This window comes from Burkholderia sp. NFPP32, assembly GCF_900119325.1.
GTDB classification, from domain to species: Bacteria; Pseudomonadota; Gammaproteobacteria; order Burkholderiales; family Burkholderiaceae; genus Burkholderia; species Burkholderia pyrrocinia_C.
The window spans coordinates 115344-173014 of sequence record NZ_FPJP01000007.1 but is presented as its reverse complement, the minus strand read 5'-3'; the positions used below and the strand labels follow the sequence as shown (position 1 = coordinate 173014).

Annotated in this window: 49 protein-coding genes (2 of these 49 cut by a window edge); 26 read left to right on the top strand and 23 right to left on the bottom strand. The window is 67.8% G+C overall.

Annotated elements, in window-relative coordinates:
* Positions 1–4136 carry the 5' portion of an alpha-2-macroglobulin family protein gene (locus tag BT264_RS16395; RefSeq protein ID WP_072438786.1) on the bottom strand. It extends 1897 nt beyond the left edge of the window, so the window shows 4136 of its 6033 coding nt (coding positions 1–4136); its start codon is at positions 4134–4136; its stop codon lies beyond the left edge, outside the window.
* 310 nt (positions 4137–4446) lie between these two features.
* Between BT264_RS16395 and BT264_RS16390 the strand changes: the two genes are divergently transcribed.
* The 5 genes from BT264_RS16390 (at position 4447) to BT264_RS16370 (ending at position 9640) form a co-directional block, all read left to right on the top strand.
* Positions 4447–4953: a sugar dehydrogenase complex small subunit gene (locus BT264_RS16390; RefSeq protein WP_072438784.1), complete on the top strand. Its 507-nt coding sequence runs from the start codon at positions 4447–4449 to the stop codon at positions 4951–4953.
* Positions 4953–6572, top strand: coding sequence for a GMC family oxidoreductase (locus BT264_RS16385; RefSeq protein WP_072438782.1), 1620 nt, complete (start codon positions 4953–4955; stop codon positions 6570–6572). The genes BT264_RS16390 and BT264_RS16385 overlap by 1 nt, the downstream gene beginning before the upstream one ends.
* 2 nt (positions 6573–6574) lie before the next feature.
* Positions 6575–7852 (top strand): cytochrome c, encoded by a 1278-nt coding sequence (locus BT264_RS16380; protein WP_072438780.1) that lies wholly within the window; start codon positions 6575–6577, stop codon positions 7850–7852.
* A 208-nt stretch (positions 7853–8060) separates the two neighbouring features.
* On the top strand, positions 8061–8480 hold the full coding sequence (locus BT264_RS16375) for a DoxX family protein (protein WP_072438778.1): 420 nt from the start codon (positions 8061–8063) through the stop codon (positions 8478–8480).
* Positions 8481–8536: 56 nt separating this feature from the next.
* Entirely contained in the window at positions 8537–9640 is a 1104-nt protein-coding gene (locus tag BT264_RS16370; RefSeq protein ID WP_072438776.1) for a porin, read from the top strand.
* Positions 9641–9721: 81 nt separating this feature from the next.
* Here the strand turns inward: BT264_RS16370 and BT264_RS16365 are convergent, their stop codons facing one another.
* From BT264_RS16365 to BT264_RS16355, 3 genes are all read right to left on the bottom strand, one after another.
* Positions 9722–10264, bottom strand: coding sequence for a cysteine hydrolase family protein (locus BT264_RS16365; RefSeq protein WP_072438774.1), 543 nt, complete (start codon positions 10262–10264; stop codon positions 9722–9724).
* Between the two features lie 232 nt (positions 10265–10496).
* Complete coding sequence (locus BT264_RS16360) at positions 10497–11816, bottom strand: MFS transporter (RefSeq protein WP_072438773.1); 1320 nt, start codon at positions 11814–11816, stop codon at positions 10497–10499.
* A 42-nt stretch (positions 11817–11858) separates the two neighbouring features.
* Complete coding sequence (locus BT264_RS16355) at positions 11859–13043, bottom strand: M20 aminoacylase family protein (RefSeq protein WP_072438771.1); 1185 nt, start codon at positions 13041–13043, stop codon at positions 11859–11861.
* 182 nt (positions 13044–13225) lie between these two features.
* Between BT264_RS16355 and BT264_RS16350 the strand changes: the two genes are divergently transcribed.
* Together BT264_RS16350 and BT264_RS16345 are read left to right on the top strand one after the other, a co-directional pair.
* Positions 13226–14128 (top strand): LysR substrate-binding domain-containing protein, encoded by a 903-nt coding sequence (locus BT264_RS16350; RefSeq protein ID WP_072438769.1) that lies wholly within the window; start codon positions 13226–13228, stop codon positions 14126–14128.
* A 208-nt stretch (positions 14129–14336) separates the two neighbouring features.
* Positions 14337–14657, top strand: coding sequence for a pyrimidine/purine nucleoside phosphorylase (locus BT264_RS16345; protein WP_006478890.1), 321 nt, complete (start codon positions 14337–14339; stop codon positions 14655–14657).
* A gap of 92 nt (positions 14658–14749) precedes the next feature.
* Here BT264_RS16345 and BT264_RS16340 read toward each other — a convergent pair whose 3' ends face one another.
* The 4 genes from BT264_RS16340 to BT264_RS16325 all read right to left on the bottom strand — a co-directional run bounded on the left by BT264_RS16340 (position 14750) and on the right by BT264_RS16325 (position 19070).
* Positions 14750–15085 (bottom strand): hypothetical protein, encoded by a 336-nt coding sequence (locus BT264_RS16340; RefSeq protein WP_177318374.1) that lies wholly within the window; start codon positions 15083–15085, stop codon positions 14750–14752.
* A gap of 475 nt (positions 15086–15560) precedes the next feature.
* Entirely contained in the window at positions 15561–17348 is a 1788-nt protein-coding gene (locus tag BT264_RS16335) for a chloride channel protein (protein WP_072438767.1), read from the bottom strand.
* Between the two features lie 20 nt (positions 17349–17368).
* Entirely contained in the window at positions 17369–17782 is a 414-nt protein-coding gene (locus BT264_RS16330; RefSeq protein WP_072438765.1) for a MarR family winged helix-turn-helix transcriptional regulator, read from the bottom strand.
* 112 nt (positions 17783–17894) lie between these two features.
* A complete protein-coding gene (locus tag BT264_RS16325; RefSeq protein WP_072438763.1) occupies positions 17895–19070 on the bottom strand; it encodes an HPP family protein in 1176 nt (391 codons plus the stop codon).
* A 366-nt stretch (positions 19071–19436) separates the two neighbouring features.
* Between BT264_RS16325 and BT264_RS16320 the strand changes: the two genes are divergently transcribed.
* The 4 genes from BT264_RS16320 (at position 19437) to BT264_RS16305 (ending at position 24175) form a co-directional block, all read left to right on the top strand.
* The gene (locus BT264_RS16320) at positions 19437–20405 is read left to right on the top strand and encodes a LysR family transcriptional regulator (RefSeq protein WP_072438761.1); all 969 of its coding nucleotides are present in this window, start codon (positions 19437–19439) and stop codon (positions 20403–20405) included.
* A 280-nt stretch (positions 20406–20685) separates the two neighbouring features.
* Positions 20686–21594 carry a LysR family transcriptional regulator gene (locus BT264_RS16315; protein ID WP_072438759.1) on the top strand — a complete coding sequence of 303 codons (909 nt, stop codon included), beginning with the start codon at positions 20686–20688 and terminating at the stop codon, positions 21592–21594.
* Between the two features lie 653 nt (positions 21595–22247).
* Entirely contained in the window at positions 22248–23021 is a 774-nt protein-coding gene (locus tag BT264_RS16310) for a hypothetical protein (protein WP_072438757.1), read from the top strand.
* A gap of 20 nt (positions 23022–23041) precedes the next feature.
* Positions 23042–24175: a transporter substrate-binding and LysM peptidoglycan-binding domain-containing protein gene (locus BT264_RS16305; RefSeq protein ID WP_072438755.1), complete on the top strand. Its 1134-nt coding sequence runs from the start codon at positions 23042–23044 to the stop codon at positions 24173–24175.
* Positions 24176–24267: 92 nt separating this feature from the next.
* Here BT264_RS16305 and BT264_RS16300 read toward each other — a convergent pair whose 3' ends face one another.
* Positions 24268–25356: a calcium:cation antiporter gene (locus BT264_RS16300; RefSeq protein ID WP_072438753.1), complete on the bottom strand. Its 1089-nt coding sequence runs from the start codon at positions 25354–25356 to the stop codon at positions 24268–24270.
* Positions 25357–25906: 550 nt separating this feature from the next.
* Here BT264_RS16300 and BT264_RS16290 point away from each other — a divergent pair.
* The 5 genes from BT264_RS16290 to BT264_RS16270 all read left to right on the top strand — a co-directional run bounded on the left by BT264_RS16290 (position 25907) and on the right by BT264_RS16270 (position 31681).
* Positions 25907–27478, top strand: coding sequence for a 3-hydroxyacyl-CoA dehydrogenase (locus BT264_RS16290; protein ID WP_072438751.1), 1572 nt, complete (start codon positions 25907–25909; stop codon positions 27476–27478).
* Between the two features lie 69 nt (positions 27479–27547).
* A complete protein-coding gene (gene paaK, locus BT264_RS16285) occupies positions 27548–28870 on the top strand; it encodes a phenylacetate--CoA ligase PaaK (RefSeq protein WP_072438749.1) in 1323 nt (440 codons plus the stop codon).
* 38 nt (positions 28871–28908) lie between these two features.
* Complete coding sequence (locus tag BT264_RS16280; protein WP_072438747.1) at positions 28909–29709, top strand: enoyl-CoA hydratase-related protein; 801 nt, start codon at positions 28909–28911, stop codon at positions 29707–29709.
* Positions 29710–29836: 127 nt separating this feature from the next.
* A complete protein-coding gene (locus tag BT264_RS16275) occupies positions 29837–30508 on the top strand; it encodes a MarC family protein (RefSeq protein WP_072438745.1) in 672 nt (223 codons plus the stop codon).
* Between the two features lie 192 nt (positions 30509–30700).
* Positions 30701–31681: an aldo/keto reductase gene (locus BT264_RS16270; RefSeq protein ID WP_072438743.1), complete on the top strand. Its 981-nt coding sequence runs from the start codon at positions 30701–30703 to the stop codon at positions 31679–31681.
* 42 nt (positions 31682–31723) lie between these two features.
* On the opposite strand, the gene BT264_RS16265 is transcribed toward BT264_RS16270, so the two are convergent.
* The 4 genes from BT264_RS16265 to BT264_RS16245 all read right to left on the bottom strand — a co-directional run bounded on the left by BT264_RS16265 (position 31724) and on the right by BT264_RS16245 (position 35940).
* Positions 31724–32590 carry a CPBP family intramembrane glutamic endopeptidase gene (locus BT264_RS16265; protein WP_072438741.1) on the bottom strand — a complete coding sequence of 289 codons (867 nt, stop codon included), beginning with the start codon at positions 32588–32590 and terminating at the stop codon, positions 31724–31726.
* An 89-nt stretch (positions 32591–32679) separates the two neighbouring features.
* On the bottom strand, positions 32680–33336 hold the full coding sequence (locus BT264_RS16260) for a VC0807 family protein (protein WP_072439081.1): 657 nt from the start codon (positions 33334–33336) through the stop codon (positions 32680–32682).
* Between the two features lie 450 nt (positions 33337–33786).
* On the bottom strand, positions 33787–34851 hold the full coding sequence (locus BT264_RS16255; RefSeq protein ID WP_072438739.1) for a 2,3-butanediol dehydrogenase: 1065 nt from the start codon (positions 34849–34851) through the stop codon (positions 33787–33789).
* A 348-nt stretch (positions 34852–35199) separates the two neighbouring features.
* Entirely contained in the window at positions 35200–35940 is a 741-nt protein-coding gene (locus tag BT264_RS16245) for a GNAT family N-acetyltransferase (RefSeq protein WP_072438735.1), read from the bottom strand.
* 210 nt (positions 35941–36150) lie between these two features.
* Between BT264_RS16245 and BT264_RS16240 the strand changes: the two genes are divergently transcribed.
* Positions 36151–37362, top strand: a complete 1212-nt coding sequence (locus BT264_RS16240; RefSeq protein ID WP_072438733.1) for an MFS transporter — start codon at positions 36151–36153, stop codon at positions 37360–37362.
* 44 nt (positions 37363–37406) lie between these two features.
* Positions 37407–37892 carry a DUF3331 domain-containing protein gene (locus BT264_RS16235; protein WP_072438731.1) on the top strand — a complete coding sequence of 162 codons (486 nt, stop codon included), beginning with the start codon at positions 37407–37409 and terminating at the stop codon, positions 37890–37892.
* Between the two features lie 24 nt (positions 37893–37916).
* Here BT264_RS16235 and BT264_RS16230 read toward each other — a convergent pair whose 3' ends face one another.
* Complete coding sequence (locus BT264_RS16230) at positions 37917–39119, bottom strand: GNAT family N-acetyltransferase (protein ID WP_072438730.1); 1203 nt, start codon at positions 39117–39119, stop codon at positions 37917–37919.
* Between the two features lie 153 nt (positions 39120–39272).
* On the opposite strand from BT264_RS16230, the gene BT264_RS16225 reads away from it, so the two are divergent.
* A complete protein-coding gene (locus tag BT264_RS16225; protein WP_072438728.1) occupies positions 39273–40745 on the top strand; it encodes a MocR-like pyridoxine biosynthesis transcription factor PdxR in 1473 nt (490 codons plus the stop codon).
* A gap of 215 nt (positions 40746–40960) precedes the next feature.
* Positions 40961–42526 (top strand): trypsin-like peptidase domain-containing protein, encoded by a 1566-nt coding sequence (locus BT264_RS16220; protein ID WP_072438726.1) that lies wholly within the window; start codon positions 40961–40963, stop codon positions 42524–42526.
* A gap of 342 nt (positions 42527–42868) precedes the next feature.
* On the opposite strand, the gene BT264_RS38245 is transcribed toward BT264_RS16220, so the two are convergent.
* From BT264_RS38245 to BT264_RS16205, 3 genes are all read right to left on the bottom strand, one after another.
* Positions 42869–43279 (bottom strand): hypothetical protein, encoded by a 411-nt coding sequence (locus BT264_RS38245; protein WP_072438724.1) that lies wholly within the window; start codon positions 43277–43279, stop codon positions 42869–42871.
* A gap of 150 nt (positions 43280–43429) precedes the next feature.
* Positions 43430–43999: a GNAT family N-acetyltransferase gene (locus BT264_RS16210; protein WP_072438722.1), complete on the bottom strand. Its 570-nt coding sequence runs from the start codon at positions 43997–43999 to the stop codon at positions 43430–43432.
* 248 nt (positions 44000–44247) lie between these two features.
* A complete protein-coding gene (locus BT264_RS16205) occupies positions 44248–44802 on the bottom strand; it encodes an ATP phosphoribosyltransferase regulatory subunit (protein ID WP_256260649.1) in 555 nt (184 codons plus the stop codon).
* A 499-nt stretch (positions 44803–45301) separates the two neighbouring features.
* On the opposite strand from BT264_RS16205, the gene BT264_RS16200 reads away from it, so the two are divergent.
* Both BT264_RS16200 and BT264_RS16195 read left to right on the top strand, forming a co-directional pair.
* Complete coding sequence (locus BT264_RS16200) at positions 45302–46513, top strand: MFS transporter (protein ID WP_072438718.1); 1212 nt, start codon at positions 45302–45304, stop codon at positions 46511–46513.
* A gap of 126 nt (positions 46514–46639) precedes the next feature.
* Positions 46640–47179 carry a DUF4303 domain-containing protein gene (locus BT264_RS16195; protein WP_072439079.1) on the top strand — a complete coding sequence of 180 codons (540 nt, stop codon included), beginning with the start codon at positions 46640–46642 and terminating at the stop codon, positions 47177–47179.
* 98 nt (positions 47180–47277) lie between these two features.
* Here BT264_RS16195 and BT264_RS16190 read toward each other — a convergent pair whose 3' ends face one another.
* The 6 genes from BT264_RS16190 to cobA all read right to left on the bottom strand — a co-directional run bounded on the left by BT264_RS16190 (position 47278) and on the right by cobA (position 52458).
* Positions 47278–47976, bottom strand: a complete 699-nt coding sequence (locus tag BT264_RS16190; RefSeq protein WP_072438717.1) for a fumarylacetoacetate hydrolase family protein — start codon at positions 47974–47976, stop codon at positions 47278–47280.
* Positions 47977–48102: 126 nt separating this feature from the next.
* Positions 48103–49044 carry a helix-turn-helix transcriptional regulator gene (locus BT264_RS16185; protein WP_072438715.1) on the bottom strand — a complete coding sequence of 314 codons (942 nt, stop codon included), beginning with the start codon at positions 49042–49044 and terminating at the stop codon, positions 48103–48105.
* Between the two features lie 92 nt (positions 49045–49136).
* Positions 49137–49736 (bottom strand): uracil-DNA glycosylase family protein, encoded by a 600-nt coding sequence (locus BT264_RS16180; protein ID WP_072438713.1) that lies wholly within the window; start codon positions 49734–49736, stop codon positions 49137–49139.
* Between the two features lie 128 nt (positions 49737–49864).
* On the bottom strand, positions 49865–50917 hold the full coding sequence (locus tag BT264_RS16175; protein ID WP_072439077.1) for a CmpA/NrtA family ABC transporter substrate-binding protein: 1053 nt from the start codon (positions 50915–50917) through the stop codon (positions 49865–49867).
* A 5-nt stretch (positions 50918–50922) separates the two neighbouring features.
* Positions 50923–51519: an ANTAR domain-containing response regulator gene (locus BT264_RS16170; protein WP_034180215.1), complete on the bottom strand. Its 597-nt coding sequence runs from the start codon at positions 51517–51519 to the stop codon at positions 50923–50925.
* A gap of 165 nt (positions 51520–51684) precedes the next feature.
* Positions 51685–52458 carry a uroporphyrinogen-III C-methyltransferase gene (cobA, locus tag BT264_RS16165; protein WP_072438711.1) on the bottom strand — a complete coding sequence of 258 codons (774 nt, stop codon included), beginning with the start codon at positions 52456–52458 and terminating at the stop codon, positions 51685–51687.
* A 643-nt stretch (positions 52459–53101) separates the two neighbouring features.
* On the opposite strand from cobA, the gene BT264_RS16155 reads away from it, so the two are divergent.
* The 4 genes in view from BT264_RS16155 to BT264_RS16140 are tightly spaced (at most 38 nt apart) and all read left to right on the top strand, a layout consistent with a single transcriptional unit that may run on beyond the window.
* Positions 53102–54427, top strand: coding sequence for an MFS transporter (locus BT264_RS16155; protein WP_072438709.1), 1326 nt, complete (start codon positions 53102–53104; stop codon positions 54425–54427).
* 21 nt (positions 54428–54448) lie between these two features.
* Entirely contained in the window at positions 54449–57046 is a 2598-nt protein-coding gene (nirB, locus tag BT264_RS16150) for a nitrite reductase large subunit NirB (RefSeq protein ID WP_072438707.1), read from the top strand.
* A 38-nt stretch (positions 57047–57084) separates the two neighbouring features.
* Positions 57085–57429, top strand: a complete 345-nt coding sequence (gene nirD, locus BT264_RS16145; protein WP_065501817.1) for a nitrite reductase small subunit NirD — start codon at positions 57085–57087, stop codon at positions 57427–57429.
* Between the two features lie 16 nt (positions 57430–57445).
* A protein-coding gene (locus BT264_RS16140) for a bifunctional nitrate reductase/sulfite reductase flavoprotein subunit alpha (RefSeq protein ID WP_072438705.1) crosses the window boundary here: on the top strand, positions 57446–57671 show its start. It continues 3962 nt past the right edge of the window; the window shows 226 of its 4188 coding nt (coding positions 1–226); its start codon is at positions 57446–57448; its stop codon lies off the right edge, out of view.

The following is a 57671-nucleotide window of genomic DNA, read 5'->3' as shown; positions in this document are numbered from 1 at the left end:
AGCGTGACCTGTGCGCGGAACGCGTCGCCTTCGCGCACGAGCGGCGGCAGGCCGGAGATCAGTTGCAGATCCTGCGTGCTGCGGATCGACGTGCTGCCCGTGCCGAAACGGTCGGGGCCGACCGCCGCGATCGCGACGATCCTGAAGCGCGTGAGCGCGTCGTTCAGCGGCACCTCGACGGTCGCGCTGCCGTTCGCGTCGAGCGTCACGCGCGGATTCCACAGCAGCAGCGTGTCGAACAGCTCGCGCGTCGGCGCGCTGCCGCCGCCGCCGCCGGCCGGCACGGCCTTGCGGCCGAAGTGGCGGCGGCCGACAATCTCCATCTGCGCGGTGGCCGTCTCGACGCCGTACGCGCGCCGTCGCAGCATCGCGTCGAGCAGGTCCCAGCTGTTGTTCGGCATCAGTTCGAGCAGCGCCTCGTCGACGGCCGCGACCGCGATCTGCGTGCCGGCCGGCGCGGGCTGGCCGTTCGGCAGCGTGACCTTCACGTGCGCCTGCGCCTTGCCGCGCACCGTGTAGCGCGTCGCGTCGGTCGTCACGGTCACGCCGAGACGGTGGACGCCCGTGCCGACCTTGATCTCGCCGAGGCCGTAGCGGAACGCGGGCTTCGACAGGTCGACGAACGCGGTCGGCGCTTCATAGTGGCGGCCTTCGCGCCAGAACGCGCGCGCCCATTCGACCGGTGCTTTCCAGCCCCACGTGAAGAACGAGTACCACGGCACTTCGCGAATCCGGCCGCGCAGCGCGAGCACGGACACGTAGACGTTCGGCCCCCACGATTCGCCGACCTTCAGGTCGACGGTCGGGTTCTTGCCGTTCAGCTCGACGATGTGCGTTTCCATCACGCCGCCGCGTTCGACCGCGACGAGCGCGGTCGCGTAGCGGAACGGCATGCGCACCTGGAAGCGGGCCGTTTCGCCCGGTTCGTACGAGGTCTTCTCCGGAATCACGTCGATCCGGTCGGTGTTGTCGCCGCCGAACCAGAGTTCGTCCTCGCGCGTGACCCAGACCGACGTCGATGCGTTCGACGTGCGGCCGTCGCCGTCCTTCGCGACCGCGATCAGCTGCACGTTGCCGGCCTGTTCGAGCGTCGCGTCGCAGGCCATGCGGCCCTTGTCGTCGGTCTTGCCCGAGCACAGCACGCCGAGGTCGCGCGTGTCGCTCTTGTTGTCGTACGCATAGAAGCCGCCGACCATCCGCTTGCGCGACGACGTCGTGATGTGCGCGACACCCTTGATCTCGATCGGCACCGATGCGCGCGGCTTGCCCTGCAGGTCGACCGCGAGCGCCTGCACGGGCACGCGCTGGCCGACCGACACCCAGCGGCCGGCCTTGATGCCGGCCACCACCGCGGCCGGCCACAGGATCGTGTCGCCGCGGATCGTCTGCACTTCGCCGTTCGGGTCGGAGAACGTCGCTTCGAGCGCGATGCGCTTCGGCGCGTCGACGTCGGGCAGGCCCTTGAGCGTGACCGAGCCCGCGCCGTTGCGGTCGAGCGTCAGCGGCAGCTTGTCGGCGATCAGCTTCGTCGCGTCGGGATCGTGGTTCGACGACGCGTTGTCGCCGTCCTGCGAATCGTCGTCGGCGTTGCCGTCGCTCGTGTCGGGGCGATACGGCGTGAAGCTGAAGTCCTCGAAGCGATCCGCGAATGGAGGCGACGCCCACTTCATCAGCGCCGACACCTGCACCGGCAGGTTCGATGCGCCGCCGCCCGACACGTAGTCGATCTGCACCGCGAGAGGCGCTTCCTTCACCGCGACGAGCGGGCTCTTCTGCGCATCGCGCGCGCCGATCGATCCCTTCAGCACCGGCAGGCGGAACGCCTCGACGCGGAAGCTGCCGCTGTAGTAAGTGGCGGTCGGCGCGTCTTCCGGGCCGGCTGCAAGTTCGACGCTGTATTCGCCGAGCTTCGCGGCCGGCGGCAGCGTGAACTGCGTGTCCGCGCTGTGATCGGCGGCCCACGTGAGCGGCAGCTTGTACGTCTGGCCCGTGCCGAGATGGCGGATCGTCACGCGCGTCGGGTATTGCGACGGGAACGCGAGGCTCTGCAGCGTCTCGGTACGGATGAAATGCTTCATCGACACGGTTTCGCCTGCGCGCAGCAGCGTGCGGTCGAACACCGTGTGCGCGCGCATGGTCGGTGCGCTGTCGGTGTCGGTCGGCACGTTGAAGCGCCAGGATTCGATCCCGCGGTTCCAGCCCGAGCTGACGAACGCCATGTCGGGGCCCGTCTTCGGATCGTCGACGCGCGCCGACACGAAGTAGTCGTCGAAACGCTCGGACGAGCGGCATTCGTGCTTCGGTTCGAACGGCCCGTCGATCTTCAGCAGGCCCTGCGCATCGGTCTTGCCCGCGGCGATTTCATCGCCGTTGCAGTCCGACACGCGAATCTGCGCGTTCGGCACGGGCTTGCCCTTGTCGAGCGTCGTGACCCACACGAGGTTGTTCTCGCGGCCCTGTTTCAGGTGCACGCCGAGGTTCGTGACGAGCACGGTGGTGCGCACATACATGCTCGACGGCTTCGCGAGCAGCGAGCGGCCGAGCGCGGGCGACGCGAGTTCGAGCACGTAGAAGCCGGGCTTGTCGATCGGCACGCCGACGATCTCGAACGGGCGCAGCGTCTTCGGGTCGGCCTGCGGCAGTGTCAGCGCCTGCGCGCCGGGCTCGCCCTTGAGCAGCGACAGCGAGCGTACGTCGATGCGGCGGTCCTTCGGCGCGGGCTGCTTTTCGCCGGCCTGGAGCGGCACGAAGACGGGGTGCTGGCCCTTGCGTTGGAGCAGGCCGGGAATCTGGCTGTCGATCGAGCCGGCCGTCATCGACCAGTTGTCGAAGCGCTCGACGGTGCGCATCCACTGACGGATCGCGGTGTCGTTCTCGACCTTCAGGTTCGCGAACTGCGCGCCGCCCGCGTTGAGGCCGGCGATATGCAGGTCGGCCTCGACGTTGCGCAGCGTGACGGGCACGAGCGCGGGCGTATCGGGTTCGGCGAAGCGCTCGACGATCCCGAAGGTGCCCGACGAGAATTTCGCGAGCGGCGGCATCGGCGCGGTGCGCGTTGCCAGCGGGAACAGGTCGGCGTTGGACAGCGAGCGGTCGGTCACGTCGCGCAGGCCCGACGGCAGTTCGATCGTCAGCGCGGCCTGCGCGGGCAAAGGCGGGTTGAACGTGACGGTCGTCACTTCCTCGCTGTGGTCGTCGGCCGCGAAGGTCGGCGACAGCGAACCGTCGGAGCCGCGCAGCTTGATCGCCTCGGCGTTCTTGCGCGAGATCGGCGCGTTGAACGACAGCGTGAGCGGGCGCAGCGGCGTGCAGGGCGCCTTCGCGTTCTCGCGTTCGCACGAGAAGCTCGCGGCGAACGGCGCGCGCACGGTGAAATCGAAGCGCCGTTCGGTTTCGTTCGCGATGCCGCTCGGGCTCGCGACGCCCTTGCCGTACACGAGCTGCATCTTTGCGCTCGCCGGCAGCGCCTGCGAGCACGACAGCGTCAATACGCGCGCGGCGTCCTTCTTCAGCCCGAAATGGTCGAGCAGTGCGTTGCGCGTATCGTCGTCGGCGGCCGTGACGGGAATGCGGTTGCCGATGCCGGCCGCTTCGCACCAGATGTTCGCGAGCGCCGAGCGCGGTTCGGCCGGGCCGTTCAGCTTCATCACGAAGACCTGCCGTTCCTCGATCTCCCGCGAGCCGGGGCGCACGTTCACCGGGAACGGGCCGCCCGTCTGGAACGTGAAGCGGCGCGGGCCGCTGGCCGCATTGCCGGCGACCGAGCGCAGCGTGTCGTTGAGCGCGACCGAGCAGCGCACCCCGGGCGGCAGGTCGTTTTCGAAATCGTAAACCCAGGTCTTGTCGTCGAGCCAGTGACCCTGGCCGCGCGCGGCGGTCGAGTCGTTGCAGGTCACGCGCGCGGGATTCGGCGCGGACGCCGAGCCGAACGCGACCATCGGTTCGTCGAACTTGACGACGGTCTGCCGGACTTCGGTGACGGTGCCTTGCGGCGACACGCTCACCGTGCGCGCCGCGAGCGCATGCAGCGACAGGGCCGCGGCGCCGCCGAGCGCCGCGACGGCGCCGATGCGCCAGAGCAGCCGTGTGGTGTGGTTGGTTCGAATCGTGTTGTTCTGTTTGTCGTGCTGCTTCATCGCTCGATTGCCCTCGGAGGGAAGCTTTCTGTTTGATTGCACGGGATTCTAACCGACCGTCGTGCGCACGCATCGTCGCGCGCTGCCGCAGTGTGTCGCCGGCATGCGACACCGGTGCGTCCGTCGCAGATTTGTCGCGTCGACGACACAAAAATGCAGCGAAATGTCGATTGTCTCGGATTGCGGAACATTTAATGGACTATAAAAAGATTGTTCGATCCGATTTGTGCGCGTACATTTCAGGTCCGCGCCGAAGTTTGAGAAATATCAAGCGTGGTTTTCCCGAATCCGGCGTTCGAGAGAAGGAAACATGCACAACGACAACACTCCCCATTCGCGTCGCGATGGCGACGCAGCTGCAACCGGCATCACGCGGCGTCAATGGCTGCAGGGCGCACTGGCGCTGACGGCGGCGGGCCTCACGGGCTCGCTGGCGTTGCGGGCCCTGGCCGATGCGCCCGGCACCGCGCCGCTCGATACGTTCATGACGCTTTCCGAAGCATTGACCGGCAAGAAGGGGCTGAGCCGCGTGCTCGGCCAGCGCTTCCTGCAGGCATTGCAGAAGGGCTCGTTCAAGACGGCCGACAGCCTGCCGCAACTCGCCGGCGCACTCGCGTCCGGCTCGCTGAATCCCGATCAGGAAGCGCTCGCGCTCAAGATTCTTGAAGCGTGGTATCTCGGCATCGTCGACAACGTCGTGATTACCTACGAAGAAGCATTAATGTTCAGCGTCGTATCCGATACGCTCGTGATCCCTTCGTATTGCCCCAACAAACCCGGCTTCTGGGCCGAAAAACCGATCGAGAGGCAAGCCTGATGGCCGATACCGATACGCAAAAGGCCGACGTCGTCGTCGTCGGTTCGGGTGTCGCAGGCGCGATCGTCGCACACCAGCTCGCGATGGCGGGCAAGTCGGTGATCCTGCTGGAAGCCGGCCCGCGCATGCCGCGCTGGGAAATCGTCGAGCGCTTTCGGAATCAGACCGACAAGACCGATTTCATGGCGCCGTACCCGTCGAGCCCGTGGGCGCCGCATCCGGAATACGGCCCGCCGAACGACTACCTGGTCCTGAAGGGCGAGCACAAGTTCAACTCGCAGTACATCCGCGCGGTGGGCGGCACGACGTGGCACTGGGCGGCGTCCGCGTGGCGCTTCATCCCGAACGACTTCAAGATGAAGACCGTGTACGGCGTCGGCCGCGACTGGCCGATCCAGTACGACGACCTCGAGCATTACTACCAGCGCGCCGAGGAAGAGCTCGGCGTGTGGGGCCCGGGCCCCGAGGAAGACCTGTACTCGCCGCGCAAGCAGCCGTACCCGATGCCGCCGCTGCCGTTGTCGTTCAACGAGCAGACGATCAAGAGCGCGCTCAACGGTTATGACCCGAAGTTCCACGTGGTGACCGAGCCGGTCGCGCGCAACAGCCGTCCGTACGACGGCCGGCCAACCTGTTGCGGGAACAACAACTGCATGCCGATCTGCCCGATCGGCGCGATGTACAACGGGATCGTGCACGTCGAGAAGGCCGAGCAGGCCGGCGCGAAGCTGATCGAGAACGCGGTCGTCTACAAGCTGGAAACCGGCCCGAACAAGCGCATCGTCGCGGCGATCTACAAGGACAAGTCCGGCGCCGACCATCGCGTCGAAGGCAAGTACTTCGTGGTTGCGGCGAACGGCATCGAGACGCCGAAGATCCTGCTGATGTCGGCGAACCGCGATTTCCCGAACGGCGTCGCGAACAGCTCCGACATGGTCGGCCGCAACCTGATGGACCACCCGGGCACCGGCGTGTCGTTCTACGCGAACGAGAAGCTGTGGCCGGGCCGCGGCCCGCAGGAGATGACGTCGCTGATCGGTTTCCGCGACGGCCCGTTCCGTGCGACCGAAGCCGCGAAGAAGATCCACCTGTCGAACATGTCGCGCATCAACCAGGAGACGCAGAAGATCTTCAAGGGCGGCAAGCTGATGAAGCCCGAGGAGCTCGACGCGCAGATCCGCGACCGTTCCGCGCGCTACGTGCAGTTCGACTGCTTCCACGAAATCCTGCCGCAACCCGAGAACCGCATCGTGCCGAGCAAGACGGCCACCGACGCGATCGGTATCCCGCGCCCCGAAATCACGTACGCGATCGACGACTACGTGAAGCGCGGCGCCGTGCACACGCGCGAGGTCTATGCGACGGCCGCGAAGGTGCTGGGCGGCACCGAAGTCGTCTTCAACGACGAGTTCGCGCCGAACAACCACATCACGGGCGCGACGATCATGGGCGCGGATGCACGCGACTCGGTCGTCGACAAGGACTGCCGCACGTTCGACCATCCGAACCTGTTCATCTCGAGCAGCTCGACGATGCCGACCGTCGGTACGGTGAACGTGACGCTGACGATCGCTGCGCTCGCGCTGCGGATGTCGGACACGCTGAAGAAGGAAGTCTGACCGTGCGGAAATCTACTCTCACCTTCCTCGTCGCCGGCTGCCTCGCGCTGCCGGGCCTCGCGCGCGCGGCCGACGCGGCCGATCCGGCGCAGGTCAAGCGCGGCGAATACCTCGCGATCGCGGGCGACTGCATGGCGTGCCACACCGCGAAGGGCGGCAAGCCGTTCGCGGGCGGCCTCGGCATGCCGATCCCGATGCTCGGCAAGATCTACACGAGCAACATCACGCCCGATCCCGATACGGGCATCGGCAACTGGACGTTCGACGACTTCGAGCGCGCGGTGCGTCACGGCGTCTCGAAGAACGGCGACAACCTGTACCCGGCGATGCCGTACGTGTCGTACGCGAAGATCAACGACGACGACGTGCAGGCGCTGTACGCGTACTTCATGCACGGCGTCGAACCGGTCAAGCAGGCGCCGCCGAAGAACGAGATCCCCGCGCTGCTGAGCATGCGCTGGCCGCTGAAGATCTGGAACTGGCTGTTCCTGAAGGATGGCGTGTACCAGCCGAAGCCGGCGCAGAGCGCCGAGTGGAACCGCGGCGCGTACCTCGTGCAGGGCCTCGCGCACTGCAGCACGTGCCACACGCCGCGCGGCATCGCGATGCAGGAGAAGTCGCTCGACGAGACGGGCGGCAGCTTCCTGTCGGGCTCGGTGCTCGCGGGCTGGGACGGCTACAACATCACGTCCGACCCGAACGCGGGGATCGGCGGCTGGACGCAGCAGCAGCTCGTGCAGTACCTGCGCACCGGCAGCGTGCCGGGCGTCGCGCAGGCGGCCGGCCCGATGGCCGAGGCGATCGAGCACAGCTTCTCGAAGATGACGGAATCCGACATCGGCGCGATCTCGACGTACATCCGCACGGTGCCGGCCGTCGCCAGCGGCGACGCGAAGCAGTCGCGCTCGTCGTGGGGCAAGCCGGCCGAGGACGGCCTGAAGCTGCGCGGCGTCGCGCTCGCGTCGTCGGGCATCGATCCGGCGCGGCTGTATCTCGGCAACTGCGCGACCTGCCACCAGATGCAGGGCAAGGGCACGCCGGACGGGTATTACCCGCCGTTGTTCCACAACTCGACGGTCGGCGCACCGAATCCGACCAACCTCGTGCAGGTGATCCTGAACGGCGTGCAGCGCAAGGCCGGCAGCGAGGACGTCGGCATGCCGGCGTTCCGCCACGAGCTGTCGGATGCGCAGATCGCCGCGCTCACGAACTACCTGACCGGGCAGTTCGGCAATCCGGCCGCGAAGGTGACCGAGCAGGACGTCGCGAAGCTGCGTTGACGCGGCGGGCGGCGAAGCAGCAGGGCAACATCGCGACATCGCAACATCGAAGAAGAGAGCAGCATCGAACAAGAGGAGGAGCACAGCACATCGGGCCGAGCCCGATGCCGGTTGTTGCAGAGCGGGGCGGGCGGCGCAGGCGGCCGCCCGTCCCGGTTCATTGGCAATCCGGTGCGCGTGCCGCGCATCGTTTTCGTTGATCGACACCATGACACCGAATCAACCGTTTCTCGCGTCCCAGCGCGATGTGCTGCTGCTGCTTTCCCGGATCCTGCTCGTGATCCTGTTCGTGATGTTCGGCTGGAAGAAGATCGTCGACTTTCCCGGTACCATCGCGTTCATGGGTTCGGAAGGCGCGCCCGCGCCGATCGTGTCCGCGGCGATCTCCGTCGCGATGGAGCTGTTCGCCGGGGTCGCGATCCTGGTCGGCTTCCAGACGCGGCCGCTCGCGCTGCTGCTTGCGCTGTATACGATCGGCACCGGCCTCATCGGCCATCATTACTGGACGATGACGGGCGGCGAGCAGATCAACAACATGATTCATTTCTACAAGAACATCGCGATCTCGGGCGGCCTGCTCGCGCTCTGCGCGGCCGGCCCCGGACGTTTTTCGATCGATCGCGGATGACCGGGCGCGCGCATGGGGCGCGCGTCGGATGGTCGAGACTCCGAGGGGGCATCATTTTGCGACTCAAACATTTCGCATGGCTGATCGCGGCCGCCACGCCGGCGGCCGCATTCGCACAAACGAGCGTGACGCTGTACGGCCGTGTCGACGGCGGCGTCGAATACCTGAACCACATCGCGACGCCGAACGGCAGCAAGTCGCGCTGGAGTGCGGAAAGCGGCGACTGGGGCACCAGCATGTTCGGGCTGAAGGGCATCGAGGATCTCGGCGGCGGGCTGTCGACGGTCTTCAACCTCGAAACCGCGTTCCAGGTGATGAACGGCCAGACGGGCGGCGGGCGCATGTGGTCGCGGCGCGCGTATGTCGGCCTGAAGAGCGACACGTGGGGCCAGCTGCAGGCCGGCCGCAACCTGTTCATCGACAGCGATGGCGTGTGGGAATTCGATCCGTTCGTGCAGCAGGCGTTTTCGTCGGCGTCGCTCGTGCGCGGCCGCAACTGGCAGCAAAGCAGCAACAACATCGAATATCACAGCCCGGTGATCGGCGGCTTCGACGTGCAGGCGCAATATGCGTTCGGCAACCAGTCGCGCGGCTTCAACTACGGCGCGGCCGACGATTTCGGCCGCTCGGACGGGATCATGATCTCGTACCATTCGCCGGTGCTCGACGTGCGCGGCATCTACGACGAACTGCGCGACAACAACGGCAAGTTCAGCAATATCTTCACCGCGTCGCGCGAGTACTTCATCGGCGCGAACGTGAAGGTGTCGAAGTTCAAGATCCAGGGCGCGTATACGCACTACCAGGCGCCGGACAGCCCGGCCGGCGTCGCCGATCGCGCGGATCACTACTGGCTCGGCGCGACCTACACCGCGACGCCTCAATGGGCCGTGACGGGCGGCGGGTATTACGTGAAGGTCGGCGACGGCGGCGGCGATGCGTCGCACGATCCGTCGGGCCACGCGATCATGTATGTGCTCGGCACCACGTACAACCTGTCGAAGCGCACGTTCCTGTACGGCACGGTCGCGTATGCGCGCAACGGCGGGAATTCGAACTTCTCGCTGCTCGCGACGCCGCGGGATGCGACGTCGGGTACGAGCCCGCTGACGGGCGAGTCGCAGACGGGCGCGTATGTGGGGATGATGCATACGTTCTGAGCGGGGCGACTACGGACTTGCACACAACGCACGGGCCGTGACCCGTGCGTTGTCGCGTTTACGGAGCGCGATCGGTGTCGTTCAGAACACGCACGCCTCGGTCGTCGTCAGCATCGCGAACGGCCCGTCGAGCGTTGTGTTGTGATGCGCGACGATCTGCTCGGCCCGCAGCGCGGGCGTGTCCATGCAGGTGTGCGCATCGGCGACGAGCACCGCGCGAAAGCCGAGATCGGCGGCGGCGCGGCAGGTCGTATCGACGCAGTACTGCGTCTTCATGCCGGTGACGACGAGTTCGCCGATACCGGCCGCGCGCAGCCATTCGGCGAGCCGCGTGCCCGCGAAGCAGTTCGGCCGGGTCTTGTCGAACACGGTGTCGCGCGCGGGATCAATCGCAAGTTCCGGCAGCAGCGCGGCGAGCGGCGAATCGGGCGCGATCGGCGTGCCGGCGGCTCCGGTGTGACGCACGGCGAACACCGGCGCACCGCCTTCGTGCGCGAGGCCGATCAACCGGTTGATGTTCGCGAGCACACGTTCGCCGTCGTGCGGACGATCGGGACCGTGAAACAGCCCGACCTGCATGTCGACAACGAGTAGCGCGCGTTTGGGGGAAGGGGCTTCGGACATTGCATTTCTCCTGAGTGGCCGATACGGACGGAGAAACGACAAGACCCCGTCCGGAACCGGCGGGGCCTGTGAGGAATCGGTGCGCTACGACCTTGCGCGCACTCGCCGCACGAGCCCGCCGAAGGCGGTCGTGCGCGTGGTGGTCGAATGAGTGGTCGTGGCGTGGCGCATGGAACGATCATGCCCGATGCGCGCGCACCACGTCAATCGCGTGCCGCGCATCGGCCGCCTCTCAATCGAGCGACTTCCCGGCCTTCTCATCCATGCATCGCACCGCGAGCAGCGTCAGCACGCCGCACCCGATCGCATACCACGCAGGCGCGTTCGGATTGCCGGTCGCCGCGATCAGCCAGGTAACGAAGAACTGTGCGAAGCCGCCGAAGATCGCGACACCGACGCTGTACACGAGCGCGCCGCCGGTCGCGCGCACCGCACGCGGGAACAGTTCTCCGAGCATCGCGCCGGTCGCGCCGATATTGATCGCATGCACGATCGACAGCGCCGCGATGATCGACAGCAGCGACGCGGCGCCGGGCCAGCGGTTCAGCGCGATGAACGCCGGGTAGATCGCGGCCATCAGCACGATGCGCGTCCACCAGACGATCCGGTTGCGCCCGTAGACGTCGGACAGGTGGCCGCCGATCGGCGTCACGAGCATCAGGATCGCGCCGGCGACGCAGCCGGCCGTCATCGACAGCCAGGTCGGCAGGTGCAGCACCTGCACGCCGTAGATCGCCATGTAGAACACGATGATGTAGTGGATCGACGTGCCGCCGATCGTCACGCCGAGGCCCGCGAACACGGCCTTGCCGTGATGGCGCAGCACGTCGGCGAGCGGCAGCGACGCGACCGGTTCGTCGTGCGCGGCAGCGGGTGCGGCAGCCGGCACTTCCTCGACGGTCTTGCGCAGCCAATAGCCGATCGGCACGAACAGCGTGCCGATGATGAACGGCACGCGCCAGCCCCAGCTTTCGAGCTGTGCGGCATTCAGCGTCGACGTCAGCGCGACGCCGGTGAGCGCGCCCGCGAGCGCGGCGAGCCCCTGGCTCGCGAACTGGAACGATGCGTAGAAGCCGCGACGATGCTGCGGCGCCTGTTCGAGCAGCAGTGTCGTCGACGCGCCGACTTCGCCGCCCGATGCGAACCCCTGCAGCAGGCGCGCGAGCACCAGCAGCAGCGGCGCGGCGAGACCGATCTGCGCGAAGGTCGGCGCGACCGCGATCGCCGCGGTGCCGAGCGCCATCAGCAGCAGCGTGAGGATCATCGCTTTCTTGCGGCCGGCGCGGTCGGCGTACATGCCGATCACGAGCCCGCCGAGCGGACGCGTGACGAAGCCGACGCCGAAGCTCGCGACCGCGAGCATCAATTGCCCGAACGACGAATGCACGGGAAAGAACAGCTTGCCGATCAGGATGGCGAAGAAGCTGTAGACCGTGAAGTCATAGAACTCGAGCGCGTTGCCGACGGCGGCGGCCGCGATCAGCCGGCGTTTCTTCGCGGCGGCACGTGCATCGGCCGGCGTGCCGGCAAACGGAAGGGCGGACGTTTCCATGGGGTTCCCCCGATAAGCGCGAAACTGCGTGGTGAAGGGCCGTCAGGCCGCGAGCCAGGCTTCGGCGATGCGAACCCAGTAGCTCGCGCCGATCGCGAGAATGTCGTCGTTGAAGTCGTAGCCGGGGTTGTGCACCATGCAACCGCCCTTGCTGCCGATCCCGTTGCCGATGAACGCGTAGCAGCCGGGGCGCGCCTCGAGCATGAACGCGAAATCCTCGCTGCCCATCAGCGGCGCGGCGTCGGTTTCGACCCGCTCGGCGCCGAGCATCCGGCGCGCGATGTCGGCCGCGAATGCGGTCGGCTCCGCGTGATTGACGAGCACCGGGTAGCCGTAGTCGTAATCGACTTCCGCGGTGACGCCGAAGCTTTCCGCCTGGCCTTTCACGAGCGCTTCGATGCGGCGCGCGAGCAGCGCGCGCACGTCGGCGTTCAGCGCGCGCACCGACAGCTTCATCACGACGGTTTCGGGAATGATGTTGAACGTCTCGCCGGCCTGCACGCTGCCGACCGTGATCACGGCCGCATGCTGCGCGTCGACCTCGCGCGCGACGATCGTCTGCAGCGCGACCATGATGCTGCCCGCGGCCGACATCGGATCGCGCGCGAAATGCGGCATCGCGCCGTGCCCGCCGACGCCGCGCAGCGTGATCGTCACGCGGTCGGCCGACGCCATCGCGGCGCCGGTGCGGAAGGCCATGTCGCCGGCCGCGCGGCCCGGCATGTTGTGGATCGCGAAGATCGCGTCGCACGGGAAGCGGTCGAACAGGCCGTCGTCCATCATCGCCTTCGCGCCGCCGAAGTTTTCCTCGGCCGGCTGGAAGATCAGGTTCAGCGTGCCGGAGAACTGGCGCGTCGCCGCGAGGTGGCGCGCCGCGCACAACAGCATTGCGGTGTGGCCGTCGTGGCCGCAAGCGTGCATCTTGTTCGCATGGCGGCTCGCGTACGGCAGGCCCGTGGCTTCCGCGAGCGGCAGCGCGTCCATGTCGGCGCGCAGGCCGACCGTGCGCGTGCCTTGTCCTTCGCGCAGCACGCCGACGACGCCCGTTTTGCCGATGCCGCGATGCACTTCGTAACCCCAGCCGGTGAGCAGCTCGGCGACGAGATCGCTCGTGAGCGTCTCTTCGAACGCGAGTTCGGGATGAGCGTGGATGCGGCGGCGCACCTCGACCAGCTCGGGGGCGATCGCGGCGATGCCGGGGATGACGGGGTTCACGGCTTGCAACATGGTGTCTCCTGTGGGGCCGGTGGGGCGTTTGACGCGCATATGACGTGCAAGCATATAAATTTCTTTTGCGCACCAGAAGCTGCTAAATTGCTTTGGTGCTCACCACCGGTTGCCGCTCGGGAATACCCTGAACCGGCACGCACGGCCACGCACAGGGTTTCCACGGATCACGCATCGCCGCCATGAAATACCATCAGTTGAAAGCGTTCGTCACCGTCGCGGAAGAGGGGAGCATCCGCGCGGCCGCGCGGCGCCTGAACGTGTCTCCGGCGGCGCTGACGAAGGCGGTCAAGGAACTGGAGATCGCGCTCGGCGTGTCGCTCGTCGTGCGCACCGCGCGCGGCGTGCAACTCACCGCATTCGGCCAGCAATTGCAGGTGCGCGCGCGGCTGATCGTCGCCGAAATGCAGCGCGCTCGCGACGACATCGAGCAGGCGCAGGGGGCGACGACGGGCTCCGTCGCGGCGGCGATCACGCCGGCCGCCGCGGTGACGATCCTGCCTGATGCGTTTCGCGCGTTCCGGCGCCGCTTTCCGGTGGCGCGCGTCAACCTGATCGAAGGGTTTCCGGGCGTGGCGTTGCCGCGCCTGCACGACGGCTCGCTCGATTTTGCGGTGGCTGTCGTCGTGCCCGAATTGCTGGCGGCCGAGTTCGATCATGCGGAGCTTTATGCGAGCCGTTCGCTGATCGTCGCGCGCAACGAGCATCCGCTCGCGTCGGCCACGTCGCTCGCCGATCTCGTCGAGGCCGACTGGCTGATGAATCCGTCGCCGGAAAGCTCGACGCAGGCGCTGTTCAATTCGTTCGTCGCGCATGGGTTGCCGGTGCCGGCGCGCATCGTCGAATGCCCGAGCTTCGGGCTCGCGCACAGCCTGATGACGGGTTGCGACCTGATCGCGTCGATGCCCGAGCAGCTGCTTCAGGGCGAGTGGGCACGCGATCGGTTGACGGTGCTGCCGATTCGCGAGCGTTTGCCGGCCGTGTCGGTGCAGGTCGTCACGCGCCGCGACAGCCCGCTGACGCCGGCCGCGGCGATGCTGCTCGATTGCCTGCGCGATTCGGCGCGACGCAAGGGGCTGCGGTGAGCCGGTATCTCGGGCAGCGACCGTCATTGCATAGTCATCCTGACGATCCGGTGCGCCGCGCTGTCGTCGTTTGAAGGGCACCACGCTTGCCCGGCGGGCGCGCAGTTCCGGCGCATGCCGCGCGAGCCGGTATCATAGCGGCCGGCCCGCCGCTCCGGCCGGCTTCCAACAACATCGCCATCCGGCATCCAGCAAGCAGAGGCATCACATGACCAGTGCAACCCAATTCGACAACGTATCGGTCGTCAAGCGCGCGAACGTCTATTTCGACGGCAAGTGCGTGTCGCATACCGTGCTCTTCCCGGACGGCACGCGCAAGACGCTCGGCGTGATCCTGCCGTGCGCGCTCAACTTCGGTACGGACGCGCCCGAATTGATGGAAGTGCAGGCCGGCAAGTGCCGCGTGAAGCTCGACGGCAGCAGCGAATGGCAGACCTACGGCGCCGGCGAATCGTTCTCGGTGCCGGGCAAGAGCCGCTTCGACATCGAAGTGCTCGAGACGCTCGACTACGTCTGCAGCTACCTGTAAGCGCGGGCGACACAAAAAGAAAAGCCCCGCCGAAGCGGGGCTTGTCGCAAGCGGATGGCGCAAGGCCATCCGGAGCGCCTGTTCTCGTCTCGTTACAGGCAGGCGTTGATGTCGCCGGCCGACGACGCATCGCCGCCGCGGAAACCGACCCAGGTCTTCCCGTTTGCGGCGTTGGCCGGGCGCACCACGGCAGCGGCGCCGTTCGGCGGTTGCTGGCCCGGTGCATAAACTGCCATCGCGAGGCCGTTCGCCAGTTCATACTGCGACGTCACCTGTTGCTGCGACTTGTCGGCCCAGGTCTTCGCGATGCACTGCGCCACCTGGTCAGCGGGTTTCTGGCTTTGTCCCACGTTCTGCAGGGCAGAATCGGCTGCATGAGCAGAAAATGCCACGGTCAATGCGATGAGCGGTAAGTATTTCACGTTCACGTTATCTCCCTCGAGTCGTGATTGATTGAGTGGGATGCGCAGCAGTACTGCGTACTAATGAGATCGCAGCGGACAAGCACGGTTCCGGCTATTCCGAAACAAGTTGTTAACGCGCTTGCCAAACGGCAGCTACGGTGCTGTGCACTCTGCTGCGGCGCGGCATGCATCGTGTGCGGCCCGTCGATGGACGGGCGATGCTGCAACGACGTCATGCGTTGCCCGGTCGGCGCGCTGCCCGGTCGTGTGGTGACGTGACGGTCGCGGCGAGCGGCATGTGTCTGCATGCCGTGCCGCGACTCTTTATCTGATCGCGAAGTGGAATGGCTGATTATGGTGGCCCCGTCGCATGGGTACCATGATGACAAACTTTCGTCGGTTGGATTGTTAACCAACTTTAAACGCGGGAAGCAAGCGCTTTCCAATGGAACATGAGCCTGGGCGAGGGCGCGTTGCACGCCCTCGCATGCTGGACGCGTCAGCCGGCCTTGCGCGTGCCGATGTCGCGCAGGTTGGCCGGGACGATCGGACGGAAGCGCTCGCGCTTCTGTTCGTCGTCGAAGTGCTGGAGCGCGGGCTTGATCAGGTCGCTGCGCGACACGATGCCCGTGATGCGCAGCGATTGCTCGTCGTCTACGACCGGCAGGCGTTCGAAGCCGAGCATCGCGAGGCGCGATGCGACGACGCGGCACGTTTCGTGCGCAAGCGCGACGGCGGGCACGCGGTTGGCGAACGCGGCCGAGATCGGCGTGTCGACCGCGGCGTGTGCGCGCTGCGCGTCGAGCGTCGCGCGATCGACGAGGCCGAGCAGGCGGCCGTTCTGCACGACCGGGTACGCGCGATGCGTCTGCTTCGCACCGAAGTACTGCGTGTCGACCGCATCGAGCGTCGCCGCGCCGTCGATCGCGACGAGCCGGTCGGCGGACGTCATCACTTCGCCGATATCATGCCGCTCGAGCGGATCGACGCCGTATTCGCGGTAGATGTGATAGCCGCGGCGCGCGATCTTTTCCGTCATGATCGAGCGCTTCATCACGACGGTCGCGAAGCCGTGCGCGACGAGCGTCGCCGCGAGCAGCGGCAGCAGCGCGTTGGCGTCGTGCGTGAGGCCGAACGCGAACACGATCGCGGTCAGCGGTGCGCCCAGCGTCGCACCGAGTGTCGCAGCCATGCACACGAGCGGCCACAGTGCCGGGTCGCCGCCAGGCAGCACCGGCGACAGCACGGTGCCGAGGCCGGCGCCGAGCATCAGCAGCGGGGCGAGCACACCGCCCGACGTACCCGAGCCGAGTGCGATCACCCACATCACGGCCTTCACGATCAGCAGCGCGAGCGCGATCTTCAGCGCGATGTGCTGGTGCAGCAGGTCGCCGATCACGTCGTAGCCGACGCCGAGCGCGCGCGGTTCGAGCCAGCCGCCGATGCCGATCACGATCGCGCCGAGTGCTGGCCACCACATCCAGTGCACGGGCAGCTTCGCGAAGGTGTCCTCGACGCGGTACAGCGCGGCCGACAGGCCGCAGGCGAGCATGCCCGACAGCAGGCCCGCGACGATGCACGACAGCAGCGCGACCGGTGTCGGCGCGGCCGTGGCGAGCGGAAACAGTGGATCGACGCCGAAGAACAGCGCGCGTGCGAAACCGGCCACCGCGCACGCGAGCGCAACCGGCAGGAAACTGCGCGGACGCCATTCGAACAGCAGCAGCTCGACCGCGAGCAGCACGGCGGCGACCGGCGTGCCGAACACGGCCGTCATGCCGGCGGCCGCACCGGCGACGAGCAGCGTCTTGCGCTCGGCCGCGGTCACGTGCACGCACTGCGCGATCAGCGAGCCGAGCGCGCCGCCCGTCATGATGATCGGGCCTTCGGCGCCGAACGGGCCGCCGCTGCCGATCACGACGCCGGACGACAGCGGCTTGAGGATCGCGACCTTCGGCGACATGCGGCTCTTGCCGAACAGGATCGCCTCGATCGCTTCCGGAATGCCGTGGCCGCGAATCTTTTCCGAACCGAAGCGCGCCATCATCCCGACGATCAACCCGCCGATCACCGGCACGACGATCACCCATGCGCCGAGCGCGTTGTTCGCCGGAGAGCGGTCGGCGAACGAGAACTGCTGGAAGAAGAACAGGTTCGTGAACAGGCGGATCAGACTCAACAGCACGAACGCGGCGAGCGTGCTGAGCAGGCCGATCCCGGCGGCAAGCAACGCGATCCTGGGCAGGCGTTCGTTGGTCGAGAAATCGCGTTTGTGCGGTGCGTTCATCGGAGTGGTAAAAGCGAGGGTCAGTAATCGATCTGGGGAACCTGGAACGTGCCCTTGAGCGACTTCAGCTCGGCGCGATGCATCGCCGCGAGGCGGGCGAGCAGCGTCTCGCCGGCTTGTTCGAGATGGACCTCGACTTGCCGGCGGTCGGCTTCGCTCGTCTTGCGCTTCACGAGCCCGAGCGCTTCGCAGCGCGTCACCAGCGCGACGACGCCGTGATGCTGCGCCTGCAGGCGTTCCGCGAGCTCGCCGATGGTTGCCCATTCGCGATGCGGATAACCCTTGATGTGCAGCAGCAGCAGGTATTGCAGCGGCGTCACGCCTTCGCTTTGCGCGGCGCGTTCGGAGAAGCGCTCGAAGCGGCGCATCTGGTAGCGGAACTCGGACAGTTGCTGGAAATCGCTTTTGTTCAGTGCGCGTCTGGTATCGTTCATCGAGGGCTGGCAGTCGGTTTCGGAACCGGAGAATATATCACGACATGATATAAATGGCCGAGCTAAAGCGAAATTAATGCATTCCTCGTTGCGTCGTTGCGTTGCGCTTGCGTCAAGCAGCCTCGAGCATCTGCGTCTGCCGGTAGAGGCCCGTGACGAGATCCGTCTGCGTAATGATCCCGACGAGCCGGCGCGACGCATCGACGACCGGAATATGGTGATGGCCCGAATGCGTGAACAGCGGCACGAGCACGGTGATCGGCATCGTTTCCGGCACGAACGCAACGTCGCGCGTCATCACCGACGCGACGCTCGCGGGCTGGCCGCCGAACGATTGCGGCAGCCGTGCGGACAGGCGTTGCCACAGCGGGGTTGGGCGGCACAACTGGCGCGTGAGGTCGGCGCGCGTGACGATGCCAATCAGGCGGCCCCCGCCGTCGACGACGGGCAGCGCCTTCACGCGGTGACGGTCGAGCAGCGTGAGCGCAGCCTTGACCGACGTCGACGGCGCGACCTCGATTGCGTTCTTCGTCATCAGGTCGGCGCACTTGAACTGGCCGAACGTGCGCGTATAGGCCTGCATCTCGGTTTCGCGCAGCAGCGTTTCAAGATCGTCCGGATCGACGTCGAGCCATTCGCCGCGACGCTTCAGCACCGCGTCGAGGTCGCCGCGCGTGAAGCCGCCGCGCGCCGGTGCGGCGCCGCCTGTCTGCGGTTTCGCTTCGGCGCGCGCGCCGCCATGCGGGTAGCGATGCCCGGTCAGCGCGTGATACGCGAGCGCGGCCGACAGCAGGATCGCCGATTGCAGTGCGATCGGCTCCAGCACGAAACTGAATCCGAGCGAATGGATTGCCGGGCCGCCGACCACGGCCGTGAGCGCGACGGCGCCCGACGGCGGGTGCACGCAGCGCAGCGCGAACATGCCGCCGATCGCGCATGCGATCGCGACCGCGGCGGCCGTAATCGGATCGGCGATCCATTGCGCGCACGCGACCCCGACCGTCGCCGCGACGAGATTGCCGCCGATGATCGACCACGGTTGCGCGAGCGGACTCGCCGGCACCGCGAACAGCAGCACGGCCGATGCCCCCATCGGCGCGACGAGCAGCGGCACGAGGCCCGGTACGCCGGGCAGCCACCGCATCGTGACGCCGACCGTCGCGATGCCGACGAGCGCGCCCGCGCACGAACGCAGTCGCTCGCGCCAGCCGAGCGACATCGGATGGGGAATGAAACTGTGCAGCCATTGGCGCAACGTGCGGCGCGACGAAGATGAGCCTGACGACATGGACGGGTAAGCGGTAAAAATGACAGCGCGGGTACGTGCGGCGACAAGGGCGGAATTGTATCGTGTTGTGATGTAAATTGTCGCGCTCCATCAAGCCGTTACACGCGCACGACGCATGCGCCTTGCATGAACCTTTCATCAGACGAAAGTTTGGGCTGCTGGCAATAGCGCAAATTTGTCTGCGGCGGCGTACAATTCCGGCCACTGAATCCCTGACATACCAGAACCACGTACGCGATGCCCGCTCTCCCGCCTTTCTCCCGGCACGGTGATCATCGATTCGGCATGGTTCGCGGCCGCACTCCGTTCCCCACCTGACGCGAGCGCCGTCGACGCCTCCCCACTGACTCTCCCCAAGCCAATTCAATGGACATGCTCGAAAACATGCGCCTGTTCGTGCGCGTTGTCGAAGCCGGCAGTTTTACGGCGGTCGCGAAGGAAATCGACGCGACCACCGCGCAGGTGTCGCGCGCGGTATCGAACCTCGAAGCGCACGTACAGACGCGCCTGCTGCATCGCACGACGCGCCATCTCGGCCTTACCGAAAGCGGCGAACGTTATTTCGAGCGCGCGAAATCGATCCTCGCGGAAATCGACTACGCGAACGCGGAGGCGCGTAACGCACTGCTGCGGCCGAGCGGCAAGATGCGCATCCATGCGATGACGGGGCTCGGGCAGAGTCATGTCGTGTCGTCGATCGTCCGCTACCAGGAGGACAACCCCGACGTGTCGGTCGAGTTGACGCTCGCGCAGCGGATGCCGAATCTCGTCGAGGAAGGCTACGACGTGTCGATCGTGACGGCGTCGCAGTTGCCCGATTCGGGTTACGTCGCGCAGACCTGCGGCACGAGTTGCAGCGTGCTCGTCGCGTCGCGCGAATACCTGGCGCGGCACGGCACGCCGCAGTCGCCCGACGATTTGCCGAACCACGTGTGCCTGCGCCTCGATACGCCGGCATCGCCGGCCGGCGAATGGCGGCTCGAGCGCAACGATGGCGAGGAGACTGTCTACGCGCTGCAGCCGGCGCCGTTCCAGGTCAACGTGCCGGACGCGCTGTGCGTCGCGGTGCGCGCCGGGCGCGGGATCGCGTGCGTCGCACTGTATACGGTGCTCGACGACATCCGCGCAGGGCGGCTGATCCGCGTGCTGCCCGCGTACCGGCTGCAGACGGTGAGCGTGTACGCCGTCTACGCGACGCGCCGTTATCTCGACGCGAAGATCCGCACGTTCCTCGATCACCTGCGCACGACGCTCACGCCAGCGCTGGAGAACGACCTGCGCGAACTCGACCGTCTGACGGTCGAGCAGATGCCGGGCGGCCGCAAGCGCGCGTGACGGCGCGGCCCGCCGACCGAACCGCGTGCGCCGTGGCGACGCTCATGCGCCCGGAGGCGTGATGCGGATCCGCTCGAACCCGCCCGCGAGCCACGGCGAGCCACGTATACGCAGCGATGCCGATCAGCCCGTGCGCGGCGACGAACCGCAATGCGCCGACGAGTCATGAAGGTCTCGGTCGTCGTGCACGGCGCGGGCCGCGCATCAGGTGCAACCGAGCATGGAAATCGTATCGATATCGGTCTAACCTCGAAAGACCATCGATCGATACAAAATCTGGATGATTGAACTGCACCAGCTTCGCTGCTTCGTCGCGGTGGCCGAGGAGCTTCATTTCGGCCGCGCGGCCAGACGGCTCTTCATGACGCAACCGCCGCTCAGCCGGCAGATCCAGTTGCTCGAGCACGCGCTCGGCATCGCGCTGCTCGAACGCAGCAGTCGGCAGGTGAGCCTGACCGCGGCCGGCGAACGCTTCCTGCGCGACGCGCGGCACATCCTCGAATTCTCCGCGCGGGCCGAGCAGGCCGCGCAGCGCGTCGCGCACGGCGGGGCCGGCCGCATCACGCTCGGCTTCACGGCCGTCAGCGCGTACCGGATGATCCCGATGCTGCTGGCGCACGCCGCGCACGCGCTGCCGGACGTCGACGTCGAATTGCGCGAGATGGTGTCGACCGTGCAGATCGACGCGCTCGCGTCGCGGATGCTCGACGCGGGTTTCGTGCGCCAGCGCGCCGCGCGCCAGCCGCTCGAATACCGGCTCGTGCAGCGCGAACCGATGCTGGTCGCGGTCGCGCAAGGCGCGCCGCTCGCCGCGTGCGAGCGCATCGGCCCCGACGATCTCGACCGGCAGCCGTTCATCGCGTATTCGCCGAACGAGGGGAAGTATTTCCACGACATGATCTCCGGCCTGTTCGCGAACGCAGGCAGGCTGCCGAACTACCTGCATTACGTCGGGCAGACGCATACGATCCTCGGCCTCGTGCGTGCGGGGCTCGGCGCGGCGCTCGTACCGGCGTCGGCGCGCGAGCTGCATGTGGACGGCGTGGTGTTCCGGCCGCTTGCGGGCGTCGACGTGGCGGCCGAGTTGTATCTCGCGTGGCGGGCGGACAACGACAACCCGGCGTTGCCCGTGTTCAACGCGATGGTCGAGCGGTTTCTCGCACAGGAGCAGGGCGGCGCGGCGGCATAGCACGTTCGTGCCGTGTCACAAGCTTTCAATCCGGAAGCTTGCGGTGCTGCAATGGCAAGCAATCCTGATCGAGCGCGGCCGGCTGGCGTCGTGCGAATCCTTACCGTCACGAAAGCTGCCTCGATGCCAGCGTTTCAACGGCAGAACCAGGCGGTTTGCTGCACCGCGACAACCGCTTGACGCTGCATGCCGGTCGGCGCACGATACGCCAGTGCATTTGGAGCGGGACGCGCCGGCCGCGCGGTTCCTGCACCCGCGATACGCAAAAAAGAACAACGATGAGCCTTTACGCACTCGTACCGGAATCCCGGCGCCGCTTCTGTCGGCCCGCTGGAACAGCGATTCTCCCGACGCCCGTCGCGTCACGTATCCGTCATCCCGTTTCGTACCGTGCGTCGGTACACTTCCCCGTCCGCGCGCTGGCCGCGTCGATGAGCGGTGCCGCCCGCACCATCGGGCCGCAGCCTGCCGCTCCCGATCTCCGCATCCTGAACGGCGTCTATACCGGCGTCTCGTGACGCCCGCCGGCGGCTGTCCTTGCATTGCGCCGCCGGTTTCCCGATCGTCCGGCGGCACCGGAGTCCGAAGCATTTCGAGTGAGCTTGAAGAAGCAAACGCACGCAGTTCCGTTCGAGATTCAAGGAGAAGAACTCATGTCGCAGCTTTCGAATGAAGCAAACGGCAGTTCGGGGAGTGGCAAGGCAAAACTGATCAAGTGGGCGATCATCATCGCCGGCGTCGCGATTGCGGCACCGGCCGCGCTATTCGTACTGAAGGGGATGGTCGCGCTGATCACGGCGGCCGTCATCGGCCTCGGCGCGATCTATTTCGCGCCGGTCGTCGCGATGAAGTTCGCGAACCAGAAGGTGAAGATGATCGTCGAGGAGGCGCAGTCGAATCCGATCGAGACGCTGATCAACCAGCTCGCGGAAAAGCGCCAGGCGGCTCAGAAATTCGCGGACAGCATCACCGCGTTCCGCACCGAGGTGAAGAACTTCGAGAACAAGACGGAACTGTTCGAGAAGCAGTATCCGGACGATGCGCCGCGCTTCCGGTCGCAGCTCGACACGATGAAGCAGCTGCTCGCGTTTCGCGAAGGCCGCTACAAGCAGGTGCAGGCCGAGCTGAAGAATTTCGCGACGGCGATCGACCGCGCGAAGGCGATGTGGGACATGTCGCAGGCCGCGCAGCAGATGAACAAACTCGCGGGCCGGCAGACGGCCGACACGTTCGAGCAGATCAAGACCGACGTGGCCGTCGATTCGGTGATGCGCTCGGTCAACAAGGCGTTCTCCGAAATGGAGACGTCGCTGATGGATAACCCCGAGGTCAAGCAGGCGCAGCAGCAGGCGTTGAACGGCGGCCACGTGCCCGTTCCCGGCCCCGATGCGGCGAATCCCGCTGTGCTGCCGTCGAAACAACAATAACTTCCTGCAGGCACGCAACCATGAAAAAACTTCTCGGCGCAATCGCGTTTCTGGTGGTGCTCGTCGGCGTATGGATCGTGCATCAGGGCGGCCTGTCGACACTGATTCCCGCGCATGACGCGGCCCCGGCCTCGACGTCCGCACAGGCGGGCGACACTGGCCGGCCCGCGCAGCCGTCGCCGTCGGCCAACGTGCTGCCGGCCGGCTTCACGCCGCAGGCCAGCACGCTGAAATCGATTGCCGAAAACGGCATCGTGCGGATCTCGGTGCAGAACCCGAGCGAGCCGTTCTTCGGCGAGGACAAGGGCGCGCCGCACGGCTTCAACGTCGAATTCGCGCGGCTGCTGTTCGCGGATCCGTCGTTCTCGCACGGCGGCAAACCGGTTGCCGTCGATACGCGTCACGAGGTCGACACGTACCCGGGCGTGCCGAAGCAACTGCTCGACACGGACGCGAAGGGGAACCACGTCGTCGACGTGGCGATGGACGGGCTGACGTTCCCGGACAACACGCCGGCCGGCGTCGTCTATTCGGTGCCGTACGTCGACGATTTCGGCTACTCGCTGATCGTGCGGCAAGGGTCGGCGATCCGTTCGACCGACGATCTCGCGGGAAAGACGGTCGGCATCCTGAAGGGCGACCCGGACGTGCGCGCGTTTGCCACGCGCCAGTATCCGAACGTCCGGTTCGTCGAGGTCGACGATTCCGATCCGGCGTTCATCGCGAAGAGCATCGATGGTCATGCGGTCGACGCGTTCATCTACGACTATCCGTTCGCGGTCAGTTCGATCAAGAACACCGACCTGAAGTTCGCGGCGACCAAGCTCGACGGCTCGAACATCGCGTACAAGATCGGCGTGCGCGCCGACGACCAGGATCTGCTGATCTACCTGAACGCCGCGATCGCGAAGCTCAAGCAGTCGCCGCAGTATCTCGACCTGCTGCGCAAGTACTTCGTCAGCGACCAGGCGGTGACGACCGCGGCCGCGTCGGGCGAACACACGTATGTGGTAAAGGCGGGCGACACGCTGAACCTGATCGCGGCGAGCAAGCTCGGCAGCGGCCAGCGTTATCGCGAGATCCAGCGCCGCAACAACCTCGCCAATCCGAACCTGATCCTGGCGGGCCAGCACCTCGTGATTCCGGTCCGGTAGCGGCGGCGTGACGTGAACGAAGGTCGGTGAAGGGAAGTAAAAAGACGCGCGGCCCGGCGGAGGCGATCCGCCGGGCCGCGCGCATGTTGGCGTCAGTGAGTGATCGACAGGAACAGGTACGCGGCGAACAGCGACAGGTGCACGACGCCGTGCAGCACCGTCGTGCGCCCCTGGCTGAGCGTCAGCGTGCTGACCAGCAAGGTGAGCGCCAGCAGCACGGTTTCCATCGCGCCGATGCCGAGCGTGAGCGGCTGACCGACCCAGATGAACACGGCCGCGACGGTCGGAATCGTCAACCCGATGCTCGCGAGCGCCGAGCCGAGCGCGAGGTTCATGCTGGTCTGCAGGCGGTTCGCGCGCGCGGCGGTGACGGCCGCGAGCCCTTCCGGCAGCAGCACGAGCGCGGCGATCACGATGCCGACCGCGGCTTCGGGCGCGCCGAGCTTCAGCACGGCGTGCTCGACGGCTGGCGACAGCAGCTTCGCGAGCAGCACGACCGCGACGAGGCTCGCGAACAGCAGCACCATGCTTATCGCCGCGGTGCGGTTGCTCGGCGGCGCCGCGTGCACCGTTTCGTTCGCGCTGTCGTGATCGGCGAGGAAGTAGTCGCGGTGGCGCACGGTCTGCACGAACACGAACACGCCGTACAGCACGAGCGACGACACGCCGGCGAACGCCAGCTGCGATTTCGAGAACTGCGGGCCCGGCACCGCGTTCAGGTAATTCGGCATCACGAGCGACAGCACCGACAGCGAAGCCAGCACCGCGAGCGCCTTGCTCGCGCCGCGCCCCTGGAAGTCCTGTTCGCCGTGCTTCCACGCACCGACCAGCAGGCAGATGCCGACGATGCCGTTGCAGATGATCATCACCGCCGCGAACACGGTGTCGCGCGCGAGGCCAGATTTCTCCGGGCCCGCGCCGAGCATCACCGACACGATCAGCGCGACTTCGATGACGGTCACGGCAACCGCGAGCACGAGCGTGCCGAACGGTTCGCCGACGCGGTGCGCGACGACTTCCGCATGGTGGACGGCGGCGAACACGGCGCCGGCCAGTGCGGCGGCGAACAGCGCGATGACGAGGCCTTCGGCCGGCACGGCGCGCGACAGCGCGAGTACCAGCCATGCGGCAAGCGGGGCCCAGAGGGTCCAGCGCGGGAGCTGGTTGGACGAGAGCGGCATGCAGGGTTTCCTTATGCGAGTGGCGGCGCGCGACGCGCCGTCACGGGGTGACGAAGCCCGGCCGTACTATCCGCCGAACGAGGATGATGAAACCGAAGGGGGGCCGCGCGTAATGGCGCTGCCTCGAGTTCGCCGCGATGAGGCGGCGAGGGGCGCGGGCGGGCTGGAGCCCGTCGCTGGGTGAAACGGTTCGATGCGGCTGGCCGCCGATGGCGGGGTGAATAATCGTGACGGCGCGCCGGCCGGACGCTCGGTTCCGACCCCGGAAGGGCACCGGACGATGGACATCGGTGGCGGCGTGACACGCGGTTTCCCCCTGAAATCCGTCGAGTTGTCGAATTTTATCAGGCGTTTGGGGGCCGCAATCTCATATTCGAACGCTTTCATTGACCTTTCGGTTTACAAAAAGTGCCCCAATTCTTCAATTTTTTGTCTTTGCGGTTTCCGTAACGGTCTCTTGCACGACAAATTCGGGCTCGCCCTGACATAAATCTACCGACCGGTCGGTTTATAATCGCTCGCACTTCCACTTCATGACGGATCGCAAGCGATGGCTGTTTCCTCTGCACATTCGGTGAACTCGGGCGCGCTGGCGCCGTCGGCCATCGTCGGCGTGATCGGCGCCGGCGTGATCGGCGCCGGCGCGATGGGCGCGGGCATTGCACAGGTTGCGGCGGCGGCCGGCCATCCGGTGCTGCTGTACGACCTGAACGAAGCGGCCTGCGACAACGCGCTGGCCGGCATCCGCGCACAGTTCGCGCGGCTCGCGGAGAAGGGCCGGCTCGAACCGGCGCAGGCCGACGCGGCCGGCGACCGGATCCGCGCGGTGCGCGCGCTGGCCGATCTGGCGGGCGCCGCGCTGATCGTCGAGGCGGCGGCCGAACGGCTCGACGTGAAGCGCGACATTTTCGCGACGCTCGAGCGCCATGTCGACGACGCGTGCCTGCTGGCGACCAACACGTCGTCGATCTCGATCACGTCGATTGCGGCCGGGCTGCGCGTACCGCAGCGCGTCGCCGGCCTGCATTTCTTCAACCCGGCGCCGCTGATGGCGCTCGTCGAGGTGGTCAGCGGGCTTGCCACCGCGCCCGACGTTGCGCAGGTCCTGTATGCGACCGCGGCCGCGTGGGGCAAACAACCCGTGATGGCGAAATCGACGCCGGGCTTCATCGTGAACCGCGTCGCGCGGCCGTATTACGCGGAGGCGTTGCGCGTGCTGAACGAGCAGGGCGGCGCGCCGGCATCGATCGACGCGGTGATGCGCGAGGCCGGCGGCTTCCGGATGGGGCCGTTCGAGCTGATGGACCTGATCGGCCAGGACGTGAACTTCGCGGTGACCGAATCGGTGTTCCGCGCGTATTTCAACGACCCGCGCTACACGCCGTCGCTGATCCAGCAGGAACTCGTGAACGCAGGCTTCCTCGGGCGCAAGTCGGGGCGCGGCTTCTATTCATATGCGGACGGCGCGACGCCGCCCGCGCCCGATCTTGAACCGCAGTGCGATGCGCCGGCGGATGTCACGCTGTACGCGCAGGACGGCCCGGCCGCCGCGCTGCACGCGCGCTTCACCGAACGCGTCGCGCTCGCCCGGCAGGCCGCTGCGCATCCGGACGACCTGCTCGCGACGGCCGGCCGCGCATCGATCGCGCTGACCGACGGCCGCCCGGCCACCGCGCGCGCCGCGCAAACGGGCGTGGCCGATCTCGTGCTCGTCGACCTCGCGCGCGATTACGCGCAGGCCGGGCTCGTCGCGCTGACGCGTGCGCTCCAGTGCGGCGATGCGGCCTTTGCGGACGCGGTCGGCTTGTTCCAGCAGGTGGGCTTTCGCGTCGTCGGCGTGGCCGACGTGCCGGGGATGATCGCGATGCGCACCGTCGCGATGCTCGCGAACGAGGCGGCCGACATGGTGAACCAGGGCGTGTGTTCGCCCGCCGATCTCGATCTCGCGATGGAGAAGGGCGTGAACTACCCGTGCGGCCCGCTCGCGTGGGCCGATGCGATCGGCATTGGCCGCGTGTTTCGCGTGCTGTCGAACCTCGCGGCGAGCTATGGCGAGGACCGCTATCGCGTGTCGCCGCGCATCGCCGCGCTGCATGCGGCCGGCCGCACGTTCCGGTCGTAGCCGCCGGCCCCGGTCACCCCGATTACCCCGAACACGATAACGACATCACTCCATTGGAGGAGCACCCCGATGACTCACCCGACGCATCCCGCCGCCGCCCTCGAGCCGATCGAGACCGCCAGCCGCGACGAACTGCAGGCGCTGCAGCTCGAGCGCCTCAAGTGGTCGTTGCGCCACGCGTACGACAACGTCCCGCACTATCGGCGCACGTTCGATGCGGCGGGCGTGCATCCGGACGACCTGAAGACGCTCGCCGATCTCGCGAAATTCCCGTTCTCGACGAAGAACGACCTGCGCGACAACTATCCGTTCGGGCTCTTCGCGGTGCCGCGCGAGCAGGTCGTGCGCGTGCACGCGTCGAGCGGCACGACGGGCAAGCCGACCGTGGTCGGCTACACGGCACGCGACATCGACACGTGGGCGAACGTGACCGCGCGTTCGATCCGCGCGGCCGGCGGCCGCCCGGGCGACACGCTGCACAACGCGTTCGGCTATGGCCTCTTCACGGGCGGCCTCGGGATTCATTACGGTGCGGAGCGGCTCGGCTGCATGGTCGTGCCGATGTCGGGCGGGCAGACCGAGAAGCAGGTGCAACTGATCCGCGATTTCGAGCCGAAGATCATCCTCGTCACGCCGTCGTACATGCTGAACCTGATCGACGAGATGGTGCGGCAGGGGATGGACCCGACCGAGTCGTCGCTGAAGATCGGCATCTTCGGCGCCGAGCCGTGGACGCAGGCGTTGCGCGAGGAAGTGGAGACGCGCGTGGGCATCGACGCGCTCGACATCTACGGGCTGTCGGAAGTGATGGGCCCGGGCGTCGCGTGCGAATGCGTCGAGACGAAGGACGGCCCGGTGATCTGGGAAGACCACTTCTATCCGGAGATCGTCGATCCCGTCACGGGCGAAGTGCTGCCCGACGGCAGCCACGGCGAGCTCGTGTTCACGTCGCTGACGAAGGAGGCGATGCCGGTGATCCGCTACCGCACGCGCGATCTCACCGCGCTGCTGCCGCCGACCGCGCGCGCGATGCGCCGCCTCGCGAAAATCACCGGCCGTTCCGACGACATGCTGATCGTGCGCGGCGTGAACGTGTTCCCGAGCCAGATCGAGGAGATCGTCGTCGCGTTGCCGGCGCTGTCGGGCCAGTTTCAGATCACGCTGTCGCGCGACGGTCACATGGACCGGCTCGAGCTCGCGGTCGAACTGCGCTCCGAGGCTGCGGCGTCCGTTACGGAAAGCGATCGCGCGGCGCTCGCGCGCGAGCTGCAGCACCGGATCAAGACGATGGTCGGCGTGTCGTCCGGCGTGACGGTGCTCGCGGCGGGCGGCATTCCCGCGACCGCGACCGGCAAGGCCCGGCGCGTGATCGACCGCCGCCAAGCCGCGTGATTCCGATGTTTGCCGTTCTACCCGAGGAAACCTGTTCGATGGATGGATTGAAGACCCTGGCCGTCGCGGTCAATGCGCGCGGCATTGCGACCGTGGCGCTGCAGCGCGGCGACGTGCTCAACGCATTCGACGAGACGATGATTGCCGAGCTGACCGACGCATTCACGGCGCTCGGCCGGCGTGACGACGTGCGCGCGATCGTGCTGCGCTCGGACGGCCGCGCGTTCTGCGCGGGCGCCGACCTGCAATGGATGCAGCGCGCAAGCGCGAACGACGCGGCGGCGAACCTGCGCGATGCCGAGCGGTTCTCCGCGATGATGCGCGCGATCCGGCAGTGCCCGAAGCCGACGGTGGCACGCGTGCAGGGGCACGCGTTCGGCGGCGGCGTGGGCCTGTGCGCGGCCTGCGACATCGTGATCGCGAGCGACCATGCGCGCTTTTCGGTGAGCGAGGCGCGTTTCGGAATCCTGCCGGCCGTGATCGGCCCGTATCTGGTCGAGGCGGTCGGCCAGCGCCAGGCGCGCCGGCTCGCGCTGACCGCGACGCAGCTCGCCGCCGGCGAGGCCGTCGCGATCGGCCTGATCCACCAGGCCGTGCCGCTCGACGCGCTCGACGAAGCGCTGGACCGGACGCTCGCGGAACTCGCTCGCAACGGCCCGAACGCGCTGATGGAAATCAAGCGCTTCTTCGACGCGATCGGCGAGTATCCGCCGTCGGACGAGCGCGCGGCGTTCACTGCGCAGACGATCTCCCGCATGCGGGCGACGCCGGAGGCGAAGGAGGGTTTCGCCGCGTTCTTCGCAAAGCGGCCGCCGGCGTGGGAAGCGGGCGCCGAGTAAGGAAAAACCGCGACGATCGTCGGCTAAGCGCGCCCGGCCGCATTTTGCGTCTCGGGCGCGGGCGCTTGCTCTACAATGCGTGACCCCCGGCACGCTGCCGGCCCAGCCCCGACCGATTCTTCGCCCGATGATCGTCAACCGCCTTATCTCCGAGATCCTGTTCGGCTTCACCGGCCTGATCGGCATCATCAATCCGATCGGCATCGCATTCCTGTTTCTCGAACGGACCGAGGCGCTCACCGAGCACGAGCGCGACCTGCTCGCGAGGAAGGTCGCGTTCAACGCGTTCGTCGTGCTGATGGTCGCGTTCTTCGCCGGCACGCCCGTGCTGCATTTCTTCGGCATCTCGATGGAAGCGTTGCGGATCGGCGGCGGTTTCGCGGTCGCCGTGGCCGGCTGGCAGATGCTGAACGAACCCGACGGGCCGGGCGGCGGCGACACGCCGGTCAAGCCGATCGACGCGAACGCGATCATGACGCGCGCGTTCTTCCCGTTGACGGTGCCGCTGACGGTCGGCCCCGGCTCGATCGCGACCGCGATCGCGCTGAATGCGAACCGCACGCACAAGCTGTCGGAGTTCATGCTGTCGAGCATCGTGTCGATCGCCGTCTCCATGCTGGTCGCGGTCGTGATCTGGCAGGTCTACAGCCGCTCCGCGCTGCTCGCGCGCTACCTCGGCAGCGAGGGGACCAAGGTCGCGAAGCGCGTGTCGGCGTTCCTGCTGCTGTGCATCGGCGTGCAGATCATGCTGACCGGCTTCTCCGCGTTCCTGCAGCCGATCGCCGACCAGGTCAAGTAACCGGCCCGTCCTTTCCCGCGTTGAGACCGGGCGCCCGAGGCGCTCGGCGTGTCGGCGTGCGCGCCCTGCGCGTTTGCGCGGCGCGGGATAACATGCGACGTCTGGCGGATGCGCGGCGCACCGTTCGCGCCCTGCGCGCCGAACGGCGGTGCGCATCCGGCCGCAAGCTCAACTTCAATGACGAGGCGTGCGATGGAATACGTGAAATTCGGGTCGACCGGGCTGGAAGTATCGAAACTGGTGCTGGGCTGCATGACGTTCGGCGAGCCGTCGCGCGGCACGCACCCGTGGACGCTGCCGGAAGCGGAGAGCCGCCCGATCATCCAGCGGGCGGTCGAAGCCGGCATCAATTTCTTCGATACCGCGAACATGTATTCGGACGGCACGTCGGAGGAGATCGTCGGCCGCGCGCTGCGCGATTTCACGAAGCGCGACGACATCGTGATCGCGACCAAGGTGTTCTACCGGATGCGGCCGGGGCCGAACGGCGCGGGCCTGTCGCGCAAGGCGATCATGACCGACATCGACCAGAGCCTGAAGCGGCTCGGCACCGATTATGTCGACCTGTACCAGATTCATCGCTGGGATTACGGCACGCCGATCGAGGAGACGCTCGAGGCGCTGCACGACGTCGTGAAGGCCGGCAAGGCGCGCTATATCGGTGCGTCGTCGATGTTCGCGTGGCAGTTCGCGAAGGCGCTGTACACGTCGAAGCAGAACGGCTGGACCCGCTTCGTCAGCATGCAGAACCACCTGAACCTGCTGTATCGCGAGGAAGAGCGGGAAATGCTGCCGCTGTGCGAAGCCGAGGGCATCGCGGTGATTCCGTGGAGCCCGCTCGCGCGTGGCCGGCTGACGCGCAACTGGGACGAATCGTCGGAACGGCAGCAGAAGGACGACGTTGGCCAGCGGCTGTACGACGCGACGGCCGATGCGGACAAGGCGGTCGTCGACGCCGTCGCCGCGATCGCCGCCGCGCGCAACGTGCCGCGCGCACAGGTCGCGCTCGCATGGGTCGTGCAAAAGCGCGGCGTCACCGCGCCGATCGTCGGCATCTCGAAGCCGCAGCAACTGGACGATGCGCTCGGCGCGCTCGCGTTGAAACTGACCGACGACGAAATCGCCACGCTCGAAGGCCCGTACGTTCCGCACGCGGTTGCCGGGTTCAACTGAAACTGAGCGCGGTATCTCGCCGGGCGGTGCCGCGAGCCGGGGTCAGCGGGCGGCGTCGAGCATCGGGTAGGTGAACAGCCCGAAGTGGACGACGTTCAGCCCCGCATGCGCGAGCGCGGAGGCGAGCAGTCCGCCGCGCCGCCACGCGAGGCCGTAGCCGATGCCGGCCACCGTGCCGAGCACGATCCATTGCCAGCCGCCGGCCGCGTGCGCGGCGCCGAACAGCACCGCGCCGATCGCGAGCGCGGCCCACGGGCCCCATGTGAACGCGTGGAGCGCGCGCGTCAGCCCGCCTTGCACGTAGCCGCGGAACAGCGCTTCCTCGGCGAGCGTCACGAGCAGCAGGTTGTTCACGAGCCATAGCCAGCCCGACGCGGGCCATTTGGGTGCCCAGCCGACCATCCCGAACGCGAGCGCGCCGGCCAGGCACGCAGCGGCCGTCGCGACAGCCGCCACCGCGCCCGTGCGCAGCGCGCGCGACAGCGCGACGTCGGGTGCGACCCACGGCAGCACCCACAGCAGCCACAGGCCGATCAGCGGCTTGTCGAGATTCAGGTACATCGTGAACGGCACGGCGTCCGGCGTGAAGCGCGTCGGGGCGATCACGAGCGGATTGTGGAAACCGGGGACCAGGTGCAGGCTCAGCGCGATCGCGAGCGCGGCAAACACCGCGTGCGCGGCGATCCGCACCGCGAGCGGGCGTGCGGGCGACACGCCCCATGCGGCCGCGGCCAGCAGCGCGAGCGGCGCCAGCGCGACCGGCTCGAGCTTGCCGAACGCCAGCGCGCCGGCATAGCCGAGCGCGGCCAGGATGAGGCTCAGGCCGTGCTGCGGGCGATGCCACACGAGTGCGGCGGCCGCGAACAGGGCGAGCCAGATCGTGGCGCACGGAAGGAGCGAAAGGGACATGACAGGAAACGCATAGGTCGGACAAGACGCCGCGCATCATACAGCAGGCGCGGCGACATGCCGCCGCGCCGGCGCCGGCCGGGCGGCCGTCAGCGGCCGGCGACCTCGGTGACGCCGTCGCGGGTCGGGATGTCGACGCTGTTGCGTACGCGCATCCGCCGCCGGTACCAGAACGTCCACATCAGCAGACAGCCGAACACGGTGTAGCCCATGATCGGCGACACGACCAGCACGCGCTCGACGGGCCAGGTCACGACCATCCAGCAGCGCAGCAGCATCTCCAGCGTCATGAAGGCGCCCCACACGAAGGTCATCCGGCGGAGCATCTGCCGCAGCCCCGGCTGTGCGGCCCAGACCGATTCGAAGTGCGCGGCGCCGCCGGCCATTTCCCGCGCCACGGTGGCGCGGGCGAGATAGAAGATCAGCGGACGTTCGCGGAACAGGGACAGCAGGAACACGATGCCGATCGTGCCCGACGCGAGCGATTCGCGCATCAGCAGCGTGCGCGGGCTGCCGCCGAACGCCATTCCGGCGATCGACAGCGCGATGCCGAGCAGCACGACGGCCGCCACCGCATCGACGCGGCGCGAGCGGACGAATTCGACGATCGACCAGATGATGGGCGGAACCGCCGACGCGTACAGTGCGCCGGTTTCGCCGAAATACGGATGCGCGACCCGGTACGCGACCCAGGGCAGCAGCAGGTTGACGAAGAGTTCGAGAATCAGGCCGGCTCGCGGTTTCACGGTACGCAATTCCACGCAGGTTGGGGCGAACGCGCGACGGGCGTGGTTGCCCGCGGTTGCCCTGAAAAGGGTTCGGTCCAGTATATCGAAGAATCGCGCCGGGCTGCGGTGCCGCAACGGCCGTTTGCGGCCGGCTGCGTGATCCGGGAGGCCGGGTCGCGCCGTGCAGCGGAGGATCGCGTCGCGCCACGTTTCTGTCGACACCGGGGCGCTTGTTCGGCGGGGGCGCATTGCGGCTGATGGTTTGGATTGCGAATGCTTTTAATCTTCGTGTCCGAACGAAAAGCAGCACGAGGTCCGCTTCGGATGACGACGGCAGGGAACAGGGCGCCGGAGGGGAATCGTCGGCAATCGGATGCGTCGCCCGGGCGCGTGGCGATGCTTGCGGGTGGAACAACAGCACGCGTGCCGCGGCACGAATCGTCGCCGCGGCCGCGGCCGCGTGCGCCGTCAGGCGACGTCTGGCTGGACGATGATCTTCACGTTCCGGTCCTTGTGGTTGACCAGTTCCTCGAAGCCGTGCGCGACGATGTCGCCGAGCGCGATGCGTCCGGTGATGAGCGGCTGCACGTCGATGCGGCCGTCGGCAATGAAGCGGATCACGTCCGCGAATTCGCCGTTGTACGCGAGCGAGCCGATCACTTCCTTCTCGGTCGACACGATGTCGAAGAAGTTGAACGACGTCGGTTCCTCGAAGATGCCGACCATCACCGACTTGCCGGCCTTGCGGATCACGTCGATCGCCAGCTTCGCGGTGGCCGTGTGCCCGATGCACTCGAACGACACGTCGGCGCCGTAGCCGCCCGTCAGCGCCTTGACTTCCGCGATCGCGTCGGACGTCTTCGGATCGATGACGACGCTCGCGCCGACCTCCAGCGCCTTCTGCTTGCGCGCGGCCGACATTTCGAGCGCGATCACGCGCCCGGCGCCCGCGGCCTTCGCACACATGATCGTGCACAGGCCGATCGTGCCCGCGCCGACCACGACGACGGTCTGCCCGACGATGCTGCCGGCCTTCTTCACCGCGTGCAGCCCGACCGCGAGCGGTTCGATCAGCGCGCCGGCTTCGGTCGGGAAGTTGTCGGGCAGCTTGTACAGCAGCTCGGCAGGCACGTTCACGTATTCGGCGAACGCGCCGTTGTTCATCAGCCCGGTAAACGCGAGGTTTTCGCAGATGTTGTACAGCCCGTGCCTGCAATACCAGCATGTGCCGCAATGCTGGCACGCGTCGGCCGTCACGCGGTCGCCGACCGCGAAGCCCGTCACGCCCGCGCCGAGTTCGGCGATCTCGCCGCTGAACTCGTGGCCGAGGATGCACTGGCCCTTCAGTCCCGTCAGCGGATGCGGCGCATCGACCGGGATGAACACGGGGCCCGCGACGTATTCGTGCAGGTCGGAGCCGCAGATGCCGCACCAGTGCACACGAATCGTGACCCAGCCTGCCGGCGGGCGCTCCGGAACGGGAACCTCTTCGACGCGGATGTCGTGGCGGCCGCGCCAGACGGCGGCTTTCATGCTGCGGGCGGTAGTCGGTGCCGGTGTACTCACGTTGCTGTCTCCGTCAGGTTGTCGTCGGGCGTGAGGCGTCGCTGCCGGTGCGCCCGTCGCGCGATTGCGCGATCGAACGGTATGCAGGAACGGGGCCAGCGTGAATCGGGGCGGTGCGGGGTGGTCGGACAGGGGCGGAAGCGTGCGACGCACCATTGCGCGACACGTTTGCCGGAAGCGATATGACGAGAATCGTGCGTGAAGTTTGCTGCGATTGCGCAGTCGCGGGTCGGGTGAGACGCCGGGACGTTCGTCTCAGCGAAATGAGACGAATCGCGAGACGAACGGGGATGGCTGGCGTGGGGCGAAGCGCGCTCAGGCGACGACTTCGTCCACCGCGACCGGTGCGAGCGGCGTGAATCCGGCGGCGCGGTACAGCGGCTGACCGGCCTCGGTCGACACGAGCCATACACGCTGCGCACCACGCTGCCGCGCATGCGCGACGATCGCGGCGAGCAGTTGCGTCGCGAGGCCACGGCGCCGGTATGCGTCCGCCGTCGCGACCCGGTCGACGGCGATATCGCGCGCCGACGCGAAGCCGTAGCGCGCGGTGGCCGCGATTTGCCCGTCCAACCGGTGCGCGAACAGGAACGCGGCCGGATTCCGCTGGAACGGCGGGAATGACGCGCTCGCATTGAACGCCGCGATGTCGTCCGGCGTGTGACAGGCGAGTGCTTCCGCGAGTGCGTCGTCGCTGGACAGCGCGCCGATATCGGCGGCCATGAAATGCTCGTCCGACAGCCGGCGCGTCCTGCCTTGCAGCGCAAGCGGCAACGGCGCGGCGCCATAGCGCGTGATCCATGCGCCGACGGCAAACGGGCCGTCGCTGCGCGCGGGCGCACCCTCGATCATGAAATGCTCGAAAGGCCGGCCCATGCCGGCGTCGAACCGCACGACCTGGCCGTCCGGGCTGTCGTGCAGCGGCGCGTCGCGGCGGTTGCGCGCGGCGCAGTACCCGGCGATGAAGGTGCGCACGGCGGCCTTGCGGTGGGGGAAGGTCGACCAGACCAAGTCGAGCGGAAGCGTGGCATCGGGAGCGGGCGAGGCGGTCGGCATGCGTATGTGCGCATCATTGTCGGGCGAAGCCGACAGCTTAGATCAGGATGCCGTCGCTGTCGCGCCGGCCCATTACAGCGATCGGCGAAACGCATCGTTGCGCAACTTTCCCTTTACTTGAAGTTAACTTCAATTTGTATCATGTGCGCCAGTCCGATCGCGGCCGCGCGGGACATCCCGTTGCGCGCGGCGGCCCCAACGGAGGTGGAGATGACCGAATCGCCTGTCGCGGCCAACGCCGCCACGCTGCCTGCGCGCAGTTACCGGGCCGCCGTCGCGAACGTCGTGCTGGCGAGCATCGTGTCGGCGTTGCACGTCGGCAAGGCGACGATCGCATTGCCGTCGCTTCAGCACGAGTTCGGCGGCTCGCTCGCATCGCTGAGCGGGATCATGTCGGTGTTTCCGTTCGTCGGCGTGTTCAGCGGGATCGCGGCCGGCCTGCTGGTGCGCCGCTGGGGCGACCGGCTGCTGCTGATGGCGGGCCTCGTCATCCTCGGCGCGTCGAGTGTAGCCGGCGCGTGGGCGGGCAGCTTCGCGTTGCTGCTGACGACGCGCTTCGCCGAGGGGCTCGGTTTCGTGATCGTGGTCGTGGCCGCGCCGGCCGTGCTGAACCGCGTGACGCCGCCCGGGCGTCGCAACGTCGTGTTCGGCCTCTGGAGCACCTTCATGCCGGCCGGCATGGCGCTGTCGATGCTCGTCGGGCCGTTGCTCGGGGGTTGGCGCAACGGTTGGCTCGCGGCCGCGGCACTGACGCTCGTCGCGGCCGTCGCGGTGCCCGTCACGACGTCCGCCGACTCGCCGTCGCGGCAGGCCGCTTCGACGCGCATCGGGCCGGCGCTGCGCGCCGTGCTCGCGTCGCGCTCGACGACGCTGCTCGCGCTGGGCTTCGCGACCTACAACGTGCAGTTCTTCGCGGTGGTGACGTTCCTGCCGGTCTTCCTGATGCAACGCCTCGGCGTCGCGGTCGGCGCGGCGGGGCTGATCAGCGCGGCGATCGTCGCTTCGTGCGTGATCGGCAACCTGACGGCCGGTTGGCTGCTGTCGCGCGGCGCGCGGCCGGGGATCGTGATGGCCGCGACGTCGGTCGCGATCGGCACGGCCGGCGCCGGGCTCTTCAGCGCGGCGACACCCGCGCCGTTTGCGGTCGCACTGGGTTTCGTTTTCTCGGCAATGGCGGGGATGCTGCCCGCGACGATCCTCGCATACGCGCCGGGCTCCGCGCCGTCGCCATCGCTCGCGCCGCTCGGCATCGGCTGGGTCGTGCAGGGCAACTATCTCGGACAGGTGATCGGGCCGCTGGCGATCGGCGCGATCGTCGGCGCGTTCGGCTGGTCGGGCGGTATCGCGCTGATGCTCGCGGCCGCCGTCGCCGGCGCGGCGATCGGCCTGTCGCTGCTGCGCGAACCGATGGGCCGGCGCTGAGCGCGGCGCCGGTGCCGTTCAACCTGCACGTCAACCCGTCAAGCATGCCGAACACCATGGAAAGCCGGATTTGCGAAGAAGACCTGTCGAGCGAAGCGCCGTCATCTGGCGAACACGATGCGATGCCACCGCACGGTGGCGGCGTCGCGCATCCGCTCGTGACGATCGGCCGCGCGCCGGTTCCGGAGCAAGCGTCGGCCGCGGTGTCGCCGTTGCGCCCGCAACTGTTCGTCACGGTGCTGGAGGCCGGCGACGACGGGTTGCTGATTCGCTGGGTCGAGAGCGGCCGTTGCCATTACGGCGAGCAGCGTTGGCGCCTGCGCGTCGCGTTGCAGCCGGGCCGCTGTGCGATCTCGGGGCGGCCGATCGAGCCCGGTGAGCCGGTGTTCCGGCCGGTGCGGCGGCCCGTGCCCGCGAACGGCGACGAGATGATCTGCCCGGCGTCGGTGCCGTGCGCGGCCGGCGCGGCGCGCGCGGACGTTGCGCCCGAGGACGACGCTTCAAGGGATCCGGCCGACGTTCTCGACTGAACGCCGGCCGGCCGCTGAGCCGCGTTACTTCTTCAGATCGTGCCGGTACTGGATGAACCCGGCATTGTTCGCGAGCCTGTCGTACAGCGCGCGCGCGGTCGTGTTGGTTTCATGCGTGAGCCAGTACACGCGGCTCGCGCCGGCTTCGCGGGCGCGTTCGTACACGGCCTCGATCAGCGCGCCGCCCGCGCCTTGCCCGCGTGCGTCGGGCGCCGTGTACAGGTCCTGCAGGTAGCAGTACGGCCCTTCGGTCCAGCACGAGCGGTGGTAGATCGAATGCACGATCCCGACCAGCGCACCCGATGCGTCGAATGCGCCGAGCACGAACATCGGCTCGGCGGGATCCATCAGGCGCGCCCACGTCGTCGCGAACACGGCATCGCTCAGCGCGGTGTCGTAGAACTTCTGATAACCCTGCCACAGCGGGCGCCACGCAGCTTCGTCGGCGGCGACGAGCGGACGCACCGTGACGCGCGTCGCGTCGTTCGCGCGGGCGGCTGCGTCGCGCGCGTTCGCCTGCGCGTGGCGGATCGCGGTGAGCGACTGGCGTTGCTCGCCGTGTGCATCGAAGTTCTCCGGCGCGAGCCACGCGTCGAACGCGGCGCGCACGGCCGGCCATTCGCCGTCGACGATCGAATACCACGCGGTGTCGCGACTGCGGCCCTTGTAGACGATCGCCTGCCGGAACGTGCCTTCGTAGCGGAAGCCGAGCCGCGCGGCCGCCTTGCGCGACGGCGCGTTCAGGTCGTCGCACTTCCATTCGTAGCGCCGGTAGCCGAGCGTGTCGAACGCGTACTTCATCAGCAGGTACTGCGCTTCGGTCGACACGGGCGTGCGCTTGAGCCGCGGCGAGAACGTGACGGAGCCGACCTCGATCACGCCGTTGGCCGGATCGATGCGCATCAGCGCGAGCGTGCCGACCGCGCGGCCCGTGGCAACGTCGATCACCGTGTAGTGCAGCGGATCGGCGCTCGCCTGCGCGCCGCGCGCGTAGTCGCGGTAGCCCGACTCGTCGGCGTACGGCCCGTGCGCGAGATAGGTCCAGTCGCTGCCGTCGGGCGCCTGCGCATAGGCGGCGTACAGATCGGCCGCGTGGCGCTCGGCGTCGAGCGGTTCGAGCCGGCAGTAGCGGCCCTCGAGCGCGATGCGCTCGGGGCGCGGGCGCGCGGACCAGTCGGGAACGGGGTGGCCGATGGGTTGCTGGAAGGCGTTGGTGAGCGTGGACAAGGTCGATCTCGCTTCGGTTGGCGGCCGGCGACATGCCGGCATGCAGACGATCGTAGTCGCGGCGAGGTACCATGAAAAGCGCCACAGGCCGGAAAATTTATGGTGCCACGGTCCGTGCGCCACGTTCCGACACTTTCACGCTGCGATGTTCCGGTGACGACTGCCTTTCCTTCCGGCGACTCTCCGTTGCTGCCGCTCGACGCGCCGCTGGCGCGCACGCCGGGCGCGCCCTCGCTGCAGCGCCAGTTGCTGCGCCGCGTGCGCGACGCGATTCTCGGCGGCGCGATGCCCGCCGGCACGCGGCTGCCCGGCACGCGCGCGCTGGCCGAGACGCTCGGCGTGTCGCGCAACACGACGGCCGCCGTCTACGAGCAGCTCGTCGCCGAAGGCTTCCTGCAGTCCGACCGCCGCGGCACGCGCGTCGTCGGGCTGTCGCGGCCGGCGCCGCCGCACCGGCGTGCCGCGCCGCCGGCCGTCGCGCAGCGGCTCGGCCGGATTCGCCCGAGCCTCGTCGGCAGCGGCGAATCGGAGGGCTTCCGGCCGGGCGTTCCCGCGCTGTCACATTTCCCGGTGGATGCGTGGCGGCACGCGATCGACCGCGCGCTGCGCCGTGCCGCCCGCGACCTGCTCGCCTATGGCGATCCGCTCGGCGAACCCGCGCTGCGCGAATCGATCGCGCGGCACCTGGCCGTGACGCGCGGCGTGCGCTGCGATCCCGAGCAGATCGTGATCACCGAAGGCGCGCAGGGCGCGATTGCGCTGTGCGCGCAGTTGCTGACGAACCCGGGCGAGACGGTGTGGGTCGAGGAGCCCGGCTATCGCGGCGCGCGCACCGCGATGCAGGCGGCCGACCTCGATGTCGTGCCGATGCCGGTCGACGCGGAAGGGCTGCGCGCGGAAGAGGACGACTGGCGCGAGCGGACGCCGCGCCTCGTCTATACGACGCCGTCGAACCAGTTTCCGACCGGCGCCGTGCTGTCGATCTCGCGGCGGCTCGCGCTGATCGATGCCGCGCGCCGGCATCGTGCGTGGATCATCGAGGACGATTACGACAGCGAATTCCGTCACACCGGCGAGCCGATCGGTGCGATGCACGGGCTCGCGCCCGATTCGCCCGTGGTCTATCTCGGCTCGTTCAGCAAGACGATGTTTCCGGCGCTGCGGATCGGCTTTCTGGTGCTGCCCGAGGCGCTGCTGGCCGCCGTGCGGACGGTGTTGCCGGAGATGCTGCGCGGCGGGACGCGCCATGTGCAGCTCGCGCTGGCCGATTTCATCGAGACCGGCGAATACGGCCGCCATCTGGGGCGGATGCGCCGGCTGTATCGCGACCGGCGGCGGTTGCTGCTCGCCGCGCTCGACGGCAGCCTGAGCGTGCCGCATCAGGTCGAGGGCGGGCCATGCGGATTGCATCTCGCGCTGCGGCTGCCGGCGCGCTATCGCGACCGCGCGATCGTGGATGCGGCGCGCGCGCATGGCATCGGCCCGTTTCCGCTGTCGGGTTTTTCGATTCATGCGGAGTCGGCGGCCAACGGGCTCGTGCTCGGCTTCGGTAATACGTCGGCCGATGCATTCGAGCCGATGTTGCGGACGTTGTCGGCGATTGCGGAGCGGGTCGGCGGAGGTTGAACGGTCGCCGGACTTGTGCGGATTGACGAATCGCGCACTTTGTTCGAAACGAACGCCGTCGCGGCTCCGCGGCCGCTGAATCACCCGGCATGCGGGTTTCGATTCGTATGTTTCATCGGGCCGCGTGGACTATAAATGGATGCGTGTACCGGTGCTTGTCGGGTGCCTGCGCGTCTCGCGCAAGTCGGCGCCGCGACTGCCGGGGGAGGTGCACCGTGGTTCGCCAGACGCTTGCTCGCGCCGTGCTTCGCACCGCGTTGATCGGGGGCGTATTTGCCGGTTTCTTGCTACCGCCGCCAGCCGCCATTGCGGGGACGCTCGCACCGCCCGTCAAACCTGCCATGAAGGAAAGGCCGGCCGCCGCGCCTTACGCGATGCCGGTCGATTTTCCGGCGATCGTCGATCGTTACGGCCCGGCGGTCGTGACCATCATGACCGCCGCGCCCGACCAGCAAACCGGCGGGCCGTCCTTCGCGATCCTCGATACCGACGATCCGCTCGCCGCGTTCTTCCGGCGCGGCGCGCCGGCGCCCGCGCCCGCGCCCGCGCAGGGCGCGCAGGCGCCGGTGCCCGACACGGCACTGCGCGCGGTGTCGGGCTCTGGCTCGGGATTCATCGTCAGTGCCGACGGCCTGATCCTCACGTCCGCGCACGTGGTCGACGATGCGACCGACGTGACGGTGCGGCTCACCGACCGCCGCGAATTCAAGGCGACGGTGCTGACCGTCGATCCGCAAAGCGACGTCGCCGTGTTGCGTGTCAACGCTACGAAGCTGCCGTTCGTGCGTATCGGCGATTCGGCGAAGGTGCGTGCGGGCGAACCCGTGATGACGATCGGCGCGCCGGACGGATCGGGCAACACGGTCACGGCCGGCATCGTCAGCGCGACGTCGCACCGGCTGCCGGACGGCAGCGCGTTTCCGTTCTTCGAAACCGATATCGCGCCGAATCCCGACAACTCGGGCGGCCCCGTGTTCAATCGCGCGGGCGACGTGATCGGCATCGCGGTGCAGGTCTATACGGGCACCGACCGCTACGCGAGCATGACGTTTGCGATCCCGATCGCGTTCGCGGCAAAGGTGCGGGCGCAGCTACAGACGCAGATGCAGGCGCAACAGGCTCAGGCGCCGGCGCAGGGTGCGCCGTCCGTCAACGCGTTCGGCGTCGATGTGCAGGATGTCGGCATCGGGCTGGCCGCGGCGTTTGGGCTGCCGCGTCCGGCGGGCGCGCTCGTCAACGGCGTCGCGCCCGGTTCGCCGGCCGCCGCGGCCGGCGTGAGGCCCGGCGACGTGATCGTGAAACTGGGCGACAAGGCGATCGGCCGCTCGGCCGAACTGAACGACCTGGCCGCCGCGCTGTCACCCGGCGAGAAGGCGTCGCTGCGGGTGATTCGCAAGCGTGCGCCGGTGATGCTGACGATCACGGGCGCCGACGACTCGGCCGGCAGCGCGGGCACGACAGTCGGCATGGTTGCGCCGAAGGCCGCTGCACGGCCGGGGCCGGCGGCGGGCGAAGGCGGCGATCGCCTGGGGCTGACGATGCATGCGCTGAGCGACGACGAGCGCCGCTCGACGGGGCTCGCGGTCGGGATGATGGTGGACGCGGTGCACGGCCCGGCAGCGAGGGCGGGCATCCAGCCGGGCGATGTCGTGCTCGAGATCAACGACGCGCTGCTCGAGACGCCGGACGACGTGCAGTCGCTCGAAGCGAACGGCAGCGTGATCGCGCTGCTGATCCAGCGCAACAACGCGCGGAAGTTCGTGTCGGTGCGTGTGCGTTAGGGCGTTGACGTGGCTGGCGTCGTCCGCCTGCCATCGTCCGGTATCGCCGGCAGTCGGCCAGGCATTCAGGAGCCGTTCCGCATGAAAGCGGCATTCTTCATCGTAGTCGTACGCAGGTGCAGGGGCCGGTAGCGGCACTGCGCGGGCACCTATGCGCCCCCCGACTTGTTCGGGGGGGGCTTCGTGGAGTTCAGTGGATGTCGCTTGACGACCCCGAGCCGACGTTCACACATCTCGGAAGCGGACGCTCATGGGCGTATTTTCACTGCCCTCGAAGCGCATTACGCCTGATGATATCGCTAACGCCTGCGCCTACCGTGCAGCATCCGTTGGATGGGAGAATTAGCCACCAGTCTTCCCGATGATCTGATCCCGGTATTCACGCCATTTCGCCAGCCCAGCGGCAGGGAACTCCGACTGGTCGAGGAAGCTTCCGTCGGTCAGGTCTATAGCTTGACAACTTATGCGTTCGCAAAGATTGAGAATTCCGACGACGACGGCATCGCTGGCTCGCACATGTAAGCCTAAGCTTTGTACTGGATCGTCTTTGCCCACATTGAACTCGATCGAGCCGAACTCATTGTCATAAATACCCCAGACAGGATCACTCCAATCCGTTCCCGGAAAAATTTCTGACACTGCCGCTTGCACTTCGGAAAGCGAACCAAGAGAAAGTGGCTGTTCGTCGTGCGCAATCTCCTCTATGGTTTTGTATCGCCGAGTGAATTTGTAAAGCGAAACGTCCCAGCTCATATCAGGAGATCCTCTAACATTCGCGATTGGTGACCGATCTAGCGATGGAACTTGCAGCAAGCAGCAGTTCCGCGAGTGACGTAGATTGTCGGCGATCTACGTCTTGATGTCGAACGGCTGCTCCTGGCCGAACAGAGTCTCATAGGTTGCTCATTCGTTAAGCTCAATGCGATATCGAAGAGTCTCAGCGAATCCGTAGGCTGCCGCTTTCGTGAAGCGCTCGATCAATACACCATTGCACGCCGAGATTACCTTCCGTGAGGCGATGTTCTCTGGATCAACTGTTAGCTCGACGTAGGGAAGCCCTTGTACCTTTGCTTCGTCCAGCATCAAATTGAGAGCTTGCTTGGCGTAGCCGTTGCCTCTCTTCCACGGCACCACTGAGAAGCCAATATGTCCGAGTACGTATTGTGGCAATTCGGCGGTTCCGGGCTGCCAACGAAATCCGATTGCGCCGCTGAAATCGCCGTCCCAAATCCAGCGGACAATGCTCGGGAGCCGCGCGACGGTTGAGCCATCGGGTAAAGGAATCGGACCGCCCGACGCAGTTGGATCGTCTAGTCCGTCCACGAATCGTTCAGCGTCAACATCAATAGCATGCAATTGTTCGCGTGCAGCGATCTCCTTACGGACGTTGTCAGGCGACCATCCGGCCTCAAGCGCTGAAACGTAGCTCGGCAGCAAAGCGGTTGTAGGTTTCAACAGTTTGATGGCGTTCATGCTGATCGGTGCGCGTCTGGGAGCGATGGTTGTCAACAGTTTAAGCGGCTGCGAGTGTCTCAAAATGGCCGATCTTTGCCCGATGCCTCGAACGCCCGGATTCCCCAAGCCCACAACCGAAGGCGACCCACAAGGGACCGTCGAGATTGCGGAAAGCGGACGTTCGTGCCATCGCTTGACTACGTGTAGGCGGCGATATGGAACTTACGACTGTCCCGAGCCGCAAGCCGCGTCGGCATTGGAGCTCGCTACACAAGCCCTTGAGCGGTCATCGCTAACAATAGTCGTTCAGCACCGATGCCGAAACCGGCCCCCTCCTGATATGCGCCGCCACCAACCACTTGCTGTTGTGCTCCTAGTTCGGTACAGCGCATTTCGAAGCCCCGGCCGTTCAGATAGTAGCTGAGGCCTCTGCGGGCCGAATCATCGATTTCATAGCGAAGACCGAGTGAATCGAAAAAGCCGATCGCTACCTCCTGGCTGCGTTTGACCGCCGATTCAGGGTTGGGGCATAGATACTCAAATCCTAGTTGGGAGAATTCGCGGTAACGCCCGGCTTGAGGTCGTTCATAGCGGTAGCATCGAGCGATATAAAACAACATCCGCTCCTGTTGGCGGCCCAGCAGCTCGCGGCATCGCTCCTGGAACAGTGCCGTTGCCTCAGGAATCAGGCAGCAAGCGCGTCCCTTCTTATCAGGAAAGGCCCACATCTGGTCAATGATCTCGCTGCCCCCGGCTTTTTGAATAAATGTATCTTGTGACCACAACGCCGGGACAATCGCCTCCTCTGCTCCAACGTTAATGAAGATAGCTCCGGAACTGGGTTTCCAGAGCGCGAATTTGCGCGGCGTCCTTGCCGACGATGAAGCGTGTTCCGCGAATCATGGTCATGAGAGTCCTCCTCGGGGTAAAAAATAAAAAAGGCGCCGTAGGCGCCTTGGTCGTTTGTACTGGAAGGGGGAGCTGCAATCCCGGACCTGCTATGCACGTAACGAACCACGGCGCATCGGATGACGACCGTGATGATGACGAGAGTGGTTCGGGATGTTACGGAGTTCCATGCCGGTCATATTGGCACACTAATTTTGATTTGTGAACCGATCGAGATGTCTCGGAGGCCACGACGTGATCTCAAGGACCGAAACGAGTCACACGGCTAAAGATCGTCGACGATCTATCCTCTGTTGCCGACTGACCGCTCCTGGCCGAACGCCGACGGTCTTTCTCGCGCTCCCCGGAAATCCGCTAAGAACTTTTTTGCATTGCGCGCGGCCTTGCGGCTCGTGCGCGGAGGACATTCGCTTGCAACCGAACCTGCCCATCGACTCCACTGCGGCGTCGCCTCGACACGCGACGCTGATCCTGCTGTGCGCGTTCTCGGTGCTGCCGTTGAGCCTGTTCCTGCCTTCGCTGCCGGCGATCGCGCGCGACCTGCGCGCCGACTATGCGCTCGTCGCGCTGTCGCTCGGTGGATACGCGGCGGTGGCGGCATCGCTCGAGTTCGTGATGGGGCCGCTGTCGGACCGGTTCGGGCGAAGGCCGATCGTGCTGACGAGCGTCGGCGTGTTCGCGCTCGGCTCGCTCGGCTGCGCGATGGCGACCGATATCCGCGTGTTTCTCGCGTGCCGGCTGATGCAGGCGGCGATCACGTCGGTCTATCCGGTGTCGATGGCGACGATCCGCGACACCGGCGGCGGCAGCCGCGCGGCGAGCCGGATCGGCTATGCGGCGATGGCGGCCGCGTTCGCGCCGATGCTCGGCCCGACGCTCGGCGGCGTACTCGATCAGACGGTGGGCTGGCGCGCGAGCTTCTGGTTGCTTGGCGCGGCCGGCATCGCGCTGTTCGGCTGGTGCGCGTTCGATCTCGTCGAAACGCACACGAACCGGTCGTCTAGTCTAGGGCGGCAGCTTCGCGCGTATCCGGCGCTGCTCCGCGCCCGCCGTTTCTGGGCCTATGCGCTTTGCATGGCGTTTTCGACGGGCTCGTTCTACGCGTTCCTGGCCGGCGCGCCGCTCGCCGCAAAAACGCTGTTCGGCATCTCGCCGGCGGAGATCGGTTTCTACATGGGGACGATCACCGCCGGTTTCGTGTGCGGCAGCTTTCTGGCCGCGCGTTTCGCGCGCCGCTACGCGCTGGCGACGACGATCCTGTGCGGTCGTGTCGTCGCGTGCGCGGGACCGTTGATCGGCCTCGCGCTGGTGTTCGGCGGCGCGATGCACGCGCTCGCGTGGTTCGGGCCGTGCGTGCTGGTCGGCATCGGCAACGGGCTGACCAATCCCGGCGCGCATGCCGGTGCCGTGTCGGTGCGGCCGGAGCTGGCGGGCAGCGCGTCGGGGCTGGCCGGTGCGATGACGATCGCCGGCGGCGCCGCGCTGTCGTCGCTGACGGGTGCGGTGCTGACCGCCGGCAACGCGGGCTATGCGCCGTTCGCGATGATGCTGCTGTCGGCGGCGCTCGCGCTCGCGGCTGCCGTCTGCGTGCGGGTGTTCGACGCGCGGGACGCCGCGCAGTGAACGCGGGTGCGGCCCGCTACCGTGCCGCGCGCGATTGGCGGACAATTCATCGAACGCCGGGAGACGACGAACCATCCGCGAGGCGTATTCCCCGGCGAGTGCGAAGGGCGACTGGGCGAGGATGCGATGATCGACTTTTCTGATTTCCAGCGGGAAATTGCCGACGCCGCGAGGGCGACGTTCAAGGCGCTGCGGGCGTTGCACCCGGACGAGCATTTCTACGCGTTCGCGCTTTATACGGACAGCGGCGCGATGACGGTGGTGCCGGCGGCCAATTCGGTCGAAGGGCTGAGCCGGGTCCGCGCGCAACAGGCGGTCGCGGACCCGGATCCGTGGTACGTGTGGGGCTTTTCCGAATGGGCGTACGCGGCGGCGGAAGCGTCGCCGTTCAACGTGATCTGCGGCAAGCTGGCCGACGAAGTGCTGAGCCCGACGTTTGTCCGGTCGAGGTTCGCGGAGTTCTCCCGGCAACTCCACGCCGACATGATCGAGGCGTTGCGGCTGCTCGATCGCGACGGCCTGTTCGGCACGGGCGAAGCGAGGGAAGCCATCACGCTGTTCGTGTCGATCAGCGACGACGACGCAGCCGAGGCACTGGAAAACGAATCGGCGAAAGCGCTGAATCCGCCGGCCGTCGCCGACAAATTCCTGCGCCGCTACGACTGAGCAACCGGAATGCCGTTGCGGCCGGCCAGAGCCGCAGCGCGCAACGCGCAACGCACGGCGGGCGCCGCATCCGCCCGCGTGCGTGCCTCTTTGATCCGTTACGGCTTCGCGCCGACGACGAACTCGAATGCCGCGACGCCGTCGACGCCGCCCGTCACGCGGTCGCCCGGCTGCAGCGCGCCGACGCCGGCCGGCGTGCCGGTGAAGATCAGGTCGCCGGCCTTCAGTTCGACCGAACGCGACACGTACGCGATGACGTCGGGCACGGCCCAGATCATGTCGGCGAGATCGCCTTGCTGGCGCGTTTCGCCGTTGACCGCGAGCCAGATGCGGCCGGCGGCCGGGTGGCCGGTGGCCGTCGCCGCGCGCAGCGCGGTCACGGGGCCCGACGCGTCGAAGCCCTTCGCCCAGTCCCACGGACGGCTCAGCTTTTTCGCTTCGGCCTGCAGGTCGCGGCGCGTGAGGTCGACGCCGACGCCGTAGCCCCACACGTGCGACAGTGCGTCGGCCGGGTCGATCGACCGGCCGTCCTTGCCGATCGCGACGACCAGTTCGATTTCGTGATGGAGGTCGCTCGTCAGCGGCGGATACGGGACGGTGCCGCTTGCCGGGACGATCGCGTCGGCCGGCTTCGTGAAGAAGAACGGCGGCTCGCGGTCGGGATCGGCGCCCATTTCGCGTGCGTGGTCGGCGTAGTTGCGGCCGACGCAGAACACGCGGCGCACCGGAAAGCGCGCGGAGGACTGTTCGACTTCGACGGAAGGACGCTCGGAAGCGTCGATGACATAGGCGGACATCGGATGGCCTCGTTCGGTGGGTAGACGGATGCCGGCGCCCGTGCGGCGCACGGGCCGGCATGCGTGCAACGATACCCGACGCGCGTGCGGCCGGATGCGACGCAACTGCGTTTTACCGGGACAAAACTACGCGTCGGCGGCGGCGGGTGCGTCGTCGCCGTCCGGCAACGCGGCGTTTGCGTCGCGGTACGCCTTCGGCGACACGCCGACCCGCGCGCGGAAGCGCCGCGCGAAATACCCTTCGTCGCGAAAGCCGACCGAGCGCGCGATGTCCGCGATGCGCCGGCTCGTGTGGGCCAGCAGCGATTGCGCGAGCGCGATCCGGCGCTCGGTTACGAGATCGGTGAAGGTGCTGCCGGTTTCCTTGCGGACCAGGTGCGCGAGGTAGTTCGGCGACAGGAATGCGGCCTCGGCGGTCGCGGTGAGCGTCAGGTCCTCGCGGGTCAGGTTCGCACGCACGTGCCGCAGCACGCGCGCGAGCGCATCGCGCCGGCCCGCGCGCTGGGCGCCGCGCTGCGCGAGCTTGTCGAGCGCGCCCGCGTACTGCGTGCAGACGAGGCCGATCAGTTGCAGCAGGTAGCCGCGCAGCAGCGTGGTCGAGCCGAAGGTGCGCACGCGATCGGTGTCGAGCATGCACAGCGCGAGGCGCCGCGCTTCGTCGTACGTGTCGCCGGTCAGGATGAAGTCGAGATGCTCCTGGAAGCGGAACGGCGTCAGCTCGGGAAAGCGGTGCGCGGGCACGTCCTCGAGATCGAGCGGATCGACGTCGAGATCGGCGCGCAGGAACGCCTGGCTGAAGTTGATGACGATGAAGTGCGCGCCTTCCGGATGCGGGATCAGGTGCTCGCGATGCGGCAGCACGAACGCGAGCGCGCCGCGCGGAAACGGCCGCGTGACGCCGCCGATCCGCTGCTCGGTGTCGCCGCCGAGGTTGAACTGGATCTGGAAATACGCGTGCCGGTGCGGCTCGGTGATCGCCTGGCGCGACGCCTGGTCGCGGATGTAGAAATCGAGCCGGTCGCTGCGTTCGGGCATCCCGTACAGGCGCGGCGGGGCGGTGGATGGCATGAAGGATTCTGCGGTTCGTGACGCGGTTGAGCCGCGATGGTACAGCGAACCGGGCGCGGCGGGGATGGGCGGGGATGTGCCGGGCCGCGCGATCAACCCGCAACCAGCGGCGCGACCCGGCGGCGCAGTTCGGGCACGACGTCGGCGTCGAACCACGGATGGTGCTTGAACCACGCCTGGTTGCGCGGCGACGGATGCGGCAGCGGCAGCACGCCGGGGCCGTAGTCGCACCATGCGTGCACGGTGTCGGTCAGCGTTGCCTTGCGCGACTCGCGCAGGAAATGCCGCTGCGCGTACTGGCCGATCAGCAGCGTCAGCCGGACCGACGGCAACTCGGCAACCAGCCGGTCGATCCACAGTTGCGCGCATTCGGGGCGCGGCGGGTTGTCGCCGCTCGCGCCGCGGCCCGGATAGCAGAACCCCATCGGCACGATCGCGAAGCGCGTCTCGTCGTAGAAGGTCTCGGCATCGACGTCGAGCCAGCCGCGCAGCCGCTTGCCGCTCGCGTCGTTCCACGGGATGCCGCTCGCATGGACGCGCGCACCCGGCGCCTGCCCGACGATCAGGATCCGCGCGTCGCGATGCGCGCGCACGACCGGCCGCGGACCGAGCGGCAGGTCGGCTTCGCATGCGCGGCACGCGCGGATTTCGGTGAGCAGCGCGTCGAGCGGCGCGCGCGTTCGTTTCGACATCGAATCGGATCGGGGACGGAGTGGCAATGCGGTGTCGTCCGTGTGGCGCATGCCGGAAGCCGCCGGGTGGGCCCGGATCGGCGTGGCGCGGCCCTGGAGCGCGCGCCAACTGCATCATGCGGCGCGTATCACGCCCGCGACGGGCCCGCTGCGCCGCCTTCGGCGACCGCAGCATCATACAGCGCGGACTGAGCGATCGCCGCGGCGATCGCCACATCGTCGCGCGGGCCGTCGAGCATGCCCCAGCGCCGGTATTGGGCCAGGAACCACCGGCCGTCGAGCGGATCGGGCCGGTTCACGGCGCCGCCGTCGTGGAAGCGGATCGGCAGCGGCGGCTCGGCGAACGGCCCCGCGCCGTAGTCGCCGAGCAGGCGCGGTGCGATCAGCCGGGCCGGTACGCCGATCGCGTCGGGCGACGCGAGCCAGTCGGCCGCCTCGACCCGGTGCGCGGCGCTGTCGAGCCACGCGCACGCGTCGATCAGCGTGCGGATCAGCGCGCGTGCGGTTGCCGGATACAGCGAGACGAAGTCGCGTCGGGCCGCGAGCACCTTCTCCGGATGATCGGGCCAGATCTCGCTCGTGACCGCGACGGTGCGGCCTGCGTGGCACGCTTCGGCGACCGCATGCCACGGCTCGCCCGCGCAGAAGCCGTCGAGCTCGCCGTTCGCGAGCGCGGCGACCATCTCGGGCGGCGGGATCACGACGCTGCGCACGTCGCGCAGCGGATCGACGCCGTGCGATGCGAGCCAGTGGTTCAGCCACATCGCGTGCGTGCCGGTCGGGAACGTCTGCGCGAGCAGCGGCTTGCGGCCGAGCGTCGCGAGCGCGTCGCGCACGCTGCCGCTCTCGCGGTACGCGTCGGCGAGGCCGCGCGAGAACGAGATGGCCTGGCCGTTGCGGTTCAGCACCATCAGCGCGGCCATGTCCGCCTGCGGGCCGCCGATGCCGAGCTGCAGCCCGCAGACGAGCCCGTACAGCGCATGCGCGGCGTCGAGCTCGCCGCTCAGCAGCTTGTCGCGCACGGCGGCCCACGACGGCTGGCGGTTCAGTTCGAGCGTCAGGCCGTGCGGCGCACCGAGGTTCAGGCGCTGCGCGACGATCAGCGGGGCCGCGTCGCTCAGCGCGACGAACCCGAGGCGAAGATGCGCGCGTTCCGGCGCGGCGGGAGGCGAAGTATTCATGGCGGTCATGGCTGGGGTGACGCGTCGAGCAATTGCCGCGCGACGTCGACGATGCGCAGGCCCTGATCCATCGCGCGCTTGCGCAGCGCCGCATACGCATCGTGCTCGGACAGCCTGCGCTGGTCCATCAGCACGCGTTTCGCGCGGTCGATCAGCTTGCGCTCCGCGAGTTCGCGCTCGACGTCGGCGAGCCGGCGGCGCAGCGCATCGTCGTGCGAGAAGCGCGCGAGCGCGACTTCGAGAATCGGCGCGAGGCGCTCGGCCGACAATCCTTCGACGAGATACGCGCTGACGCCCGCGCCGACCGCCGCGCGGATCAGCGCCTGGTCGCCGTCGTGGCTGAACATCAGCACGGGACGCGGCGCGGTCGCGTTCATCACCGCGAGCTGCTCGAGCGTGTCGCGCGACGGCGAATCGGTATCGATGATCACGACGTCGGGGCGCTGTTCCTCGACGGCCGCCGGCAGGCGCGCGGGCGTCGCGACGTCGTTCAGCATCTCGTAGCCGAGGCGCGCGAGCGCGTCGCCGAGCTCGCCGATCGGCTTGTCGGTGTCGGTGACGAGCAGCACGCGCAGGCGGGTGGGCAGGGCGGACGAACTCATGAGGCGAGCGGCAGCGGCGGAAGGTCGGCGCGACGCGCTAACGGCATGTGACGGCCGAGTCGGGACGCGGTTCCGATACCGCGCGTGTGCGACCGGCGGCCGGCGCGAACGCGGCCAATGGATTCGGAAGAGGCAGGCGGCCGGCGCCGCGCGATGCAGCGCATGCTACGCAGCCCGGGCCAGCGCGGCGTCCCGCGCGGCATCCCGCGCGGCATCCTCGTGCTGCACGGCCGCCTCGCCGATCGCGCCGCCGACGAGGATCACGGCGGGGCTGCCGAGCCGCGCTTCGTCGATGCCGCGCGCAAGGCCGCCGAGCGTGCCGGTCCAGCGCCGTTCGTCGGGCGTGCCGGCCCATTGCACGGCCGCGGCCGGCGTCGACGCCGGCAACGCGGCGAGCAGGCCCGCCGCAATGCTGTCGACGCGGCTCATCCCCATGTAGATCGCGAGCGTGGTGCCGGTCGCCGCGAGCCGCGACCAGTCGGGTTCGCCGTGATCCTGGCGGTGCGCGGTGACGAACGTGACGCCCTGGCAGTGCTCGCGGTGCGTGAGCGAGATGCCGAGGCTCGCGGCGGCCGCGAATCCCGACGAGATGCCGTTGACGATCTCCACGGGAATCGCGGCGGCGCGCAGCGTCGCGAGCTCTTCGCCGGCCCGCCCGAACAGCAGCGCGTCGCCGCCCTTCACGCGCACCACGTGCGCGCCGCGCAGCGCGTAGCGGCGCATCAGCCGCTCGATGAACGCCTGCGGCGTGGAGCGGCAGCCGCCGCGCTTGCCGACGCGGATCACGCGCGCCTGCGGTGCGAGTTCGGCGATGCCGGGCGCGACGAGATCGTCGAGCAGCAGCACGTCGGCGGCGGCCAGTGCTTTGACGGCCTTCAGCGTGAGGAGATCGAGGTCGCCGGGGCCGGCGCCCAGCAAGGTGACTTTGCCTGTCGTCATGTCGTGTTCCAGTGCCGCGTGCGTGCGGCCGTCGATAGCGCGTTGTCTGCGCGGCGGCGGCGGGCGGTAGAAACATACCGGCATCCGGCCGTGCCGCGCACGGGAGGGACGCCGTTGTCCTGACGGGCCCGCCGTGATCGACGGGCATGGTTTTGCGGGAACTGCCCACCGGCGCCGTTGCCGGTGTGATGCATGAGCTTCAGCAATATCCGGGCCAACCGGCGCGATGCGCGGCGAGAGCGCGGCGCGACGGCCGCGTGCATGAATGCGCACGCAGCGCGCGGAGAGACGCGATGCCGCGCCGGCGTGCATCGTGCCCCGTCAGCGCGCACCGCGATGTCGCACGGCGACAGTGCTGCAGCGCACCACATCTGTGCCTCGCTGCATCGCGGCGCATCGTGCGCCGCGTGCCGGAGCGCGGCGCATGCTGGCCGGCGAGCCTTGCGCAGCGGGGATGCCGGCGCGATTCGGGCCGACATGGCACGGCGTTTGCATAAGCTGGTTCGGACGGGTCAATGGCGATTCGTCCGCAGTACCGAATACATACGCGCCCGGCAACGGGCTTCATGGGCAACGGCGTCCTACGCATCGGGTCTCGACGAGACCGGGTGCGCAGGACGCCGTTTTTCGTTTGGCGGATGACATGACCGACAAAGCTACCCGTATCGATCTCTTCAGCCTCCGCACCGCGCCGATGCGCGCGTTCCACCTGACGTGGATGGCATTTTTCGTGTGCTTCTTCGCGTGGTTCGCATGCGCGCCGCTGATGCCGCTCATCGCACGCGAATTTCATCTGACGGCGGCACAGGTCGCCAACATCAACATCGCCGCGGTGGCCGCGACGATCGCCGTGCGGCTGCTCGTCGGCCCGCTGTGCGACCGCTTCGGCCCGCGCCGCATCTATGCCGGCCTGCTGCTGTTCGGCGCGATTCCCGTGTTCGCCGTGTCGTTCACGCACGACTACTGGTCGTTCCTGATCTGCCGGCTCGGCATCGGCGCGATCGGCGCGGGCTTCGTGATCACGCAGTACCACACGTCGGTGATGTTCGCGCCGAACGTGGTCGGCACCGCGAACGCGACGACGGCCGGCTGGGGCAATGCGGGTGCGGGCGCGACGCAGGCACTGATGCCGCTGCTGGTCGCCGCCGGCCTGATGCTCGGCTTCGGCGAAGGCTCGTCGTGGCGCATCGCGCTGGTCGTGCCGGGCGTTGCGATGCTCGTGATGGCCTGGGCGTACTGGCGCTTCACGCAGGATTGCCCGCAAGGCGATTTCGTCGCACTGCGCAAGGAAGGCGTGACGATCGACAGCGGCAAGAAGGGCGGCTGGGCGAGCTTCGTCGCCGCGTGCGGCAACTATCGCGTGTGGATGCTGTTCGTCACGTACGGCGCGTGCTTCGGCGTCGAGGTGTTCATCCACAACATCGCCGCGCTGTACTACGTCGATCACTTCAGCCTGTCGCTGAAGGACGCGGGCTTCGCGGTCGGCATGTTCGGGCTGCTCGCGCTGTTCGCCCGCGCGCTCGGCGGCTGGCTGTCCGACAAGATCGCCGCGCGCCGTAGCCTCGACGTGCGCGCGGCGCTGCTGTGCGCGCTGATCGTCGGCGAAGGGCTCGGGCTGATCTGGTTCTCGCATGCGCAAAGCGTCGGCATCGCACTCGTCGCGATGCTGGCCTTCGGCCTGTTCACGCACATGGCCTGCGGCGCGACCTACGCGCTGGTGCCGTTCATCGACCGCAAGGCGCTCGGCGGCGTCGCGGGGATCGTCGGCGCGGGCGGCAACGTCGGCGCGGTCGCCGCGAGCTTCCTGCTGAAGGGCGTCGGCGACGTGCAGCACACGCTGAGCCTGCTGGGCCTGGCCGTCACCGCGACCGCGCTGTGCGCGATGGCCGTGCGCTTCACCGAAGAACACAAGGCACGCGAGGCCGAGCTGCGCGACCGCGCGCTGGCCGCGGGCAGCGCCGCGAACTGATCGACCGAAGGAACCGTCATCATGAGACTCATCGTCATCGGCCACGGCATGGTCGGCCACAAGCTGCTCGAATGCGTCGCGGCGGAAGCGGGCACGACGGACGCGCTGCAGGTCACCGTGCTCGGCGAGGAGCCGCGTCCGGCCTACGATCGCGTGCACCTGTCCGAATTCTTCGCGGGCAAGTCGGCGGACGACCTGTCGCTCGTCGAACCCGGCTTCTTCGAGCGTCATCCACAATTCGACCTGCGCCTGAATGCGCGCGTCGCATCGATCGACCGCGCCGCGCATACGGTCACGCTCGCGTCGGGCGAAACGCTCGCGTACGACAAGCTGGTGCTCGCGACGGGCTCGCGCCCGTTCGTGCCGCCGATGCCGGGGCATGATCGTGCGGGCTGCTTCGTGTACCGGACGATCGAGGATCTCGAAGCGATGCAGGCATGCGGCACGCACGCGAAGCGCGGCGTCGTGGTCGGCGGCGGGCTGCTCGGCCTCGAATGCGCGAAGGCGCTGCGTGACATGGGGCTCGACACGCACGTCGTCGAATTCGCGCCGCGCCTGATGGCCGTACAGGTCGACGACGGCGGCGGCCGGATGCTGCGCGCGAAGATCGAGGCGCTCGGCGTGACCGTGCATACGGGCAAGAACACGCTCGAGATCGTCGATGGCGAGGAAGGCACGCACCGGATGGCGTTCGCCGACGGCACGCATCTCGACGCCGACATGATCGTGTTCTCGGCCGGCATCCGCGCGCGCGACGAGCTGGCGCGCGCATGCGGGCTCGACATCGGCCCGCGCGGCGGCGTCGCGATCGACGACGCTTGCCGCACGAGCGACGCCGACATCTACGCGATCGGCGAATGCGCGGCGTGGAACGGCATGGTGTACGGCCTCGTCGCACCCGGCTACGACATGGCGCGCGTGGTCGCGAAGCAGCTCGCAGGCAGCGCTGACGGCACGGTCGCGGCTGCGTTCGCGGGCGCCGACATGAGCACGAAGCTGAAGCTGATGGGCGTCGACGTCGCGAGTATCGGCGACGCGCACGGCACGACGGCCGGCAGCCGCACGTACCAGTACGCGGACGAGCGCCGGCAGGTCTACAAGAAGCTCGTGGTGTCCGACTGCGGCAAGTTCCTGCACGGCGCGGTGATGGTCGGCGACGCGGCCGAATACGGCACGCTGCTGCAGATGATGCTGAACCGCATCGAGCTGCCGGAGTCACCCGAATTCCTGATCCTGCCGTCGTCGGACGGCGCGGCGAAGCCGGCGATCGGCGTCGACGCGCTGCCTGCGGCCGCACAGATCTGCTCGTGCAACAACGTGTCGAAGTCGCAGATCTGCACGGCGGTCGCCGACGGCGCGACCAGCCTCGGCGCGCTGAAGTCGTGCACGGGCGCCGGCACGTCGTGCGGCGGCTGCGTGCCGCTCGTCACGCAGATCATGAAGGCCGAGATGAAGAAGCAGGGCCTCGCGGTGAACAACCATATCTGCGAGCACTTCCCGCATTCGCGCCAGGAGCTGTTCCACCTGGTCCGCGTCGAAGGCATCAAGACCTTCGACGAACTGCTCGCGAAGCACGGCCGCGGGCTCGGCTGCGACGTGTGCAAGCCGGCGGTCGCGGGCATTCTCGCATCGTGCTTCAACGAGTTCGTGCTGAAGAAGGAGCATGCGGGGCTGCAGGATTCGAACGATTACTACCTCGCGAACATCCAGCGCGACGGCACGTATTCGGTCGTGCCGCGCATGCCGGGCGGCGAGGTCACGCCGGAAGGGCTGATCGCGGTCGGCCAGGTCGCGCGGAAGTACGGGCTCTATACGAAGATCACCGGCGGCCAGCGCGTCGACCTGTTCGGCGCGCGCGTCGAGCAGTTGCCGTCGATCTGGGAAGAGCTGATCGCGGCCGGCTTCGAATCGGGGCATGCGTACGGCAAGGCGCTGCGCACCGTGAAGTCGTGCGTCGGCTCGACGTGGTGCCGCTATGGCGTCGACGATTCGGTCGGCCTCGCGATCGAACTCGAGAACCGCTACAAGGGCCTGCGCGCGCCGCACAAGATCAAGTTCGGCGTGTCGGGCTGCACGCGCGAGTGCGCGGAAGCGCAGGGCAAGGACGTCGGGATCATCGCGACCGAGAAGGGCTGGAACCTGTACGTGTGCGGCAACGGCGGGATGAAGCCGCGCCACGCGGAGCTGCTCGCGTCCGACCTCGATCGCGCCACGCTGATGCGCTACATCGACCGCTTCCTGATGTTCTACGTGCGCACGGCCGACCGCCTGCAACGCACGAGCGTGTGGCGCGACAACCTCGAAGGCGGGCTCGACTACCTGATCGACGTCGTCGTGCACGACAAGCTCGGGATCGCGGCCGAACTCGAAGCCGACATGCAGCACGTGGTCGACACCTACGAGTGCGAATGGAAGAAGGCCGTCACCGATCCCGACACGCGCAAGCGCTTCCGCCACTTCGTGAACAGCGATGCGCCGGACGCGAACATCGCGTTCGTCGAGACGCGCGGCCAGATTCGCCCCGCGACGCCCGACGAGCGCGTGCGCGGCAAGCCCGTGACGATTCCCGTCGTCGCCGCAAGCGCGACGCAGGCCGTGACCGAATCCGCAACCGTCTGACCCTGACCGACACCAGCGTCTTTTCCAAGGAGCCCATCATGAACGATCGTCTTCCGCTGTCCTGGACCCGCGTGTGCCCGCTCGACGACATCGTGCCGAACACCGGCGTGTGCGCACTCGTCAACGGCGAGCAGGTCGCGGTGTTTCACGTCGCGCACGCCGACGGCGGCGTGTTCGCGATCGACAACGTCGATCCCGTGTCGCAGGCGGCCGTGATGTCGCGCGGGCTGATCGGCAGCCTCGGCGAGCGCGTCGTCGTCGCATCGCCGCTGTACAAGCAGCATTTCGACCTGCGCACCGGCGAATGCCTCGAAGCGCCCGAGCAGTCGGTGAGCGCGTATCCGTCGCGGGTCGAGGACGGCTTCGTGTGGGTCGCGGCCTGACCGCCCAGGAGCGCGCATGACCGCCACCCCCGTCAAGAGCGTGTGCCCGTACTGCGGCGTCGGCTGCGGGATGGTGCTGCACGTCGAGGATGGCGAAGTCGTCAAGGTGTCCGGCGACGCCGACCATCCGACCAACTTCGGGCGGCTGTGCACGAAGGGTTCGTCGGCGCACGTCGCGCTGCGCCGCTCCGGGCGGCTCGACCGCGCGTTCGTGCGCCGCGCGCGCGAGGACGACCTCGTGC

Bases quoted from the DNA above. Each gene is read 5' to 3' on its own strand.
- BT264_RS38245 (WP_072438724.1), bottom strand. From the start codon at position 43,279: ATGAGCTGGGACGTTTCGCTTTACAAATTCACTCGGCGATACAAAACC.
- cobA (WP_072438711.1), bottom strand. From the start codon at position 52,458: ATGACGACAGGCAAAGTCACCTTGCTGGGCGCCGGCCCCGGCGACCTC.
- BT264_RS16355 (WP_072438771.1), bottom strand. From the start codon at position 13,043: ATGTTGCAAGCCGTGAACCCCGTCATCCCCGGCATCGCCGCGATCGCC.
- paaK (WP_072438749.1), top strand. From the start codon at position 27,548: ATGACTCACCCGACGCATCCCGCCGCCGCCCTCGAGCCGATCGAGACC.
- BT264_RS16280 (WP_072438747.1), top strand. From the start codon at position 28,909: ATGGATGGATTGAAGACCCTGGCCGTCGCGGTCAATGCGCGCGGCATT.
- BT264_RS16175 (WP_072439077.1), bottom strand. From the start codon at position 50,917: ATGAATACTTCGCCTCCCGCCGCGCCGGAACGCGCGCATCTTCGCCTC.
- BT264_RS16170 (WP_034180215.1), bottom strand. From the start codon at position 51,519: ATGAGTTCGTCCGCCCTGCCCACCCGCCTGCGCGTGCTGCTCGTCACC.
- BT264_RS16210 (WP_072438722.1), bottom strand. From the start codon at position 43,999: ATGAACGCCATCAAACTGTTGAAACCTACAACCGCTTTGCTGCCGAGC.
- BT264_RS16275 (WP_072438745.1), top strand. From the start codon at position 29,837: ATGATCGTCAACCGCCTTATCTCCGAGATCCTGTTCGGCTTCACCGGC.
- BT264_RS16195 (WP_072439079.1), top strand. From the start codon at position 46,640: ATGATCGACTTTTCTGATTTCCAGCGGGAAATTGCCGACGCCGCGAGG.
- BT264_RS16265 (WP_072438741.1), bottom strand. From the start codon at position 32,590: ATGTCCCTTTCGCTCCTTCCGTGCGCCACGATCTGGCTCGCCCTGTTC.
- BT264_RS16375 (WP_072438778.1), top strand. From the start codon at position 8,061: ATGACACCGAATCAACCGTTTCTCGCGTCCCAGCGCGATGTGCTGCTG.
- BT264_RS16330 (WP_072438765.1), bottom strand. From the start codon at position 17,782: ATGAACGATACCAGACGCGCACTGAACAAAAGCGATTTCCAGCAACTG.
- BT264_RS16155 (WP_072438709.1), top strand. From the start codon at position 53,102: ATGACCGACAAAGCTACCCGTATCGATCTCTTCAGCCTCCGCACCGCG.
- BT264_RS16270 (WP_072438743.1), top strand. From the start codon at position 30,701: ATGGAATACGTGAAATTCGGGTCGACCGGGCTGGAAGTATCGAAACTG.
- BT264_RS16180 (WP_072438713.1), bottom strand. From the start codon at position 49,736: ATGTCGAAACGAACGCGCGCGCCGCTCGACGCGCTGCTCACCGAAATC.
- BT264_RS16300 (WP_072438753.1), bottom strand. From the start codon at position 25,356: ATGCCGCTCTCGTCCAACCAGCTCCCGCGCTGGACCCTCTGGGCCCCG.
- BT264_RS16185 (WP_072438715.1), bottom strand. From the start codon at position 49,044: ATGCCATCCACCGCCCCGCCGCGCCTGTACGGGATGCCCGAACGCAGC.
- BT264_RS16305 (WP_072438755.1), top strand. From the start codon at position 23,042: ATGAAAAAACTTCTCGGCGCAATCGCGTTTCTGGTGGTGCTCGTCGGC.
- BT264_RS16350 (WP_072438769.1), top strand. From the start codon at position 13,226: ATGAAATACCATCAGTTGAAAGCGTTCGTCACCGTCGCGGAAGAGGGG.
- BT264_RS16240 (WP_072438733.1), top strand. From the start codon at position 36,151: ATGACCGAATCGCCTGTCGCGGCCAACGCCGCCACGCTGCCTGCGCGC.
- BT264_RS16345 (WP_006478890.1), top strand. From the start codon at position 14,337: ATGACCAGTGCAACCCAATTCGACAACGTATCGGTCGTCAAGCGCGCG.
- nirB (WP_072438707.1), top strand. From the start codon at position 54,449: ATGAGACTCATCGTCATCGGCCACGGCATGGTCGGCCACAAGCTGCTC.
- BT264_RS16320 (WP_072438761.1), top strand. From the start codon at position 19,437: ATGGACATGCTCGAAAACATGCGCCTGTTCGTGCGCGTTGTCGAAGCC.
- BT264_RS16235 (WP_072438731.1), top strand. From the start codon at position 37,407: ATGCCGAACACCATGGAAAGCCGGATTTGCGAAGAAGACCTGTCGAGC.
- BT264_RS16245 (WP_072438735.1), bottom strand. From the start codon at position 35,940: ATGCCGACCGCCTCGCCCGCTCCCGATGCCACGCTTCCGCTCGACTTG.
- BT264_RS16360 (WP_072438773.1), bottom strand. From the start codon at position 11,816: ATGGAAACGTCCGCCCTTCCGTTTGCCGGCACGCCGGCCGATGCACGT.
- BT264_RS16365 (WP_072438774.1), bottom strand. From the start codon at position 10,264: ATGTCCGAAGCCCCTTCCCCCAAACGCGCGCTACTCGTTGTCGACATG.
- BT264_RS16385 (WP_072438782.1), top strand. From the start codon at position 4,953: ATGGCCGATACCGATACGCAAAAGGCCGACGTCGTCGTCGTCGGTTCG.
- nirD (WP_065501817.1), top strand. From the start codon at position 57,085: ATGAACGATCGTCTTCCGCTGTCCTGGACCCGCGTGTGCCCGCTCGAC.
- BT264_RS16335 (WP_072438767.1), bottom strand. From the start codon at position 17,348: ATGAACGCACCGCACAAACGCGATTTCTCGACCAACGAACGCCTGCCC.
- BT264_RS16310 (WP_072438757.1), top strand. From the start codon at position 22,248: ATGTCGCAGCTTTCGAATGAAGCAAACGGCAGTTCGGGGAGTGGCAAG.
- BT264_RS16255 (WP_072438739.1), bottom strand. From the start codon at position 34,851: ATGAAAGCCGCCGTCTGGCGCGGCCGCCACGACATCCGCGTCGAAGAG.
- BT264_RS16315 (WP_072438759.1), top strand. From the start codon at position 20,686: ATGATTGAACTGCACCAGCTTCGCTGCTTCGTCGCGGTGGCCGAGGAG.
- BT264_RS16190 (WP_072438717.1), bottom strand. From the start codon at position 47,976: ATGTCCGCCTATGTCATCGACGCTTCCGAGCGTCCTTCCGTCGAAGTC.
- BT264_RS16325 (WP_072438763.1), bottom strand. From the start codon at position 19,070: ATGTCGTCAGGCTCATCTTCGTCGCGCCGCACGTTGCGCCAATGGCTG.
- BT264_RS16390 (WP_072438784.1), top strand. From the start codon at position 4,447: ATGCACAACGACAACACTCCCCATTCGCGTCGCGATGGCGACGCAGCT.
- BT264_RS16290 (WP_072438751.1), top strand. From the start codon at position 25,907: ATGGCTGTTTCCTCTGCACATTCGGTGAACTCGGGCGCGCTGGCGCCG.